Source organism: Bifidobacterium sp. SO4, from assembly GCF_018555355.1.
Lineage (GTDB): Bacteria > Actinomycetota > Actinomycetes > Actinomycetales > Bifidobacteriaceae > Bifidobacterium > Bifidobacterium miconisargentati.
The window spans coordinates 1-56,543 of record NZ_JAFEJP010000019.1; the positions used below are offsets into that span (position 1 = coordinate 1).

General features: G+C 64.7%; 42 protein-coding genes. 8 read left to right on the plus strand and 34 right to left on the minus strand.

What is annotated here, in order from left to right; genetic code table 11:
* The 3 genes from JS536_RS10555 to JS536_RS10565 form a co-directional block, all read right to left on the minus strand.
* The coding region (locus tag JS536_RS10555; protein WP_346427479.1) for a sugar-binding domain-containing protein at positions 1-443 on the minus strand (443 nt) is incomplete at its 3' end.
* 31 nt (positions 444-474) lie between these two features.
* Positions 475-2,088, minus strand: a complete 1,614-nt coding sequence (locus JS536_RS10560; protein ID WP_214356886.1) for an MFS transporter — start codon at positions 2,086-2,088, stop codon at positions 475-477.
* 262 nt (positions 2,089-2,350) lie between these two features.
* Entirely contained in the window at positions 2,351-3,961 is a 1,611-nt protein-coding gene (locus JS536_RS10565) for an MFS transporter (protein WP_214356887.1), read from the minus strand.
* Positions 3,962-4,157: 196 nt separating this feature from the next.
* On the opposite strand from JS536_RS10565, the gene JS536_RS10570 reads away from it, so the two are divergent.
* Positions 4,158-5,552, plus strand: a complete 1,395-nt coding sequence (locus JS536_RS10570) for an AraC family transcriptional regulator (protein WP_214356888.1) — start codon at positions 4,158-4,160, stop codon at positions 5,550-5,552.
* A 96-nt stretch (positions 5,553-5,648) separates the two neighbouring features.
* Positions 5,649-6,341, plus strand: coding sequence for a GTP pyrophosphokinase family protein (locus JS536_RS10575; RefSeq protein WP_240544368.1), 693 nt, complete (start codon positions 5,649-5,651; stop codon positions 6,339-6,341).
* A 168-nt stretch (positions 6,342-6,509) separates the two neighbouring features.
* On the opposite strand, the gene JS536_RS10580 is transcribed toward JS536_RS10575, so the two are convergent.
* The 5 genes from JS536_RS10580 to JS536_RS10600 all read right to left on the minus strand — a co-directional run bounded on the left by JS536_RS10580 (position 6,510) and on the right by JS536_RS10600 (position 13,080).
* Positions 6,510-7,469 carry a DMT family transporter gene (locus tag JS536_RS10580; RefSeq protein WP_214356915.1) on the minus strand — a complete coding sequence of 320 codons (960 nt, stop codon included), beginning with the start codon at positions 7,467-7,469 and terminating at the stop codon, positions 6,510-6,512.
* Positions 7,470-7,750: 281 nt separating this feature from the next.
* A complete protein-coding gene (locus tag JS536_RS10585) occupies positions 7,751-8,647 on the minus strand; it encodes a Bax inhibitor-1/YccA family protein (protein WP_214356890.1) in 897 nt (298 codons plus the stop codon).
* Positions 8,648-8,941: 294 nt separating this feature from the next.
* Positions 8,942-11,311: a glycosyltransferase family 39 protein gene (locus JS536_RS10590; RefSeq protein ID WP_240544366.1), complete on the minus strand. Its 2,370-nt coding sequence runs from the start codon at positions 11,309-11,311 to the stop codon at positions 8,942-8,944.
* Between the two features lie 52 nt (positions 11,312-11,363).
* Positions 11,364-12,269 carry a dolichyl-phosphate beta-glucosyltransferase gene (locus tag JS536_RS10595; RefSeq protein WP_214356891.1) on the minus strand — a complete coding sequence of 302 codons (906 nt, stop codon included), beginning with the start codon at positions 12,267-12,269 and terminating at the stop codon, positions 11,364-11,366.
* Positions 12,270-12,462: 193 nt separating this feature from the next.
* Positions 12,463-13,080, minus strand: a complete 618-nt coding sequence (locus JS536_RS10600) for an Ltp family lipoprotein (protein WP_214356892.1) — start codon at positions 13,078-13,080, stop codon at positions 12,463-12,465.
* Positions 13,081-13,464: 384 nt separating this feature from the next.
* On the opposite strand from JS536_RS10600, the gene JS536_RS10605 reads away from it, so the two are divergent.
* Positions 13,465-14,685, plus strand: coding sequence for a histidine kinase (locus tag JS536_RS10605; protein ID WP_214356917.1), 1,221 nt, complete (start codon positions 13,465-13,467; stop codon positions 14,683-14,685).
* 163 nt (positions 14,686-14,848) lie between these two features.
* Positions 14,849-15,508, plus strand: coding sequence for a response regulator transcription factor (locus tag JS536_RS10610; protein WP_346427481.1), 660 nt, complete (start codon positions 14,849-14,851; stop codon positions 15,506-15,508).
* Positions 15,509-15,643: 135 nt separating this feature from the next.
* Here the strand turns inward: JS536_RS10610 and JS536_RS10615 are convergent, their stop codons facing one another.
* The 10 genes from JS536_RS10615 to JS536_RS10660 form a co-directional block, all read right to left on the minus strand.
* On the minus strand, positions 15,644-17,749 hold the full coding sequence (locus JS536_RS10615) for a DUF262 domain-containing protein (protein ID WP_214356894.1): 2,106 nt from the start codon (positions 17,747-17,749) through the stop codon (positions 15,644-15,646).
* 214 nt (positions 17,750-17,963) lie between these two features.
* Positions 17,964-18,638 (minus strand): GNAT family N-acetyltransferase, encoded by a 675-nt coding sequence (locus JS536_RS10620; protein WP_214356895.1) that lies wholly within the window; start codon positions 18,636-18,638, stop codon positions 17,964-17,966.
* Positions 18,639-19,152: 514 nt separating this feature from the next.
* Positions 19,153-20,184 (minus strand): hypothetical protein, encoded by a 1,032-nt coding sequence (locus JS536_RS10625; protein ID WP_240544367.1) that lies wholly within the window; start codon positions 20,182-20,184, stop codon positions 19,153-19,155.
* A 226-nt stretch (positions 20,185-20,410) separates the two neighbouring features.
* Complete coding sequence (locus JS536_RS10630) at positions 20,411-21,436, minus strand: dihydrodipicolinate reductase (protein ID WP_214356896.1); 1,026 nt, start codon at positions 21,434-21,436, stop codon at positions 20,411-20,413.
* A 477-nt stretch (positions 21,437-21,913) separates the two neighbouring features.
* Positions 21,914-24,613, minus strand: coding sequence for an aconitate hydratase AcnA (gene acnA / locus JS536_RS10635; RefSeq protein ID WP_214356897.1), 2,700 nt, complete (start codon positions 24,611-24,613; stop codon positions 21,914-21,916).
* 250 nt (positions 24,614-24,863) lie between these two features.
* Positions 24,864-27,551 (minus strand): HAD-IC family P-type ATPase, encoded by a 2,688-nt coding sequence (locus JS536_RS10640; protein ID WP_214356898.1) that lies wholly within the window; start codon positions 27,549-27,551, stop codon positions 24,864-24,866.
* Between the two features lie 248 nt (positions 27,552-27,799).
* Positions 27,800-28,483: a hypothetical protein gene (locus tag JS536_RS10645; protein WP_214356899.1), complete on the minus strand. Its 684-nt coding sequence runs from the start codon at positions 28,481-28,483 to the stop codon at positions 27,800-27,802.
* A gap of 160 nt (positions 28,484-28,643) precedes the next feature.
* Positions 28,644-29,903 (minus strand): RsmD family RNA methyltransferase, encoded by a 1,260-nt coding sequence (locus JS536_RS10650; RefSeq protein WP_214356900.1) that lies wholly within the window; start codon positions 29,901-29,903, stop codon positions 28,644-28,646.
* On the minus strand, positions 29,893-30,603 hold the full coding sequence (locus JS536_RS10655) for a DUF3159 domain-containing protein (protein ID WP_214356901.1): 711 nt from the start codon (positions 30,601-30,603) through the stop codon (positions 29,893-29,895). The genes JS536_RS10650 and JS536_RS10655 overlap by 11 nt, the downstream gene beginning before the upstream one ends.
* 6 nt (positions 30,604-30,609) lie before the next feature.
* Complete coding sequence (locus JS536_RS10660) at positions 30,610-31,461, minus strand: DUF3710 domain-containing protein (RefSeq protein WP_214356902.1); 852 nt, start codon at positions 31,459-31,461, stop codon at positions 30,610-30,612.
* A 121-nt stretch (positions 31,462-31,582) separates the two neighbouring features.
* Between JS536_RS10660 and JS536_RS10665 the strand changes: the two genes are divergently transcribed.
* Entirely contained in the window at positions 31,583-32,440 is an 858-nt protein-coding gene (locus JS536_RS10665) for an exodeoxyribonuclease III (protein WP_214356903.1), read from the plus strand.
* Between the two features lie 379 nt (positions 32,441-32,819).
* On the opposite strand, the gene JS536_RS10670 is transcribed toward JS536_RS10665, so the two are convergent.
* From JS536_RS10670 to JS536_RS10690, 5 genes are all read right to left on the minus strand, one after another.
* Positions 32,820-34,835 carry an ABC transporter ATP-binding protein gene (locus JS536_RS10670; protein WP_214304128.1) on the minus strand — a complete coding sequence of 672 codons (2,016 nt, stop codon included), beginning with the start codon at positions 34,833-34,835 and terminating at the stop codon, positions 32,820-32,822.
* Positions 34,836-34,857: 22 nt separating this feature from the next.
* Complete coding sequence (locus JS536_RS10675) at positions 34,858-35,862, minus strand: ABC transporter permease (RefSeq protein ID WP_214304127.1); 1,005 nt, start codon at positions 35,860-35,862, stop codon at positions 34,858-34,860.
* 20 nt (positions 35,863-35,882) lie between these two features.
* The gene (locus JS536_RS10680; RefSeq protein WP_214356904.1) at positions 35,883-36,809 is read right to left on the minus strand and encodes an ABC transporter permease; all 927 of its coding nucleotides are present in this window, start codon (positions 36,807-36,809) and stop codon (positions 35,883-35,885) included.
* A 378-nt stretch (positions 36,810-37,187) separates the two neighbouring features.
* A complete protein-coding gene (locus tag JS536_RS10685; RefSeq protein WP_214356905.1) occupies positions 37,188-38,834 on the minus strand; it encodes an ABC transporter substrate-binding protein in 1,647 nt (548 codons plus the stop codon).
* A gap of 244 nt (positions 38,835-39,078) precedes the next feature.
* Positions 39,079-40,041 carry a tyrosine recombinase XerC gene (locus tag JS536_RS10690; RefSeq protein WP_214356906.1) on the minus strand — a complete coding sequence of 321 codons (963 nt, stop codon included), beginning with the start codon at positions 40,039-40,041 and terminating at the stop codon, positions 39,079-39,081.
* 81 nt (positions 40,042-40,122) lie between these two features.
* Between JS536_RS10690 and JS536_RS10695 the strand changes: the two genes are divergently transcribed.
* The 3 genes from JS536_RS10695 (at position 40,123) to JS536_RS10705 (ending at position 44,214) form a co-directional block, all read left to right on the plus strand.
* The gene (locus tag JS536_RS10695; RefSeq protein WP_217625155.1) at positions 40,123-40,953 is read left to right on the plus strand and encodes an ABC transporter ATP-binding protein; all 831 of its coding nucleotides are present in this window, start codon (positions 40,123-40,125) and stop codon (positions 40,951-40,953) included.
* Positions 40,950-43,853 carry an ABC transporter permease gene (locus JS536_RS10700; protein WP_214356907.1) on the plus strand — a complete coding sequence of 968 codons (2,904 nt, stop codon included), beginning with the start codon at positions 40,950-40,952 and terminating at the stop codon, positions 43,851-43,853. Before JS536_RS10695 ends, JS536_RS10700 begins: the two co-directional genes overlap by 4 nt.
* A gap of 103 nt (positions 43,854-43,956) precedes the next feature.
* On the plus strand, positions 43,957-44,214 hold the full coding sequence (locus tag JS536_RS10705) for a DUF6725 family protein (protein ID WP_109057732.1): 258 nt from the start codon (positions 43,957-43,959) through the stop codon (positions 44,212-44,214).
* Between the two features lie 325 nt (positions 44,215-44,539).
* Here JS536_RS10705 and JS536_RS10710 read toward each other — a convergent pair whose 3' ends face one another.
* The 11 genes from JS536_RS10710 to xerD all read right to left on the minus strand — a co-directional run bounded on the left by JS536_RS10710 (position 44,540) and on the right by xerD (position 56,290).
* Positions 44,540-45,586: a prephenate dehydrogenase/arogenate dehydrogenase family protein gene (locus JS536_RS10710; protein WP_214356908.1), complete on the minus strand. Its 1,047-nt coding sequence runs from the start codon at positions 45,584-45,586 to the stop codon at positions 44,540-44,542.
* The gene (locus JS536_RS10715) at positions 45,580-46,560 is read right to left on the minus strand and encodes a prephenate dehydratase domain-containing protein (protein WP_214356909.1); all 981 of its coding nucleotides are present in this window, start codon (positions 46,558-46,560) and stop codon (positions 45,580-45,582) included. The genes JS536_RS10710 and JS536_RS10715 overlap by 7 nt, the downstream gene beginning before the upstream one ends.
* 83 nt (positions 46,561-46,643) lie before the next feature.
* A complete protein-coding gene (locus JS536_RS10720; RefSeq protein WP_214356910.1) occupies positions 46,644-47,090 on the minus strand; it encodes an alcohol dehydrogenase in 447 nt (148 codons plus the stop codon).
* Between the two features lie 157 nt (positions 47,091-47,247).
* Complete coding sequence (typA, locus tag JS536_RS10725) at positions 47,248-49,173, minus strand: translational GTPase TypA (RefSeq protein ID WP_214304118.1); 1,926 nt, start codon at positions 49,171-49,173, stop codon at positions 47,248-47,250.
* A 193-nt stretch (positions 49,174-49,366) separates the two neighbouring features.
* Positions 49,367-49,930: an isochorismatase family protein gene (locus JS536_RS10730; RefSeq protein WP_214356911.1), complete on the minus strand. Its 564-nt coding sequence runs from the start codon at positions 49,928-49,930 to the stop codon at positions 49,367-49,369.
* Between the two features lies 1 nt (position 49,931).
* Positions 49,932-51,377, minus strand: coding sequence for a cytosine permease (locus JS536_RS10735; protein ID WP_214356912.1), 1,446 nt, complete (start codon positions 51,375-51,377; stop codon positions 49,932-49,934).
* 186 nt (positions 51,378-51,563) lie between these two features.
* The gene (locus tag JS536_RS10740; protein ID WP_214356913.1) at positions 51,564-52,496 is read right to left on the minus strand and encodes an NUDIX domain-containing protein; all 933 of its coding nucleotides are present in this window, start codon (positions 52,494-52,496) and stop codon (positions 51,564-51,566) included.
* Positions 52,497-52,588: 92 nt separating this feature from the next.
* Positions 52,589-53,209: an SMC-Scp complex subunit ScpB gene (gene scpB, locus JS536_RS10745; protein ID WP_240544370.1), complete on the minus strand. Its 621-nt coding sequence runs from the start codon at positions 53,207-53,209 to the stop codon at positions 52,589-52,591.
* An 83-nt stretch (positions 53,210-53,292) separates the two neighbouring features.
* The gene (locus tag JS536_RS10750; protein WP_346427480.1) at positions 53,293-54,201 is read right to left on the minus strand and encodes a ScpA family protein; all 909 of its coding nucleotides are present in this window, start codon (positions 54,199-54,201) and stop codon (positions 53,293-53,295) included.
* Positions 54,198-55,037 carry an AAA family ATPase gene (locus tag JS536_RS10755; RefSeq protein WP_109057721.1) on the minus strand — a complete coding sequence of 280 codons (840 nt, stop codon included), beginning with the start codon at positions 55,035-55,037 and terminating at the stop codon, positions 54,198-54,200. The genes JS536_RS10750 and JS536_RS10755 overlap by 4 nt, the downstream gene beginning before the upstream one ends.
* 302 nt (positions 55,038-55,339) lie before the next feature.
* Positions 55,340-56,290 (minus strand): site-specific tyrosine recombinase XerD, encoded by a 951-nt coding sequence (gene xerD, locus JS536_RS10760; RefSeq protein WP_214356914.1) that lies wholly within the window; start codon positions 56,288-56,290, stop codon positions 55,340-55,342.
* Positions 56,291-56,543 lie beyond the last annotated feature (253 nt).

Consider the following 56,543-nt stretch of genomic DNA (forward strand, 5'->3'; position numbering starts at 1 on the left):
GGGCGGATGATGCCGCCACCCGAGTACCAGCGGGTGTTCGGGGTGGCGGAGTTGTCCGCGGTCACGGTGATCTCGTTGTCGCCTTCCGGACCATCCCCGTAGACGAGTAGATCGGTGATGTCCACGGTGAATGGGCTGTATCCGTAGGCATGGCACGCGGCCTGATGCCCGTTGACGCACACTGTGGCGTTGCGGTAGACGGCTTCGAACTCGAGTTCCACCGTCTTGCCTTGCCATGCGGCCGGCGCGTGGAGCGTCCTCGCGTATTCGTAGATGCCGCCGTCGAAGAAGGCATTGCCGGTGCCGGATGGCGAGTCGGCGCGGCGCGGCGCGTCCAGCATCGCATCGTGGGGCAAGGTCACATCCCGCCATACGCCGGGTTGGCCGTCACCGGTCGTCTTGGCGCGAAATCGCCAATCAGTGTTGAAGTCCTGGCTCAGCATGTCTGTTCCTTCCTGGTCCTGCGTGTCCTATTCATGCGGCCGTCTCCGTGGGTGCGGCGGCTTCCTTGGGGCCCGTTACCCGTTCGTCGTCCGCCACCTGTTCGGTTTCGGGAATGGACGAGAGATTGGCGGCCACCTGTGCGAGTTCCCGAGCGGTGAGTTCGTCGTCGGATTCGTCGGCGACTGGGGTATCCGCGGCCTTGGCCCCGGCGTGCGGCTCGGCAAGCCTGGCTTCGGCGGCGGCGCGACGCTCCTCGTTGGCCTTGCGAATCTCGGGCAGCCGCTTATCCAGTCCGTACAGCTTCGAGGCGAGGGCGGCGATGAGGTACAGCGCGGCAGGGATGAAGCTGAAGAGCAGACGGATCATCAGGATTGCGGAATCGGGCTGTGCGGCGCTGTTGCCCGCGGAGCTCACGTACCCGCCGAGGTTGAGCAGCTGGCCCAAGATGAAGGCACCGAACGCGCCGCCGATGGTGCCGCCGAGGCCGGAGATTACGCCAAGTGTGGCCTCCATGCGGGGTTTGCCGATGTATTCGTTGTATTCCGCGCATTCGAGGGCCATCAGCGTACCGAACATGTTGATCGGCACCTGTCCGAGACCGAAGAACACGGCAGCGCACATCAGCATCACAAAGTTGGCACCGGCGAACCAGTTGGTCGCATACCCCAGAATGCACATCACGAAGCCCCAGAAGCAGGCCTGATTGATGGACAGCTTCCTCAGAATCATCGGCATGACGAGCAGGGCGGGCATCATGATGCCGCCGATGGCCGTCGCCGCGCTCATGAGGGAGACGTTACCGACCACGTACGTGTAGTAGTAGACCTGTATGCCCATGTTCGCGACCATCGCGTTGATCAGGGTCATGATGGTGACCGGCCAGATGTACTTGTTGGCCTTGAGCACGTCGAGCACGGCTTTGACGTCGACCTTGTCGGTAGTCACGTCCACGTCATAGCGCTCCGGGATGAAGAAGAAGCGCATGATGCCGATGACCATGGCGGGCACGCCGATGATGAGCATCATCACGATCCACCCCTGATGCGAGGTGCCAAGCTTGGCCATCATGATCGGGAAAAGCACGTTGACCAGCAGCGCGCCCATGGCGGAGAGCAGGCCGCCATAGGAGCCGAATTTGATGTACAGCTTCTCGTTGTTGAAGGCGCGCACCATGTACGGGTTGGTGCCGGCGCCGAGGAACGCGCCGAACACGCCCTGGTTCATCACGTACATGACGAACACCCAGATGTACTTGACGGTGTCACCCCAGCCATTCGGCGTGGCGAACATCAGAATGGTGGCCACCCACACGCCGATAATACCCCACTCATACGGGCGACCGCGGCCCCAACGGGTGTTGGTGCGGTCCACGATGTAGCCGATGGGGATGCTGAGCACGGCGTCAAAGATCTTGGTGACCAGCATCAGCGTGCCGACCACGCCCACGTTGAGGCCCAGGATGTCCGAGCAGTAGATGGTCAGGAAGCCGAGCACGATGTAGTTCATCGACGTGCTGATGATGCGGCTGGTCCAGGCCAGCAGCGTGCCGAACGTGAGTTTGTCCGGAGCCCTGTTCGCCGACGGGGAGGGGTTCGGGGCCGGGGACGCCTGTTCCAGGGTTTCCCGCACCGTAGTGGTAGTCATTGTGTCTCACCTTGTCTGCCCGGCACCGCCATGGTGCCGATGCGTTGTCGTTGTCATTGCGGCGGGTTCTGCTGCGAACCGCCGTCGATGACTTCAGCATAAGAACACGATGATGTCCTGTTTTCATTTTTTATATCAAAAATTGATGTTGTCCATACCGTCAAGCGCAAATGACACAACTTTCGATATCTTTCCGCAATACAGACAAGGGCGGTCTTCCGCATACGTCGCGGAAGACCGCCCGAAGGCGACAAAACCCGGCTCAGGACTTGGCGGACGCCTCGTCGGCGGCGAACTTCGCCTGCATGCTGGCACGAATCTCGGGCGTGATCGGCCACCATCGGTAGATGATGAACGCGATTGCCCCGAGGACGGCAGGCACCACGCCCATGAGAATTGTGAATCGGTCGAGCAGGGCGGGCAGCTGGGAGACGTCGCCCAGGTAATTGCCCGTCTCGGAATCCACGTTGTATCCGATCATGATGAGCAGCACACCCACTATGCCGCCGGCAAGTGCGTTCTGCGCCTTCTCGAGCAGGCTGCGCAACGCGGTGACGAGCGCGCCCATCTCCTTGCCCACCATGTAGCGGTTGTAGTCGATGGATTCCGCCCACAGGCCTATCGAGGGCACGAAACCGAAGCCGGACGCGCAGTTGATGAGCATCAGAATGATGAACAGTACCCAGAAGTTGGTGCGCAGCACCCCGGCCAGTTCGCAGACGAACAGCATCAGGCTGAAGAGAGACATCAGCGCCAGGCTCAGTCGCTGCACGGCGAGGTTGGAGCCCATCTTCCGGACCAGCAACGGCGAGAACCCGGTCATCAGGAAGATCGGCCCCAGCGAAACCAGTTGCAGGAGCAGGGACTGGAACGCCAGCTGCGAGTTGTTCACCACGCCGGTGGCCATGTCGGCGTTGTACGCCCATTTGACGTAGTACATCACCACCGCCGAGGTGGTGGTCCACATGAATCCGGAGAACAGCGAGGAGACGATCTGCACGGCCATCGCACGGTTGAGTTTGACCATGGCGATGATGTCATGGAAACGGATGCGTTCGGTGTGCCTGTTGTTGGCTTCGGCGACCTCCTCGTCGGAGACGTTGCCCTCCCTGATCATGAGGATGCCGATCAGGGAGATCGCGCCGAACACCACCACCATCACGGTCACCAGGATGCCGATGGCGGTCTTGATGCCGCCCATCTGCTGGCCGAGGGCGAGCGCGAACGTCATGATCATGCCGGCCGGCAGGGCGCCCGCGGTGCTCACCAGACGGTTGACGGTGAAGAACCGGGCGCGCAGCTCATCGTCCTTGGTCACGGACTGCACGAGCGGCACGAAGGCGGCGAACGTGGAGCCCACGTCGTAGGCGAAGTAGAAGAAGAACACCCAGATGCCGACCAGAACCGGGTTGGACACGAGCCCGTCCGGGATGTTGTACAGCAGGATCGAGGAGACGGTCACGATGATGATGCTGGCGATGATGAACTTGCGGTATTTGCCATGTCTGGTGACCTTGGCGCTGTCCATGATCCAACCCTCGACCGGATCGTTGACGGCGTCGAAGATGCGTCCCACGAACAGCACCACGGTGGCGAGCGTGGCGCCCCACGGTCCGATGCCGGCGTAATCGGTCAGGTAGGTCATGAAGATCGAGGACATCAGAGCGATGCTCGCGTATCCCACCAGGCCGTTGACGCCCATGCCGAACAATGTTTTGCCGTCGTACGGGTACTCCTTGCGCTTGGCTCGTCCTGAGGTGACCTCGGTTCCGACGGCAGGAATACCGCCCCCTTGTGCTGCGACCGGCGCTTCGGACTCGCCGATGGACTGTTTCGATGCCGCCGATGGCATCGTTTCCGCGACTTGCGTCATAACAATTCCTCCTTGAATCGTCGTTGCCTTCACGTTACGGCCCGCACAATGTCGGATTCGTATGATTCATGACAGTTTTTCATGCAACCGCCGGTTTTGTGGTGCATCGCAAACGGAGGATACGTATCATGAAAAACTGATATCGGCCGTCGACGCATTGACGTCGACGGCTATCCCACAACGACGAGGAGCTTCAATGGGCACTGCGGCACAGGGGTTCGAGGAGGTGTTCTGCGCGGCCACCGGTATCAGCCTGTGGCGGTATGACGCGGACATGCGTCTGGAATACACCAATTGCGGTTCCCTGTGCTGGGATGAGGCATTCCGCGCGACGGGATGCGCGGAACAGGCGCGGACGCATTGCGCCCAATCGAACCGTCCCATGCTGATCGAGACGCCGCTGAATCTCTTCTGGATCGCGTTCCCCGGCAATCGGATAAGCCTCGGGCACGGCACCCATGCCGAATCGGGTTTCACGGACAGCGCCGCCCCCAATCTCGTCGCCGATGCCAGCCTCGTTGACGGCATCGCCAACGACGATGCCGTCAACAGCAAAGCAGCCGCCGGGACGGACGACGATCCTGACGGCGGCACCAGGGACAATCACGTGGACCCATCCAACCGCTGCATCTATGCGATGGGACCGGCGTTCATCTCGGAAACCTCCACGGTCGATTTCAACAAGGCCGCACGCCTGCTCGATGTGCCGGATTCGACGTTGGAGCTCATCACCGAAGCGCGTTCCTCCCTGCCAACGGTCAACGTGGTGCGGTTCGAGGAATACGCGATGCTGATGGTGTTCGCCATCCGCGGCGAACGCATCAGCTTTGAGGACATAGAGCTCAAACCATTCGACGAAGGCCGAACGGCGAAGGCCCGCCAGGAGGCGGTGGGCACCCATCAGGGTTCGTATGAATACGAGCGGATCATGCTCAAGGACATCGAGGACGGCAACATCAACTACCGTGCCCATCGCAACCGCATGGCCCCCATGGTGCCCACGGTGGGCAAGCTGAGCGCCGGCGACCCGCTGCGCCAGACGAAGAACATGATCATCGTGCAGATCGCCACCTGCTCACGTGCGGCGATCAAGGGCGGGCTGCCTTCGGAGATCTCGTTCAGCATGTCCGACTCGTACATCCAGAGCGTGGAAGCGGCGCACACCACGGTGGAGGTGCAGTCCATCGGTCTGGCAATGTACGACGACTACGTACGGGCCGTATGGAAGATGAAACAGGACAACCGGTATTCGGAAACCGTCAACCGTTGCATATCAATGATTCGCATGCACGCCACCGAACGGTACACGCTCCGCAAGCTCGCCGCCGAGGTGGGGTATTCGCCGTACTACCTGTCCACGCGATTCAAGAAGGAGACCGGCACGGGAATCGGCGAATTCATGCGTCGCGCCAAGGTGGAGTACGCGCAGTTCCTGCTTACCGACACGCAGCGTGGCATCAATGATATCGGCGAATCGCTCGGCTTCTCCTCCCCCAGCCATTTCATCGCCGTCTTCAAAGCCGAGACCGGCCTGACGCCGAAGCAATACCGTGAATCGCGTGCCGCCGTGGCCAGAGTCCGTACATCTTGAGGAGATTGTCCGGAGACGTTCAGGTTCGCCTGCGCCGGCCGGGTATTATTGGTGGCCGTGATACTTGACCGACATAATCGACTCAACACCGCCGACATGAACGCACGTCTGAAGATGCTGGATCTGCCGGGCGGACGGTTCAATGCAGACGACATCACCGAGTTCATCGACATCATGCAGGTCTATGAGGGCGCGATGTACGAGATCAGCACCAAGCTGGAGATCCTCGATGACGAGTTCCAGGTGCGGTTCAGCCACGATCCCATCCATCACATGGAGCGCCGCCTGAAGTCGGTGAATTCCATCATCGGCAAGCTGGAACGCAAGGGCCTGCCCGTCACGGTGAACGCCATCAAGGACAACCTGTTCGACGTGGCCGGCATCCGCGTGATCTGCAATTACCGGGACGACGTGTACTCCGTGTCCAACTACCTGTCCTCGCAGTCCGACATTCAGGTGCTGCGTGTCAAGGACTACATCAAGAACCCCAAGCAGAACGGCTATCGTTCGCTGCACGTGATCTACGCGGTGCCGGTGTTCCTTTCCTCGGGCGCGCATTACACGCCGGTGGAGGTGCAGTTCCGCACCATCGCCATGGATTACTGGGCGTCCCTGGAACATGCGCTACGGTACAAGGCGGACCTGCCGGACAACAAGCTCAGCGAGCATTCGCAGACGCTGCTCGACTGCGCGCGTTCGTTGCAGAATATCGAGGTGCAGATGCAGAACATCCATCGCGACATCAACGGCGCTCCCCAGGTGGGCGAGGCGCCGAAGACCTCGGACTGATACGCAAGTTCCATATATGCAAGGCCGGCCTCATGGTCGGCCTTTTCATTATTAAGCCAAGATTGATGTGCCCTATGCTCGGCTCCCCTTGTCAGGGGAGCTGTCGGCATAGCCGACTGAGGGGTAGTCCTATCGGATTCAGGTCAATCCTGGTTGAGTAGAGCCTTTTCAATCCCGCTTCAGGAATTCCGGAAGCTTGGACGGCGCCTGGGCGAGCAGGGTGCCGATGAAGATGAGGGCGCAGCCTGCGTAGCCGCGCGGGGTCATGATCTCGCCGAGGAAGATCGCGCCACCGACCGCGGAGAAGAACGATTCGAGGCTCATCAGAAGGCTGGCGCGGGTGGGCGGCACCCACTGCTGGCCTACCACCTGCAGTGTGTAGGCGATGCCCACCGAGCCGATGCCGGCGTAGAGGATCGGCATCCACGAGTGCGCGGCGCCCGTCCAGTCGACCGAGCCCTCGATGAGCGAACCCGCCCAGCTCAGCACGGCGGTGGTGCAGAACTGGCCGAACGAGAGCTTGATGGCGTCCACCTTGGCGCCCAGTTCGTCGATGATGAGGATGTGCGCGGCGAACAGCACGGCCGTGAACACCAGCAGGATGTCCGCAAGTCCTAGCGAACCGAATCCGTCCGTAATGCACAGCAGGTAGAAACCTGCGATGGACATCACCACGGCCACCCCCACCAGTACGCCGATGCGGCGGCGCAGGAACACGAACGCCAGCAGGGGCACCATCACGATGTACAGGGCGGTCAGGAACCCGGCGCGTCCGGCCGATTTGCCATAGAGGATGCCGTACTGCTGCAAGGTGCTTGCGGTGAACAGGACCACGCCGCAGACTACGGAGACGACGATGGGATTGGCGAGCCATGCCTTCCATCGTGGGGCGGCACCGGCGGCATCGCCCGGAGTCAGGTCATTCGCGACGGAACCGGCAACATCGGACGGTTCCGCCGGCTCCGCACTACTCCTCCCCCGCTGCCACAGCAGGATCGGCACCAGCGAAACCGCGCCCAACGTGAATCGGGTGGCGTTGAAGAACAGCGGCGACATCGAATCCATGCCCTGGACCTGCGCCACGAACGCGAATCCCCAGATCAGTGCGGTCAGCAGCAGGCAGAACATCCCCACGAACTCTTGTCTTCTCATGGTGTCCCAACCTAACCCGCCCGTGTGACGGGCATGAAAAAGCCCGGCCACATTGTGGTCGGGCCATCGTTGTCAAATCCCGTTGAGAAACCGTGATGCCGCGAAGGCAACCTCTGGAACTCCCCTCAGCCAGCTTCGCTGACAGCTCCCATCAAAGAAGGGAGCCTTCGCGGCACAGCCGCTCACTTCGCCTACAAACAGTCCACCGGACTGTTTGCTTTACGGCTCAGCCATCAAAGAAGGGAGCCAGACAATCGTCAGTCCCTGCTGCCGAGCAACTGGAGGATGTACAGGAACATGTTCACGAAGTCGAGGTACAGGTTGAGGGCGCACAGGATGGACACCTTCTTGACCATCTCCGGGCCGTGCGACTCGTACTCGGTGAGCAGAGCGCGCGTGGACTGCGCGTCGTAGATGGTCATGCCGGCGAAGATGACCAGACCGATGGCGCACACGATGCGGGTCATGCCGCTCACCGGCAGGAACATGAGCACGAGCTGGGAGACGATGAGCACCAACAGCGCGACCATGAGGATCGGGCCGGCCTTGAGCATGTTGAACTTGGTGGTCAGACCGAACATGGTGAGCGCGAAGAAGAACGCGGCGGTGATGCCGAGCGCGACGCCGATGGAGCCGAGGTCGTAGACCATGAAAATGGAGCTCAGCGTGAAGCCCATCAGCGCGGCGTAGACGTAGAACATCACGCGGGCGGTGGAGGACTTCATCTTCGTCACGCGCATGCCGAGCACCACGGCGAGCGCCACCTGCGCGATGCACAGGCCGACGAGGCCGACCATGCCGGTGGCCATGAGGAAGGCGTAGTAGGCGCCGGTGATCTGGCCGAGCACGGCCACCACGGCGGTGACGATCAGGCCGATGGTCATCTCGCCGTAGACCTTGGTCACGGAGACTCGGCGGGCCTGCTCGTAGTTGTAGGCCATGGTGGTGTCCATGGCGGCGGTGCCGCCGCCGGCGGGCGCGTACTGGTAGCCGGCGTTCTGCGGGGCGTACTGGTAGTTCTGCTGGCCGTACTGGCCGTAATCGGCCTGCGCGTACTGCTGGCCGTATCCCGCCTGCTGCGCGGCGTTGTAGTCGGGGGTGTTGTACTGCGGGTTGTATTGCCCGTTATTGCGGGGCTGCTGACCGAATGTCATGATCGCTCCTTTGATTCGTTCCCGACCATACTAAGGGAACAAAGCTTACGATTTCATGAAAGCATCTTCCAAGAGCGTAAAACGCCGTTTGACAGAGACGATCGTCGGACTTTTGCCGGATAACGGAAGGTGCTTCGATACTTGCCCGGTTCTTATCGGGAACGGGCCGAGGCAGGCCGGACGTAGCGAACGACGGCAACGGCAGTCGCCGGCCTGATGGTGGGCGACTGCCGTTGTCATGCGGTGAGGGATCCCCCACCCATCGGACGTACCGGTGAGGGGAAGCGGGTTGGGCTACTTGGTCAGGTCGTAGATGGTGACGCCGTCCACGGTCTGGGCCTCGAAGTTCTCGGCCACCCAGGAGGCGATCTCGCTGGCGGCGTCCGAGCCGCCCATCTGGTTGCCGCCCATGCCGCCACCGGAGATGTAGTAGTGGATGAGCCCCTGCTTGACGTAGCTCTTGAACTGCTCCAGGGTGGGCGCGGGATCGGAGCCGTTGAATCCGCCGATGGCCATGACCGCCTCCTCGCTGGCGAGCTGGTAGCTGGCCGCGTTCTGCGATCCGGTGGTGGCCGCGGCCCAACGGTACTTGCCGGCGTTCTTCTGGAGCATGGAGACGATCTCACTGCTGGCGGTGCCGCCGCCGAGCAGACCACCGCCCATGCCGCCGCCGTTGCCGCCGGGGCCCTGCTGCGATTGGCTGCCGGACTGGCTGTCATCGGAGGAGGAGCCCGAACCATCGCCATCCGACTGACCATCACCATCCGAGCTGTCGCTCTGGCTATCCGACTGTCCGTCGGACTGGGACTGACCGTCGCCGTCCGAACCGTTCTGCTGGGACTGGCCCGGCATGCTCGGCGGCGTCTGACCGTCGGACTGTCTGCCGTCGGATTGGCCATCGGACTGGGACGGACCATCGGAAGACTGGCCATCGGACTGTCCCGGCATGCCCATGCCTCCGGGACCACCCTGGCCCTTCGGGCCGCCACCCATGCCGCCGCCGCCGGGGCCGCCGCCCATGCCGGTGGAGCTGGTGACGTTCGGGCCGGCCGTGACGATGGAACCGGTGTGCCCGGTGGACACGGTGTATGCGGTCCAGGCAAGCGGCCCGGCGTACAGCGCCACGGCGGCCATCACGATGCCGACCACGCCCATGACGCCGACCACGCGGTTCACGCCGGCGGTGCGCAGGAAGCGGAAGTCTCGCATCGGCACCGCAGCCACGGCCGTGCAGGCGAGCAGCAGTCCGGCTATGAATCCGACGAACAGCACCGCCACCTTGAGCCACGGCAGCCAAGTGGACCGGCCGAGCAGCTCCACGGCCCAGAACGTGTTCACGAAGACCAGCGCCGCGGCAACGGCACGGGCCCAGAACGTATCCCTCTTGGACCACAGCCCCATGATGGCGATGGCCACGAGCGCGGCCACTGCGGGGGCGAGCGCCACGGTGTAGTACTGGTGGAAGATGCCGGCCATGAAGCTGAACGTGAGCCAGGTGACCACGAGCCAGGAGCCCCAGGCGAGCACACTGGTGCGGCGCAGGTCGGTGCGGCGGCTGTGACGGGCCACGATGAGTCCGATGACGATGCCGGCGAAGGCCAGCGGCGCGAGCCAGGCGATCTGGCCGCCGTACTCGCCGTCGAACAGTCGGCTGATGCCAGTCTGCCCCCACATGCCGCCGCCGTTGCCGCCGCCCGAGCCGCCGGGCACCACGGCGCCGTCCTCGTTGCCGGTGATGCGGCCGAGGCCGTTGTAGCTGAACGTCAGTTCGAGGAAGGAGTCGGTCTGGGAGCCGCCGATGTAGGGGCGGGAGCCGGAGGGCACGATGACCGTCAGGGCGACCCACCAGCCGGCGGAGACGACCAGCGCGAGCACGGCGACGAGTCCGTCCACGATACGGCGGAGGAACTTGGTGGGCGAGGCCACGAGGAAGGCGAGCGCGAATCCGGGGACCACCAGGAACACCTGCATCTGCTTGGTCAGGAAGCCGAAACCGATGCATACGCCGGCGAGCGCCATCCATAGGGTGCGTTTGCGGTTGCCGGCGCGGGTGTCCGGGTATTCGAGCGAGCGCATCACGGCGGCGGTGGCACTGGTCATGAGGAGCACGAGCAGGGCGTCCGGGTTGTTGAAGCGGAACATGAGGGCGGCCACGGGCGTGGTGGCCAGGGTGAGTCCGGCGATGATGCCGGCCCAGTTGCCCCACTGGCGTCGGATGGTGGCGTAGAGCACCCAGACGCTGGCCATGCCGCACAGCGCCTCAGGCAGCAGGATCGCGAAGGAACTCAGACCGAAGACGCGCACGGAAAGGGCCATAAGCCAGATGGATGCCGGCGGCTTGTCCACGGTGATGGCGTTGCCGGAGTCCAGCGATCCCCACAGGAACGCCCACCAGTCCTTGGAACCTGCCTGGGCCGCGGCCGAGTAGAACTCGTTGGCGTATCCGGAGGCGGTGAGGTTGACGAACATGATGATGGCGGTCAGGCCCATCATGCCGCCGAATCCGATCCAGTCGACCGCGGTGCGGCGCTCGGCGACGTTGGCTCGGACGGTGCGCACGGCGTGCGTGTCCACGAACCGGCCGCCCGGCATGGAGGAGAAGGCGGGGAATCTGAACCGGCCGCGGGCCCGTGGGGTCGAGGTCGGTATGCTTGCGGTGCTCATAAGGGGTGACGATGTCCTTTCGATTGTTCAGGCTGTTCGTGCCGGCGGGGTCTCAGGCCGCGGCGGCCAGGCGCATGCGGTTCAGGGTGCCGTTCATGCGCCACATGCCCTTCAAATCCTTCTTGACCGTGTCCGGGATGTTGACGGTGGTGCCCGGATCCTCGATCCAGTGGACGGGGAATTCGTACATGCGCATGTTGGTGGCCTGGGCCAACAGCAGCATTTCGGTGTCGAAGAACCATTCGTTGTCCTGGATGTAGGGCAGCAGGTGGCGGGCGGCGTCCGAGGTCATGGCCTTGAATCCGCATTGCGCGTCATGGAAGGCCGCGCCGAGCAGTACGCGCAGCATGCCGTTGTAGGTGCGGGAGATGAATTCGCGTTTGGCGGAGCGGACGACCTGCGATTCGTCGAACAGACGGCAGCCAAAGGACACGTCGGCGCCGCCGTAGAGCAGGGAGCCGATGAGCACGCCGGTCTGTGCGATGTCCGTGGAGAGGTCCACGTCCATGTAGGCCACGGTGCGGGCCTGCGATTCGCCCCAGGCGAGCTTCAAGGCGCGGCCGCGGCCCTTGGCGGCGATGCGGATGGCGCGTACGCGGTCCGGGTATTGGGCGGAGAGCCGGGAGGCGATGGACCAGGTGTCGTCCGTGCTGGCATTGTCCGCGATGACGATCTGCCAGGTGTAGGCCCATCCTTCGATCTGGCTGGCGGACAGGTGGTTCATGAGGGCGAGCACGGAATCGGCGAGCTGTTCCTGTTCGTTGTAGACGGGGATCACGATGTCCGCGTCCACGGTGCGGGGCTGGCCGACGCGCTCCGCGATGGCGGAGGCCGGACCTCCGCTGATCGTGGAGGCGGGCGCCGGGGTGGGGTGTGCGGTGGAAAGGAGCTTGTCGTGGCCGTTCGTGGCCAGGGGCTGCGATGTCGCGGCAGCGGGCGTTGCGGTTGCGGTGTTCATGACTCTTATGAAACCGCCGGTTTCCTAGCGCCGTCTTAGCCGTACGTGAAGCTTTTCGGGCAGTCACGGAAAAACGGGCTCCACGTTTCCTGAATGCTTTCTGGAAACGTGGAGCCCGTTATTTCGCTGCGGGACAAGCCGATACCGGCAATCTCGAGGCTTCTCATATGGGAGAAACCGATAGCACAATAGGTCAGTCGTTGAGATGCTGGATGGCGTAGTCGGCTTCCTCGGCGGTGAACTTCTCGCCGTACTCGCTGGTGAGCTGGTCGCGGATCGCCTCGGGGGACATGGCCATGGTCTCCTGGTAGCTCTTCGCCTTCGCCAGCGCGTTCGCGTTCCAGTCGGCCTTGACGTTGTCGACGGCGTACTGGGCGGCCTCGGCGGAGAATTTGCCGCCGTACTCGCTGGTGAGCTGGTCGTAGATGCCCTGCTTCGACATGTGCATGGTGTCGGAGTAGGACTTCGCCTGGCGTAGGGCGGATTGGTAGTCGGCGGGAACCTGCGGGGTCTGCTGGGCGTCGTTCTGCCCGGTTTCGGCGTCGGTGCCGGTGTTGGATTGACCGTTGTCGGTGGCGGACTTGTCGCCTTCGGCGTCGGACTTGGGACTCTGGCTGGTGGTGTTCTGCGCGGACTGGCTGTCGGTCTGGCCGGAGGTGCCACCCATCTGGCTGCCGATGGCGGCGAGCAGGACGACGACGATCACCCAGAACCACCATCGTTTCCATATCGGCTTCTTGGCTTTGGCCGGGGTGGGTTGGGGCTGTTGCCGGGGCTGCTGAACGGGTTGTTGGGTGGTTGGCGCTGTCATGGCTTCTTCCTTCTTCGATGGTCCCCGAGATCAGCCGCATGTCACGGAATCGGCACGGGCTTGGGACGATGTCAGGTGTCCCTTGTGACGCTACCGAATCGCGGACCGTACCGTCAGTGGACGAACGGCCATTCCCCGTTGCCCTTTCGGGCAGGGACGGACATCATAGCGTGCCCGCATGTCCAGTAGCACCCGGATGCGGGCCGCCATACAGTGGAAGGCATGACGAATCCGCAACGCTCCCCCATGCCCGCGCCCGGCGGTGCCGGACGGCACGGCCGCACGTTCCGCGACGGCGACGGCACTGACGGCGACACGGTCCGTGGCAGGGCCGCGGACATGGACGATGTGCCGGTGAAGACCCAATCCTGGTGCACGGCGGTCATGGTGCCGTTGGCAAGCTTCATGTGCCTGGCGCAGACCTCGTTTTTCGCGCAGAACTTCGAGCAGAACTCCGCGGGCTTCATGCTTATGGTGCTGTGTTCGCTGGTGGCGCTGCCGTCCGGCTTCCTGCTGTTGGCCCGGGCCGAATATCCGGAACCGACGTTCTGGATCGCCTGCGCGCTGGTGACGGTCTTCCCGTTCGATTCGCTGATCGTGCTGATGGGCCTGACCGCGTTGCTGGCCAGGCGTTCGGACCGGAAGGTCGCCGTGCGCTCGGCAATCGCGGGCACGCTGGTGACGGTGTGGTCGCAGGTGCGCGATGCCCTGCAGCAGCCGGAGGCGTCGATCTGGCATGTCATCTTCGCCAAGCCGAATACGGGTGGGGCCACGGGCGAGCCCATGGTCATGCTGGCGCAGGAACCGACCATCATCATCACGGCCGTCGTCACGGCCCTGGTGGCCGCGGCCATCGCCATCCTGACCGGCCTGCATATCCGCTCGCGAGCCCGGTTGCGCACGGCGAACGCGGTGGCGAGCGCGGCCACCGACCATGCGGCCACGCTGCAGTCCGACCTCAACAACCAGCAGCTGGCGGACGCCATCGCCGCCGAGGCCCATGACACGCTCGCCCATTCGCTGTCGCTGATGGCGTTGAACGCCAGTGCGCTCAAGGCCGAGGCGGACAAGCTGGGCGACTCCCCCGAAGCCCGCGCGCTGGCCGGCAAGGCGGAGGACATCCGCAGGCAGTCGGCGGGCGCGTTGGACGAGGCGCACGCGATCATCGACATGCTGCGCAACCCGCAGCAGGCGTGGGAGCAGCTGGCTCCGAGCGACGACACCTCGCTGACACGCGAATCGTTGGATGCGCTCATCGCCGACGCACGCAACTCCGGCACGCAGCTCAACACATGGATCGACATCCAGCAGCTGAGCGGTCTGGACGAAACCATCGGCAAGGTGGCGTACCGGGCCGTGCAGGAGGGACTGACCAACGCGCGCCGCCATGCGCCGGGAGCCCCGGTGTCCCTGGAGATCACGGCGGGACCGGCCGCGGGCGTGCATCTGCATATCAGCAATCCGATGACGCAGACAGGCTCCACGCATGGCGCCGGACTGCCGGGGCTTGCCGCACGCGCGCAGTCGGTGGGAGGCCAGTGCCGGTACGGCGTGGACGAGCGGCACCTGTTCCATGTGGACGTGAGACTGCCCTGGCGTGGCTAAGATGGCTAGCGTGAGCGAGCAGCGCGAGGCATCAAAGACGGAGGATACGGCACAGGCCGTGGGAGGCGGAGCCGCGCCCGGTTCCGACGATCGTTCCGCAGGTTCCGGACATGGCACCGGCCATGCGGCGGGGCCTGGCGGGCAGGCCGGGACTACAGGGCCGATCCGCGTCAGCGTCATCGATGACGACCCGATGATCTGCCAGGCGATGAGCCTGATTCTCACCGACTATTCGAACGGCAGGCTGGTCGTGGCCTCCACGTCCACGGACGGCGAGACGTGCGTGCGCAGGGCGGCCGAGGAACGGCCGGACGTGGTGCTGATGGACATCGCCATGCCGGGCGTGGACGGCATCGAGGCCACGCACCGGTTGCGGGCGCTCCCCCATGCGCCGCATGTGCTGATCCTGACCTCGCTGAGTCCTTCGGGCACGGTGGAACGGGCCATCGAGGCGGGAGCCGAGGGATTCGTTTCGAAAACGGATGCGCCGGACGAGATCATCCGTCGCATCATCGGGGTCACGGAGGGCGCGCCGCAGTTCAACACGGCGAGCCAGCGTCAGCTCATCGACGAATTGAGCCGGACGCGATCGCGCATGCGTCGTGATGAGGCGCGCGCCCTGCTGGATTCGTTGCCGGAACGTGAGCGCGAGGCGGTGATGCTGGCCGCCGAAGGCTATACGAACGCGGAGATCGCCTCGCGGATGTTCATTTCCGAGCGGACCGCGAAGGCGCACCTGTCCTCGGCGGCGGATCGGCTCAGTATGGGCCGCGTGCAGATGGCACGGCTCGTGGAGCGGGCCGATCTGCCGGCGCGGCTGTAACGGCGCCGAGACCGCCCTCCGTCGTCTTCGTCGCCTGCTCCTCTGAGACGGTGAGCCAAAAGCAACCGGTTCCGGTTGGACGAAGCCGTTGTCGTTATCAGTCCGAGCCAGATGACTAGACGATATGGCTCCGTGTCACTGGGTCTTCAAGCGGAACTGCTTCCAGATGTCGCTGAGCTTCTGGCCGTTGGAGACGCGCTTCCACACGTCCAGTCCCCCGCCGCGGCGTCCGCCGGCTGCGGCGCGGGCCGCGGCGGTGGGCGTGGGGTATTCGGAGCCGTCGTCCAGACGGAGCCGCCCGTTCTCGGTGACGGTGGCGTACCAGCGTTCGCCCTTCCGCGGGCGGTCCCAGACCAGACGCTCGCCCGGAGTCAGGAGCCCGGCCTGGATCACCTGGCGGATGGTCACGCGGCGAGAACCCCGCGCGGCCTTGGACGTACCCTGCTGCAGCTCGGCGAGCGGCTGCGCGGTCAGGTCCTTGTTGTTCGCGTCGTACCGGATGCCCCAGTATTCGACGATGAGCCGGATGGTCTCCTCCTGTCGCCGCTCCAGCATGGTGGGCGTGCAGGCGTCGAAATGCTCGAGCTCCTTGGTGAGGGGGAAGCGCTGGGAGTCGGCGCGCAGCAGCATGCGGTCGCGGCGGGGCAGGTATTCGCCGAGCCTGTCCAACTGGTCGCCGGGTCCCTGGACGAGCGCCATGTTGCCGAGACGGTACATCCAGAAATCGTGGTTGTCCTGCGTCCAATCGGCGAACGATGCGGCGCGTTCGATGTCCAGCGGCATGATCGGCAGCGCACTGAACCGTCGCGGGCGCGGCAGCGGGGCCCCGGCCAGCTGTTCGTTGGCGCGAATGAGCAGCAGACGGACCAGATCGCCGTCGCCCTGCATCTCGCCGTGGAGACGGACCAGCGCACCCTCGCGATCGGCGTCGCCCACGCGCAGGCCGTTGATGCGCTCCACCAGGTAGCCCTTGTCCAGATCACGTACGGCGGCGTTCGCGAAACCGCGGCGTTCCAGCGTGCCGGTGCGGTTCAGCGTGCGGATGCCGGTCACTTGTTCCAAGGCCTTGAGGATGTCCAGCAGACGCTGGCCGTCGTGCGCGCCGAGCGCCTCGAGCGTCATGGTGCGGCGGGCCGAGCGCGCGCCGCGCTGCACGAACGGCGAGACGTCCGGGTTGCCGAGTTCGCGGTACGAATGGACCAGCGCCCACATGGCCACGGGCTTCCATTCGTGGATGCGGTAGTCGTTGAGTGCCTCCAGACCGTGGCGCACCTCAGGCGGCAGGATGGTCTCGCCCGGACGGTCGATGATGCGCCAGGCCATGGCGTAGGGTGCCAGCACGTCGTTGATGAACGAGGCGGTGGTGCCGGTGTTGAGGTACGGCTGGAGCACATCGGCCAGGAAGTCCTCGATGAGCTTGTCCGTGGCGGGCTGATGGGTGAGGATGAGATGCAGGTATGAGAAGAACTCCTCGATGGTCTGCGGGTCGTCGCCGAGCGGGTCCACGATGTCGTCCCAGCGGGCGGCGTAGGCGTCGAGTTCGGCCGCGGCGAGGCCGGAGGTGGCACGCGCCTTGAACACGTCAGACGGGGTGAGCGGCAGACCGCGCATGTTCATCACGTCGAAGATGCGGTGCGCGCCGTCCAGGTCGTCCGTGGTGACGATGACGAGCGTGACCTCGTTGACCAGGTATTGGGCGAAGCGCTGGCGCTCGGACGGACGCCAGTTGGAGATCTCGTCGTATGTCTTCTTGATGTTGTGGACGATGTTGCGCTGGGCCGCCGTGGCCAGGTCGTCGTCGTTCATGTCGAACACGGATTCGAGGTTGTCCTCCTGCACGTGCTCGCGGAAGAACGCGGCGTCACGCTCGCGCAGGGTGAGACGGGGTTCGTTGATGATGCCGCGCAGTTTGTCGCCGGGTTCGACCAGCAGCGCGTCGAGCTGGCGCATGAGGTCCGGATCCTGTTCCAGATCGCGCAGCACGGCGATGATGATGGACAGGGAGACCAGACGCTGCTGGCCGTCGATGACCATATACCGGTTCTCCGATTCGCGCACCAGGATCAGCGAGCCGAGGAAGTACGGCGTGCCGGGCGTGGCTGAGGCGTCCTTGAGATCGCCCACCAGTTGCAGGATGTTCTCCGGCTTCCAGATGTACGCCCGCTGGAAGGACGGGATGGTGAACCGGAAATCGGGGGTGAACACCTTCCCCAGCGGCAGTTCGTTCGCTTTGATCGCCATATTGATCGCCCCTTCGTCGCCGGGTGTCTTGCTCGTCCGTTCGTCCTCGCCCCGGCTTCTCCAGCCTACCAGCGTTCGGTGCGGCATGCCGGGTGCGGCGGGTGAAGGCACGGAAAGGACTCGTCTTGGGCTCCCCTCAGTCGCTTTCAGCGGCAGTTCTCTTCAGAAGAGGGGAGCCGGAGCGGTCGATCTCGGATTGGATTGGCCGGGCCAGTTATGCCCGGCCTTCGTAGAGATAGAAGGATTCGGTGTTCGGCTCGCCAGGGGCCGCGTTGTTCCGGCGGCGCGTGATTTCGGCCGCGCGGGTGAGTCCGCGATGCTCGTAGAAGCCGAAGTTGCAGGTGGTGTCGGTGAACAGGAAGTAGTCATGGATGCCCTGTTCGCGGAAGGATTGCAGCAGGGTGTCGAACAGGCGCGCGCCAAGGCCGAGCCCGCGGGTCTGCGGGGCGGTGACGAACAGGACCACTTCGGCGGGCAGCCGATGGCCGGACATACGGATGAGACGACGTTCGATGGCATGGATGCCCAGCAGATAGGCCACGTTCTCACGCCCGTCGGCGGACAGGAGCTGCTGCGGCAGCAGGCTCAGGTACCGGCGGTAGTGCGCGTTCCATGGGCCGCGGGTATCTCGAGCGTCCACGCGCCCGAGAATCATGCCCACCGGTTCGCCGTCCGCTTCCGCCACGAATGCGGTAGTGGCGCGGGACAGACAGTATTCCCAGTCCGCCTGCGCGCCGAGTCTGCCGGCCCGGTCGCTCTCATCGGCGTACCAGGCGTGCCGCACCAATTCGACAAGCGCCGGATAATCACTGCGACGCAACGTGCGAATGGTAATGGAATCGTAGGTTTGAATTGATTGTGCTGCGATATTCGTAGTACGTGAAGTCATGATGCTCAATTATGAGCATCAGCACCCGACATCGGCATATCACGCGAAGTTCCCCGTACGGCGGCAATGCCCCGGCACAGAGCACACTCACTCGAAGGCCCTCGGAAGCCCCGCTCAATTGCCAACGGTCGGACAGAAACACTATGTTCGGGCCTCCGTCCACGGAAAAAGACATTGCCGGCTGCCCCAGCGGACGTTTTTCGCCCATAATTCAATCCGCGGGGCAGCGCCCTAATGAGAGGGTATTCGCCGGATTCTCGAAAAACGTTGGAATGACGCGGTTTATCCGAATCTGCCAATTGCCCCGACGGAGTCTTTTCGCTCCGAAACAGCCCCGCGTGGCAATGCTGCTGCCCCGCCATGTCATATTGCCGAGAAAAACCTCCGCCGGGGCAGGATATCGTGCCACGACACCCCACGAATCGACGCAATCCCCTCATCGGGGCAGAACACGAGCCGCATTAAGCCGGAATTACGGCGGATGCCCCAGCGTCGTCCACGGAGCAAGGCGCTCCTATCCCCCGGCCATCACCGATTCGGCTTCCTCGGATTCGCGGCAACGCCCTATCGCCTTTTCCAGGGGCATGGGGACGACCGAAAAGACGAACCGTGCCCCGGCCAGAGTCAGATGTCGCGCAACGTTGAAAGCGTATTCCGCCTTGGACACCTCATCGGCGAGGTTGGCTCCGGTGAGTGTGATGACGACCCATCCACGGTTGCGCAGCCACTCCCGTTTCTCCTGATCGCGTCTCCACTGCATCTTGTCGGTACGATGCTGGTCGCCATCGTATTCGACACCGATGCGATATTGCGGCCAAGCCAGATCAAGCGTCATCGCCGCGCCCGAGGCGAACCGCGCATCGGGAACCGCATATCCCGTACGCGGCATCGGAATGCCATGCCGCAATAGGATGAGTCTGCTTTCGCTCTCCTTGGGAGACGCCGCACGTTCCTCAAGGATCGTCATCACCCGCATACATCGGGGTTTTCCCTTGAACGGCGGCAGCCCGGTAACGGTCTCGACGAAATCGCGCCTGATCTCCGACGCATCGCGGCCGCGGGCCAATGCCGGTTGGTTCGTGATGGCGTGCAGTATCGAATCGCCGAGCACAATCAGTGATTCCAATGTCAGGTACGGGGCGAGCTGAGCCCACGTATGCGTCAGCTCAAGCGCATATACGCGAGATCCGATACGCACATTGCTGGCGGAAGGCAACGGTTTCCATGCATGCGCCCGCAGGTCCGAATGATTGACCCGTATCCGGCGACCCTTGCTGCTGGAAGTGACATGCAAATCATCGGCATTGATGCCACACTCCGACGGGACGGGTACGGATTGGAGAATCAGCGATGTGGTCATGCCGAACAGCAATGTCCGGCCGCATCGCCGGGCCGCCTCCGAGCAACGCGACAGCATTGCGGACTTTTGCCGGGCAAGATTGTCCTTCATGGACAGGGATGGGATGGATGCGCCACCCGCGGAAGGCGTTTCGTAGTCGGATTGAAAGATCGGATTCGATTCGAATGAAGATGCAATGACGTTCATGGAGGCAACCGTAGCCACGGCGTACGGGAACCCGTGCGCGGTACGGCTTATGTGGCTCCATCTTGCGCCACGGTTGGCGTTATGACGCACAATGATGCCGATATGGACGAGGAATCATGTTCCCCTGCCATCCATATCGTCATCATAAAAATGAGACTATCTCAGTGTGGGTTTTCGGTGGGCTCGAACAGGCGTCCGAACCCACCGGGTTATCGGCCCAGCACAATCACGCCACGTAGAGGGAGGCGGGGTAGGTGAGGTAGGAGATCTCGTCGAGCTGGTCGGCGGTCACGTAGCCGGCGGGGGCGTTGAGCACGTCCGGGATGCGGTTGACGATGGTGGCGCAGGTGTGCTCCACGGTGGCGGGCTTGACCACGTGGAATTCCACGTCGGGCTCGCCGGCGATGGTCCAGTCGCACATGTCGCCGTCGTCCGGGCCGTAGACCTTGCCGATGCAGGCGGTTTCCAGCGTGATGCCCTGGTTGGTCTCCGTGGTCACCACGGCGGACATGCCCACGCACTTGCCGGCCGGGATCGTCTCGCCCATCGTGGCGGAGTAGACGTCCTCGTCCAGGATGTAGGGCACGGACTTCTGGCTCTGGGAACGGATGGTCAGGCCGAGCTTCTGCGCCAGGGACTCGTTGGAGTTCCACACGTAGGACGGCACCACGGTCTCCGGGTGGGCCAGTTCGGCCTCGAACTCCTCCGGGGTCAGGCCGCAGCCGTGCGCCTTGGCGAGCGCCAGGCCGTAGTCCTCGACGTTGTAGCTCACCGCGCCGGTGATCTTCTTGATGGTGTGGCAGCCGGCGGCCACCTGCGCCACCATGTTCACCCAGAAGATGTCCTGCATGCCGGAGCCGAGCATGGTGGCGCCGGTCTCCTTGGCGATGCGGTCCAGACGGTTGGTGACGGCGGGGCTGGTGGTCCACGGGTAGATGCATTCCTCGCAGGTGGTGATCACGCTGATGCCGCGGGACAGACACTGCTCGCACATCTTGGCGATCTCGTCCTCGAAGCTGAAGAGCGTGACGACCGCGATGTCCGCGTCGCACTCGTCCAGCACGGCCTCGGCGTCGGAGCGGATCGGCACGTTGATCGGGCCGATGCCGGCCCATTCGCCGGCGTCCATGCCCACGACCGCAGGGTTCACGTCGATGGCACCGACGATCTGGATGCCCTTCTCCTGCATGTAACGGATCGTGTACTTGGACATCTTGCCGCAGCCGTACTGAATGGCCTTGATTGGTTGCATACCGCATACTCCTTTGCGTCGTTGCTGGAACAGTTGCGTCGGCCCCGTCATTGCGGGCCAACCAACGATTTCCTACTGTAGTGCGACTATGTTGCGAAATCGCTGGAAATGTTACGCCGGAGTGTCGGAAAACGGAATTACATACCGATTCTGTTACGGAATACGTTGTTTCATGCCAATAATGGAATGCATCCTTATGTATAACTACCCCTCAGTCGGCTACGCCGCCAGCTCGTCCTGCAACCAACGACGAACTCCGTTCGCGTCCTATTGGCTCGGCTGTCGCCTCGCACATTGCCTACAAACAGCTCTGCTGTTTGCTTCACGGCAATGTCCTGACAAGGGGAGCCCGAGGATGGGGCCCTGCCGGTTTTGGTTTTACCAGAGCCATGGCAAATGCTCCGCAAATACGGCGAGGGCCGGCACCCGAATCAAATCGGATACCGGCCTTCGTGCGGTCTCAACCTCGAAAGGAACCTACTTCATGAGGTTGCGCAGGACGTACTGGAGGATGCCGCCATTGCGGTAGTAGTCGGCCTCGCCGGGGGTGTCGATGCGGACCACCGCGTCGAACTCGGTCTTGGAGCCGTCCGCGTGCGTGGCGGTGACGTGGACCGTCTTCGGGGTCACGCCGTTGTTGAGCTCCTCCACGCCGGCGATGTCGTAGGTCTCGGTGCCGTCGAGGCCCAGGGACGTGTAGGACTCGCCTTCGGGGAACTGCAGCGGCAGCACGCCCATGCCGATGAGGTTGGAGCGGTGGATGCGCTCGAAGCTCTCGGTGATGACGGCCTTGACGCCGAGCATGACCGTGCCCTTGGCGGCCCAGTCGCGCGAGGAGCCGGTGCCGTATTCCTTGCCGGCAAGCACCACGAGCGGCGTGCCCGCGGCCTTGTAGTTCAGGGAGGCGTCGAAGATCGTGGACGGTTTGCCGGTGGTGAAGTCGTAGGTGAAGCCGCCGGGCGTGACCTCGTTGCCGGTGGAGGCGAGCAGCTGGTTGCGCAGGCGGATGTTGCCGAACGTGCCGCGCACCATGACCTCATGGTTGCCTCGGCGGGAGCCGTAGGAGTTGAAGTTCTTCGGTTCCACGCCGCGTTCGGTCAGGTACTTGCCGGCCGGGCTGGACGCCTTGAACGCGCCCGCCGGGGAGATGTGGTCGGTGGTCACGGAGTCGCCCAGCAGGGCGAGCACGCGGGCGCCGTGGATGTCCGCGACGGGGTCCGGCGTGGCCTTCATGCCGTCGAAGAACGTCTGCTTGCGCACGTACGTGGACTTCGGGTTCCAGGCGAACAGCTCACCTTCGGGCACGTCGAGGCCCTTCCAGCGGCGGTCACCCTCGAACACGGAGGCGTAGTCCTTGAGGAACATCTCGCGGCTGACGGTGCCGTCCACCACGGCGGCGACCTCCTCGTTGGTGGGCCAGATGTCCTTGAGGTAGACGTCATTGCCGTCCTGGTCCTTCCCCAACGGCTGGGTTTCGAAGTCGAAGTCCATGGTGCCGGCGAGCGCGTAGGCGATGACGAGCGGCGGAGAGGCCAGGTAGTTCATCTTGACGTCCGGGCTGATGCGGCCCTCGAAGTTGCGGTTGCCGCTCAGCACGGCGGTGACGGTCAGGTCGTTGGCGTTGATGGCCTCGCTGATCTCCGGCAGCAGCGGGCCGGAGTTGCCGATGCAGGTGGCGCAGCCGAAGCCGACGAGCTGGTAGCCGAGCGCGTCAAGGTCGTCCTGGAGGCCGGCGGCCTTGAGGTAGTCGGCCACCACCTGGGAGCCCGGTGCCAGCGAGGTCTTGACCCACGGCTTGGGCTTAAGGCCCTTGGCGTGCGCGTTGCGGGCGATGAGGCCGGCGGCGATCATGACGGACGGGTTGGAGGTGTTGGTGCAGGAGGTGATCGAGGCGATGGCCACGTCGCCGTTGGTCAGGTCGAAGTCGCCGCGGAAGTCGGTGGACACGGCCACTGGTTCCTTGACGGTCTTCTCGGTCTCGTAGGCGGGCAGCGTGTCCTCGAACGTCTTCTTGGATTCGGACAGGACGATGCGGTCCTGCGGGCGCTTCGGGCCGGCGATGGACGGCACCACGGTCCCGAGGTCAAGCTCCATGTATTCGGAGTATTCGGGCTCCACGTAGTCCGGGTCCTTGGCGTCGCCCCACAGCTTGTTGGCCTTGGCGTAGGCCTCGACCAGGGCGACCTGCTCATCGGAGCGGCCGGTCAGGCGCAGGTAGTCGAGCGTGACGTCGTCGATCGGGAAGATGCCGCAGGTGGAGCCGAATTCGGGGCTCATGTTGCCGATGGTGGCGCGGTTGGCGAGCGGCACGGAGGCGATGCCCTCGCCGTAGAACTCCACGAACTTGCCGACCACGCCGTGCTTGCGCAGCATATCGGTGATGGTCAGGACCACGTCCGTGGCGGTGACGCCTTCGGGGATGGAGCCGGTGAGCTTGAAGCCCACCACGCGCGGCACGAGCATGGAGATGGGCTGGCCGAGCATGGCGGCCTCGGCCTCGATGCCGCCGACGCCCCAGCCGAGCACGCCGAGGCCGTTTTCGGTGGTGGTGTGCGAGTCGGTGCCGACGCACGAGTCGAGGTAGGCGAGTTGGCGGCCACGCTCCCCCGCCTTGGTCATGATGACCTTGGCGAGGTACTCGATGTTGACCTGGTGGATGATGCCGGTTCCCGGCGGCACCACGCGGAAGTTGCGGAACGCCTGCTGGCCCCAGCGCAGGAACTGGTAACGTTCGCCGTTGCGCTGGTATTCGATGTCCATGTTGCGCTCGACGGCGTCCGCAATGCCGTACTTGTCGATCTGCACGGAATGGTCGATGACCATGTCCGACTGGACCTGCGGGTTGATGACCTCCGGGTCGCCGCCGAGGTCCTTGACCGCGTCGCGCATGGTGGCGAGGTCCACGATGCACGGCACGCCGGTGAAGTCCTGCATGACCACGCGACTCGGGGTGAACTGGATCTCATGGCTCGGCTGTGCGGCGGGATCCCAGCCGAGCAGCGCCTTGACGTGCTCGTCGGTGATGTTCGCGCCGTCGATGTTGCGTACCAGGTTCTCGACGAGGACCTTCAGCGAATAGGGCAGATGGTCGATGCCGTCGAGATCGGCGATGTTGTAGTAATCGAAGTCCTTGCCGGCCGCGGTGAGGGTGGCCAGTTGATCGTCGCGTAAGGACATGCTTCCTCCGAAATCATGAATCGGCTGTTGATGCCGTTGATTATCCGCTTCAAATGGTACGGGTACGTTACTTTGCCTCTGGCGTGTCGGCTTGAAACGTGAGACAATACGCGGCCCGTTTCGGCTGACTTCGGGGAAGACCACCAGTAGGAGGAAGGCGGAGGAAGCCATGCTCGAAGGACTCCCCTCAGTCGGCTACGCCGCCAGATCCCCTCAGAGAGGGGAGCCACAATAGTCAGATATCGACGCCTTATTGACGTAGGAGGCGCGACACCACGCGGCCGGCCAATGGCACGAGCCACAGGCACAGCGCGAAGATCGCGGCCGAGCCGGCGAGTGCGATGAGCGTGGCGACGAGCATGGTCCCGGTGGGCAGGATCAGCGCGAAGAACCGGGCCACGAACGGGATGAACATGCCGATCACGCCGGCCGCCGCGAATACGGCGACCAACGCGCCGCGCCAGCCGTTGAGGGGGCGGGCCACACGGGCGAGCACGAACACGCCCATCACGAACAGGATGATGGCGCTGGTGGCGCGCAGGGCGGACAGGTCGGCCGGGGAATCGACCACATTCCAACCCATGATGCCGGGCAGGAACCAGGCGGCCAGCAGCACGGAAAGCGCGGTGGCCACGCCGCCGGGCAACGCGAAACTCACCACGCGCTTGAGGAAGCCGGGGATGTAGCGCCGCGTGTTCGGCGCGAGCGCCAGGATGAACGCGGGCATGCCGATGGTGAGCGCGCCGATGTACGTGATGTGCCGGGGCAGGTACGGGTACGGAATCTGCGTCAGGACCACGCCGAGCGAGATGAGCGCGGAATACACGGTCTTGACGAGGAACAGGCTGGCCACGCGCTCCATGTTGGCCATGACCTGACGGCCCCGGGCCACCACGTCCGGCAGATGGGAGAACTTCGAGTCGACGAGCATCACCTGCGCCACGGCCTTGGTGGCGGGCGCGGCGTTGCCCATCGCGATGCCGAGGTCGGCCTCCTTCAAGGCCAGCGCGTCGTTGACGCCATCGCCGGTCATGGCCACCACGTGATGCCGCGCATGCAGGGCCTGGACGATGGCCTTCTTCTGGTCGGGCAGCACGCGGCCGAGCACGTCCACGTGTTCGAGGACCCGTGCGAGTTCGTCGATGTCGTCCGGCAGTTCGCGGGCGTCCATCGCCACGGGTTCGCGGTCGCCGGTGAGCCTCACCTTGCGCGCGATGGCGCCGACCGTGACCGGGTTGTCGCCGGAGATGACGCGGCAGCGCACGCCCTGTTCGCGGAACCACGCGAGGGTGGCCTCGGCGTCGGGGCGGATGCGTTCGGCACATAGGACCAGGGCGACCGGGGCGGCGGTGGGGTCGAGTTGCGGGATGTCGGCGGAGGATTCGTCCTTTTCGACCGCTCCCCTCAGTCGCCCGTGGCGACGGCTCCTCTCAGGGAGGGGAGCCGAGTCCTGCTCGGTTTCGTCAACGGATTCGGCCCCTTTCCTCAGTCCGCCGCGCGACGAGTGCTGGCCTGACGCACTTCGGGCGAGCAGGAGCACGCGGTTGCCGTCGTCGGCGTAGGCGTTGACCTCACGCAGGATATCCGCGTAATCGCCGTCGAGTGCGGACAGGATGACTTCCGGCGCGCCCATGATCCAGATGCCGTCCGATTTGGCGACCGAACTCCATTTGCGGGAGGACGAGAACGGCACGCGCGAGATCACCTCGCCGGGCGCATATCCCCGCTCCCCCAGTCCGGCGAGCACGGCCTGGCCGGTGCCGTTGGGCTGTTCCTCGTTGCAGCAATCGTACAGCGCCTGGGCGGCGGCGCGCAGGGATTCCGGTACCTTGCCGGACTCCGCATCCGCGTCCGGCCTGCTGTCGATTCGGCCGTCGATTCGTTCGTCGGACTGACTGTCGGATGCGTGCGCGTCGCCGGCACCAAGGCCTGCGCCGCCAAGCAGGATGATGCGGTCGAAGGCGATGCCGCCGTCGGTGATGGTACCGGTCTTATCAAGATTGAGCGCATCCACGCGGGCCAGCGTCTCCACGGATTCAAGTTCCTGGACCAGCGTGTTCTTGCGGGCGAGCCTGATCGCGGCAAGCGCGAAGTTCAGGGAGGTCAGCAGCACGAGGCCTTCGGGGATCATGCCCACCACGCCGGCCACGGCGGAGACCACGGCCTGCCGCCATTCGCCAGTGGCCAGTGCCGCATGCCAGCCGCCCACCGTGTGGATCTGAGAGAGGATGAGCAGCACGCACAGGGGCACCACGAGGAAGGTCATGAACTTCAGGATCGTGTTGATGCCCTTGTTGAGGTCGGAGACGGTCTTCTTGTAGACCTTGGCCTGCGCGGTCAGCGTGGCGGCGTACGAGTGCGCGCCGACCGCGTTGACCCTGACCAGCGCCATGCCGGAGACCGCGGTGGCCCCGGAACGGATCTGTTCGCCCACGCCGTGGCGCACGGTGCGTGATTCGCCGGTGAGCATGGATTCGTCCAGTTCCAGTCCCCAGGTGCGCACGATCAGACCGTCCGCGGGCACCTGTTCGCCCGAACGGATCCAGAGCAGGTCGTCCATGACGATGCCGCTATGCGGGACGGCCACATTCTCGCCGTCGCGGCGTACCAGGAAGTCGGACGCGACCAGGATGGAGAGCCTGTCCAGCGTGCGTTTGGCCTTGAGCTCGGTGACGATGCCGATGCCGGTGTTGATGATGATGACGAAGCCGAACACCGAGTCCTTCCATGAACCGGTGATGAGCACGAGCATCATGGCGGCGAAGATGATGCCGTTGAAGAGGGTGAACACGTTGGCGCGCACGATGTCCGCCAACGAACGGGACGTGGAGGTCTTCACCGCGTTCGACCGCCCGTCCGCGACCCGTTGGGCCGCCTCCGCGGCGGTCAGACCCTGTTCGGGCACGTGGGGCATGGTGACGGTTGCTGTTGCGCTCATGGCCTTAAGCCTACCGCGGGTCGCTCACGTCGGGGTTGGAAGCCAAAAATAGTGCTGTCTTCGTCATACCAAGACTGGCACGAATCCTGCCGGACTACCCCTCAGTCGGCTTCGCCGACAGCTCGTCCTGCAACCAACGACGAACTCCGTTCGCAGCCTACCGGCTCGGCTGCCGCCTCACACATCGCCTACAAACGGCTCTGCCGTTTGCTTCACGGCAATGTCCTGACAAGGGGAGCCGAGAAATGTTACTTGCTGGTGTTGGTGGTGACGGCGAGGGTGCGGTCGTGGGGTTCGTCGCGGATGATGGTCATGGCCGCGTCACTGATGGGGGCGGCCTCGGCGTCGCGGTCGTTGACGGCGAAGGTGGCCGCGTAGAGCAGGTCGTTCTCCGGCACGGCGATGGGGTTGAGCAGCACCACGGGAATGCCGGCGTTGCGCGCGTTGGCGAGGGCGTCGTCCCAGCCCTGGCCGTTGGCGTCGGTCACGGTGATGCCGCTGACCACCACGAGTTTGACCGCGCGTGCCACGAAGTCGTTTACGCCCTGCTGGGCGGTGACGGCGGCGGAATCCACCGTCGCGGACGGCTCCGTCTTGGATCCGGTCGAGGCTCCCCCGGTCGAGCCGGCGGATTCGTCGGCGTCCTTCCCTGTCTTATCGGCCTTGGGACTGGTCTGGCCGGCGAGCGAGGCATAGAAGACGTTCATGCCGGATTCGGAGAGGGCGTCGATGGCGAGCTTGTCCGCGGCCGGATCCTCGGAACCCACGAACCCCACGGTGACGTCCGTGATGTGGACCGAGTCGTGGGCGACCGCGGGCATCTCATCCTGCGTGTCTCCGACGGCGCGGCCGGCGGGTGCGCACGCCGTCAGCGACAGCACGGCGGCTACCGCGGCCGCGGCGGCGATCAGAGTTGGGATGCGCGGTTTCATGGGTTCGCTTTCGGTTACGTTCGGTCTCCGCTCAGACTCGATCGGCACGAATGGTGGCGGGCTCCCCTCGGTCGGCTCTGCCGACGGCTCCCCTCTCTGAGAGGAGCCGAGCAAGAAACCGATTCAGGACAGACCCAATACACAACGTAATCGCGCGCGATCAGCGGACGAATAGGGCGACGGTTTCGACGTGATGGGTCATCGGATAGATGTCGAAGGCGCGGATGTCCTTGAGCTGGTAGCCCTCACCGATCAGGGTGGCGGTGTCGCGGGCCAGGGACGTGGGATCGCAGGCGATGTACACCACGGACTTGGCGCCGGCCGCGGCGATCTGGCGGCATACCTTGGCACGGGCGCCGGCGCGCGGCGGGTCGAGGACCACCACATCCGGCTTGGCCAGGTGGGCCGGCACATGGGACAGCGTCTGGGAGACGTCTCCGGCGCGGGCGTCCACGTCGTTGAGGTTCATGGCGCGCAGGTTGCGCTGGGCGTTCTTGACGGCCACGCGCGCGCCCTCCACGCTGAGCATGCGGGTGCGTTCGCCGGTCAGTGTGGCCAACGGCAGCGTGAACAGGCCCGAACCCGAGTAGAGGTCCCAGATGACGGGGGCCACGGCTCCCTGCAGTTGGTCGTTGACCAGGCCGATCACATGCGTACCCAGGGCGATGGGGGCCTGGCGATGCACCTGCCAGAAGCCGTTGGCGTCCACCTGGTAGGTGAACGTGGTGCCGTTGATGGTCACCTGTTCGGTGAGCAGCTGCTCGCCGGCGGTCAGCTCGCCGTCCACGAGCACGGCGTAGTTGTCCTGCATGGTTCCGGCATCACCGCGCGGTTCGGGTACGGACAGGCGAATCTGCGAGCCGGGCTCGTAACCGCCGTCCCAGACGTGTTCGCGTTCGGCCGCGTCAAGCAGCGTGCGGGTGGCGAGCGGCATGGTGTCGATGGCCACGCGGTTGTGGGTGCCGCGCCGGCGCATGGAGGGACGGCCCTCCTCGTCGGCGATCATCTCGATGCGGGTGCGCCAGTTGAGTCCGCCGAGCTCCTCGTCGCCGGGCATGCGGTCGATGGGCACGGCCACGTCGATATGACCGAGGCGGCTCATCTGTTCGGAGACGGTGACGGCCTTCCACCTGAGCTGGCCGGCGAGCGAGACGTGCACCAGATCGGCGCCGCCCACTCCCCCGCCCATGGCGAGCGGTCCGGCGAGCGGCCATGCCGGGGCCACACGATCCTCGGACGGCTCGATGACCTCGACCACCTCGCCGGTCCAGAACCGATCGTCGCGGTCGTGCGGCTCATCGAGTTCGATCCGGTCGAGTTCGCCGGGCAGGGCGAATCGGACGAACACCACGCGACCGTCGATATGGGCCACGCAACGGCCCTGGTCGGCGTATCGTTCGATGCGGACCTCAGCTTGCATCGTTGTCCTTTCGGTAGACGGCCTTGTGACGGTGGAGCGGGGTGGCGATGATGAGATAGCTCACCCAGATCGCCAGCGCCCAGAACGGGATGCCCATGAGCAGGCGGGCCACGCCGAGCGCGGCCACATGGTCGGTCAGGTACAGCGGCACCTGCACCAGCAGGCGCAGGCCGAACAGGCCCACCCACAATGCGGTGACGATCATGTACGCGCGCTTGAGCTCGGCGTCGTCCATCCAATCGTGGAACCACGCCTTGAACCGTTTGGTGGGCATCTGACGGATGAACTCCACCACGAAACCCAGTCCGGGCACGCGGATCAGCAGCGTGACGGACAGCAGCACGGCGTAGATGGCGTTGGTCAGGAAGCCCAGCATGTAATAGTTGCGGGCCTCATGGCTTTTCCATGCCCAGATCAGGCAGATGCCCACGGCCACCAAGCCGGAGAGCGCGCCCATCAGCGACTGGCGCTGGATGAGGCGCGCGACCACCTGCACGATGGCGAGCACGGCGGAGACGCCGATGGTGAGGTTCAGGTTGTTCGTGGCCACGAACAGGACCACGAACAGGACGCCCGGAAGCATGGACTCCACCACGCCGCGGGGGCCGCCGATGGCGTCGATAATCGAGAAGTCGTCCCCCTCGCCGGCATCCGCCAGCGCCCCCAGGCCGGTGCGTTTCTTGTCTGCCTTGTCTGCCATGGACGCTTAGCGGACCTCGGAGAACATCGGGCCACGGGACAGGGTGGTCTTGACCTCGGTGGTCTGGTCCTGGCTCAGCGGGCCCTTCGGCTTGTTGTCCGGGATGTCCTTGAAGTGCTCCTTGCCGTTCTCCTCCGCTTCGGCGGCGGCCTTGGCGGCCTTGCGCTCGGCCGGGGCGACGGGCGGGTGCATCGGGATGAGATCGCGCGGGGCCAGCGGCTCCTCGCCGCGCTCCACCACGATGTCCGCGAAGAACTTGTTAAGGGCCTCGGTCTCCGGGCTGTCCGGATCGGTGGCGGCCTTGCCGGAGAAGATGCCGCGCAGCATCCAGCGCGGGCCGTCCACGCCCACGATGCGGGTCTCGACGGTCTTGCCGCCCTTGACGTTCACCGGCAGCTTGAGCTCGGTGCCGAACACGCCCTCGGCCTCGGAGGCGGCCTTGTTGGCTTCCAGAAGGTCGGCGCGCACGTCGTCCCACAGGCCCATGGTCTTGGGGGCGGCGAAGGCCTCGATCTCCAGGCTGGAGGCGCCGTAGGTGATGGTGGAGCCCAGGATCTGCTGGGTGGCGCGGTTGGCCTTGATGCGCAGTTCGATGCCGCGCAGGAACGGAAGATAGTAGGCGCCGAGATCCAGGTAGTCGTCGTAGTCGGGCACGTCCTCGTCGTCGACGTCCCACGGACCGCGCTCCTCGCCGCGGCCGGCGTATTCGTTCGACGGCTCGGCCAGCACGCTCTCCGCGCTCTCGGCCTTGGCGGCGGCGTTGGCGGCCTCGGCGGCCACCTTATCCTCGTCGATCGGCTCCGCTGCCTCTTCGGCTTCCTTCTTGGCCTTCTTCTTGCCGAATCCGAACAGTCCCATGATTCCTCATTTCGTATGACGGTTGCAACCTTGCTAACACTAGCACCCATGCTTAGAGAAAGCTGATTGCACGCCTCGTTCGCGCCGGGGTTTCGTAGGGAGGCCACCATACTATGGCCGCATGATCACCATTACCACTTCCAACGTCAACGGATTGCGGGCGGCCGACCGCAAGGGCATCACCACATGGGCCGGCAGGAACACGCCGAACATCTGGTGCATGCAGGAGGTACGCGCGCCCCAGCCGGACGTCGATAGGATCTTCGGCAAGTTCGCCTTCGAATACGCGCAGGCCGGCGCCATCGATTCGGCCGAGGATTTCACGCTGACCAATGAGGTCTGCCGTGTGAAGGGGCGCGCCGGCGTGGCCCTGCTCAGCGACCTGCCGGTGGTCGAGCAACGGTATGGTCTGCCGGGACTCACCGAGGACGTGGATTCCGGCCGTTGGATCGAAACCGACGTCCGCACGCCGCAGGGCTATGTGATCACGGTGGCGTGCGTCTACGTGCATGCCGGCAACACCGACGATCCGCTGAAGATGGAGCAGAAGTACCGCTTCCTCGACACGATGCTGGTGCGTATGGGCCAGCTGCGCGACGAGGCGGCCCATGGCGGCAGGCAGGCCGTGCTGTGCGGCGATTTCAACATCGCGCACACGCCGCTGGATATCCGGAACGCCAAGGCCAACGAGAAGCACGCGGGCTTCCTGCCCGAGGAGCGCGCCTATGTGGACCGCTGGCTGGACGAGTATGAGTTCGTGGATGTGATGCGCGATCTGGCCGGGGACATCCAGGGCCCGTACACCTGGTGGAGCCAGCGCGGACGCGCGTTCGACAACAACGTGGGCTGGAGGATCGACTACCAGTTCGCGACGCCGGAACTGGCGGAGACCGCGCGCGGCTTCGTGATCGACAAGGCGCCGACGTACGAGATGCGCTGGTCCGACCACGCCCCGCTGACGATCACGTATGACGTGTGACTCCTGAAGGCGGCCGGTTATGGCTGGGGCATGTGTTGCCGGACACACTCAAGGCCGTTCGGCCAAGCCTACGGTCCGGCAACACATACCCCAGCCATAACCTTCCATATGGGTAATAACAACCGGCATTCACACCGACACACATGCAGGAAAGGTGAAGCCGGCAGACATGGTGAGCGGCCATGGACGCAAAGGCTCCCCTCTCCGAGGGGAGCTGTCGAACGGAGTGAGACTGAGGGGAGCACTACGGAATAGCCCCGTCACTCCCCTCAGTCAGCTTCGCTGACAGCTCCCCTCGGAGAGGGGAGCCATAAAACAGGAGTGAGGCCTCTTCCCGTTGCTGGGAAGAGGCCTCACTCGTTATGTGTTAATCGCGTGATCAGTCCAGGCCGAGCTGGAGCTTGCCGCCGGGGATGGCGTCGAGCAGGTCGCGCGTGTACTGCTTCTGCGGGTGGTCGAACACCTCGTCGGTGGTGGCGTGCTCCACGAGCTTGCCGTGCTGCATCACCACGACCTCGTCGGCGATCTGGCGGACCACGGCCAGATCGTGGGTGATGAACAGGTAGCTCAGACCCTTTTCGGCCTGCAGGTCGTTGAGCAGGTGCAGCACCTGATCCTGGACCAGCACGTCGAGGGCGGAGACGGCCTCATCGCACACAATGACGTCCGGGTCGAGGGCCATGGCTCGCGCGATGGCGATGCGCTGGCGCTGGCCGCCGGACAGCTCATTCGGGTAGCGGCCCATGACCGACTGCGGCATCTCGACCATGTCAAGGAGCTCCTTGACGCGGTTGGCGCGCCACTTGGAATCGCCGATCCTGTGGATGCGCAGCGGCTCCTCGATGGAACGGAAGATGGAGTACATCGGGTCCAGCGAGCCGTACGGGTTCTGGAACACCGGCTGCACATGGCGGCGGAAGTCCAGCAGGTCCTTGGACTTGAACGTGGAGGTGTCGCGGCCCTCGTAGAAGACCTTGCCGGAGGTGGGCTCGAGCAAGTGGAGCACCATGTTCGCCACGGTGGACTTGCCGGAGCCGGACTCGCCCACGATGGCCAGCGTGGTGCCGCGCTTGACGGAGAAGGACACGTCGTCGACGGCCTTAAACATCTCCTTCTTGCGCGGGAGCTTGAACTCCTTGGTCAGGTGGTCCACGGTGATGATGTGCTCGCTCTTCTCGAGCTCGTTCTCATCAGCCACCTTGTGATCCAGCAGGGCGTCGGCGTTCTCGCCGCGCTCCTTGGCGGAGATGATGCGCTGGGAGGCCAGGGACGGGGCCGCGGCCACCAGTCGCTTGGTGTACGGGTGCTGCGGGTGCTGGAGCACCTCGAGGCTCGGGCCGGATTCGACGACCTGACCCTTGTACATCACCACGATGTGCTGGGCGCGCTCGGCGGCGAGACCCAGGTCGTGGGTGATGAACAGCACGGCGGTGCCCAGCGAGTCGGTGAGCATGTGCAGGTGGTCGAGGATCTTCTTCTGCACGGTCACGTCGAGGGCGGAGGTCGGCTCGTCGGCGATCAGCAGATCGGGGCGGCAGGCCAGGCCGATGGCGATGAGCGCGCGCTGGCGCATGCCACCGGAGAACTCGTGCGGGAACTGGCGGGCGCGGGTCGCGGCGTCCGGCAGACCGGCCTCGGAGAGCAGGCCGGCGATGCGGTCCTCCATGGTGGAGCCGGTCACGTACTTCTTGGCCAGGTACCAGGCCTGATCGTCGGCCACGCCGGCCTTGATGAGGTCGTCGGCCACACGCCAGCGGGTCTCGGAGCCCGGCACCCACTCGCTTTCGAAGCGGGCCACGGCCTTGTCGAACGCCTCGCCGGACACGCCTGCGGCGGTGAGGGCCTTCTTGGCCTCGTCCATCAGGGCGGGCAGGTCCTTGGAGCCGAGGAAGGTCTCGTCGTCGTTGCCCTTGAGCTCGACGGCGGCGTCCTCGCCGGCCAGGGCCTTGGCGAGGGCGGAACGCTTCTCGTGGGCCACGTCCATGTTGTTGGCCTTGAGGGCCTCCTTGACCTGGGTGCCGATGCGCCACACCGGGTTGAGGTTGCTCATCGGGTCCTGGGGCACGAGGCCCATCTTGGTGCCGCGCAGCTTGTCGAACTCGGACTGCTTGGCACCGGCGATCTCCTCGCCGTCGAGCTTGATGGAGCCGCCCACCACATGGCCGGTTCCGGGCAGCAGGCCCAGCACGGCCATGGCGGAGGTGGACTTGCCGGAGCCGGATTCACCCACGATGGCCACCCACTGGCCGGGGTAGACGGTGAAGGAGGAGCTGCGCACGGCGTGCACCGGCTTGCCGGTGTCCGTGGTGAAGTCGACGGCGAGGTCCTTGACCTCGAGCAGCGGGCCGTGCTCCTTCTGCATGGCCAGCATCTGTGCCTTGGAGTTGTCAGTCATAATGTTTCCTCTACTCCCTTGCTCAGGCCGTACGGCTCTTCGGGTCAAGGGCGTCCTTGACGGCGTCGCCCATCATGATGAACGCAAGCACGGTGATGGCCAGTGCGGCGGACGGGTAGAACAGCACGAGCGGGTCGGTCTGCAGGTTGGTCTGGGCGCTGGAGATATCGCCGCCCCAGCTCACGGTGGTGGTGGGCAGGCCCACGCCAAGGAAGCTCAGCGTGGCCTCGGCCACGATGTAGGAGGCGAGCGACGTGGTGCCGATCACGATGATCGGGGCCAGCGAGTTCGGCAGGATGTGGCGGAACAGGTTGCGCATCGGGGTGGAGCCGAGGGCCGTGGAGGCCGTGTTGAACTCGAGGTTCTTGGCCTCGAGCACGGCGCTTCGCGCGATGCGGCAGACGCCCACCCAGCCGAAGAGGGCCAGCACGAGCACGATCTTCCAGATGGACTTGGAGGACTTGAACATCTGGAGGACCACGATGGCGCCGAGCAGCATCGGCAGGGCGAAGAAGATGTCGGTGACGCGGCTCAGGACCGCATCGATCCATCCGCCGCAGAAGCCGGCGATGGCGCCGATCAGGGTGCCGATGAGCACGACCATCAGCGTGGAGAGCACGCCGACGGACAGGGAGGTGCGGGTGCCGTAGACCACGCGGGTATACACGTCGCAGCCCTGCAGGTCGAAGCCGAAGGGGTGTCCGGGCTCGGACGGGCTCAGCGAGTTCGCCAGATCGCAGGCGTTCGGGTCCTGCTTGGTGAACAGGCCGGGAGCGATGGCCACGATGATGATGAAGACGATGACCAGGCCGGAGATGATGAACAGCGGGTTGCGGCGCAGGGTTCGCCATGCGTCGGCCCACATGCTGGTGGCCGGGGCGGATTCGTCCACGGAGTCGACGTCCTGAAGCGGGGTCTCCTCGATGGGGGCCACGTAGCGGTCCTGGCCGGGCAGGGTTTCCATGAAGTACTCGGTGCCGGGCTCGCCGGACTCGTTGAGTTCGTTTTCGGTGGTGTTGTTTGCCATTTCGTTCACTCCTCCCCTTCTCATGCGTAACGGATACGCGGATCGAGGGCCGCGTACAGCAGGTCGACGACGAGGTTGCACACCACGAAGATCAGCATGAGCAGCGTGACGATGGACACCACGAGGTTGGCCTCGCCCTTCAGGATGGACTGGTAGGTCAGGAAGCCGATGCCGTGGATGTTGAAGATCTGTTCGGTGATCATGGCGCCGCCCATCAGGCCGCCGATATCCTGGCCCAGGTAGGTGACGACCGGGATCAGGGAGTTGCGCAGCACGTGGCGCAGCATGACCTGTCCGTTGGACATGCCCTTGGCGCGGGCGGTGCGCACGTAGTCCTCGGCGATGTTGGAGGAGATCTCGGCGCGCGTCAGTCGGATGATGTACGCCATCGAGACCGAGCCGAGCACCATGGCCGGCATGAGCAGGTCGAGGAACGTCGGGTCGGCCCCGGCAGTCACCGGAAGGATGGACCACTGGATGCCGAGCAGGTACTGCAGCACGAAGCCGGTGACGAAGGTCGGCACGGAGATGAGGAGCAGGGAGACGATCAGGATGACCGTGTCGTACCACTTGCCCTTCTTGAGGCCCGAGATGATGCCGAAGGTCACACCGAAGATGGCCTCGAACACGAACGCCATCAGGCCGAGCTTGATGGTGACCGGGAAGGCGCGGGTGATCTCGTCGAGGACGGGCTGGCCGGCGAAGGTGTTGCCGAAGTCAAGGGTCAGCGCGTTCTTCAGGTAGATGAGGTACTGAATGATGAACGGCTGATCGAGGTGGTACTCTGCGCGGATCTGGGCCGCGACGGCTTCGTTGACGGGCTTGTCTCCGAACATGGCCTTGACGGGGTCGCCAGGCAGCAGGAAGACAAGCGCATACACCAGAAGCGTCGTGCCGAGAACCACGGGGATCATCTGCAGAATGCGTCGCAGAAGATACTTACCCATAACGGTTGCTCCTTATTTCATGAACCGGCCGTCAGGACACAGTGCACCCTTGCCGGTCGACAAATACTCCGATAGTCTACCCCATGCCCTGACGGAGGTGTGTAAACTCCCGTTAACTCGGCCGATTATTAGGCGTAAGAGACGTTGTTTGGCCGGTTTCGGCAGAGCATACGAAGCATACGAAAAGGCTCTGTTAAACCAAGATTGACATGAATTCCGCCGGACTACCCCTCAGTCGGCTTCGCCGACAGCTCCCCTGACAAGGGGAGCCAAGAATACTTGGTTTATAACAGAGCCTATGAAAAAGGGGCGGGGATCATATGATCCTCGCCCCTTGGAATTACCGAACTACCGTCCGATGCTCAGATGAGTCTCGACTCACTTCTTGGACATCTCGGTGTAGGTCGGGAGGTTCTGCCAGTCGAAGCCGAAGCCGGACTTGACGGACAGGGAAGCCACGCCGTTGGCGTTGGAGTAGTACAGCGGGATGGCCGGCAGATCCTTGAGGAGGATCTCCTGGGCCTGCTGGTACAGCTTGTTGGCCTCGTCGGTGGTCTTGGCGGCGGCGGCCTGCAGGCACAGCTGGTCGAAGGCGGAGTTCTTGTAGTCGCCATCGTTGGAGCCCTTGCCGTCGGCGGCGGCGGTGGAGTACAGCTGCCACAGGTAGTTCTCGGCGGACGGGTAATCAGGCTGCCAGCCGGTACGGAAGGCGCCGGTCATCTGGCGGTTGGTCACCGCGTCGCGGAACTCCTGGAAGGTCGGGATCGGGTTGGTGGCGGCGTCGATGCCCAGGTTCTTCTTGAGCTGGTTCACGACGGCGTCGTAGAGCGGCTTGGCGCCACCATCGGCGTTGTAGGAGAAGGTGAGGGTGCCGGTGTACTTGGAGATGGCGTCGGCCTTGGCCCACAGTTCCTTGGCCTTCTTGGCGTTGAACTTCAGGTTGTCGGAGCCGGTCAGGGAGTCGGAGTAGCCAGGGGTCTTCGGGGAGGTGAAGTCCTTGGCGGCGGTGGCGTTGCCGTTGAGCACCTTATCGATGATCTGGTCGCGGTCGATGGCCATGGAGATGGCCTCGCGGCGCAGCTGGCCTTCCTCGTCGTTCTTGAAGTGGTCAAGGGTGGACGGGATGGTGAAGGTCTGGATCACGGAGCCGGCCTCGGAGTACGGCTGGATCTTCTTGTCGGTCTTGAAGGTCTTGGTGAAGGCGGCCGGGACGGACTCCATCACGTCGAGGGAGCCGTTGTTGGACTGGATGTCACGGTAGGCGGCGGTGTCATCGGTGTAGACCTTGAAGGTCACGCCGTCGTTCTTGACATCCTCGTTGCCCTTGTAATCGGTGTTCTTGACGAGCTCGATCTGCTTGTTGTGGTCCCAGGACTTGAACTTGTACGGACCGTTGCCGACCGGGGCCTCGCCGAAGGCCTTCGGATCCTTGTAGAAGGACTCCGGCAGCGGGGCGAAGGCCAGGTAGCCGACCTTGATCGGGAACACGGAATCGGACTGGTTCAGATCCACGGTGAAGGTGGTGTCGTCCACGACCTTGAGGCCGGAGAGCTGCTCGTCCCCCTTCAGGCCATCCTTCTGCAGGTCGTCGTAACCCTTGATGGTGGAGAAGAAGGAGGAGCACTTCTGGGCGTTCTTGGCGTTGGCCGTGTAGGACCAGGACTTGGTGAAGGACTCGGCGGTCACCGGGGTGCCGTCCGTGAACTTCCAGCCGGACTTCAGCTTGATGGTGTACTGGGTGGCGTCATCGTTCGGGGTGATGGACTCGGCCACTTCGTTGGAGGCGTTGCCGTCCTTGTCGAAGGAAACCAGACGGGAGAACAGCAGGTCGCCCGGCTTGCCGCCGCCGGTCTCGTTGGTGTTGCCCGGGATCAGCGGGTTCTGCGGCTCGGAGTTGTAGGCGTAGATGATGTTGGAGCCAGCGGTATTGCCGGAGGCGGTGTTGCTGTTGGAGCCGCCGCAGGCGCTCAGCAGCATTGCCATGGAGCAGGCCATGGCGGCGAAAGCAAGAGCTTTCTTCTTCATTGATTTCTCCTATTTTCCTTGACGTGCGGAACGTTATGCCCCGCCTCATGCGAACGGGGTCGGCTCCCCACGGCCGCATCCACTGCGGCACGCAGGAGGACCAACCCCGTTGCTGATTACTTGTATTGTCGCTCAATTTGCAGACAAGGAGGAAACTTTTTGTTACGCCCATGTAAAATCCATGCCGGTTTTTCGGCTTCATACAGCGTTTACGCAGCCACGTCGGGTAGTGTCCGCATGTTGGTCAGGCCCGGGGGAACGCCTGCATGTAGCGGGTTTTGAGCTGTTCGACGGAGACGTGCGTATAGCGTTGTGTAGTTTTCAAGGAGGAATGGCCCAGCATCTCCTGGACCTCCCTCAGATCGGCGCCGCCGTCAAGCATATGCGTGGCCGCGGAATGGCGCAGGGCGTGCGGGCTGATGTCCGGCACGCCGGCCGCGCGGGCCTCGCGATGGACCACCTCGCGGGCGATGCGCTGGTTGAGCCGCCTTCCCCTGGCCCCGAGGAACAGGGCGCTGCCCGAACCGACATTCGCAAGACAGGGCCTGCCCTGCGCAAGCCAGGCGTCAAGCGCGCGCATGGCCGGCACCCCAAAAGGGACGACACGTTGTTTATTTCCCTTGCCGATGACCCTGATGGTGCGATTGAGCGCATCAATATCGGCGACGTCCAATGCGACCAGCTCGGCCACGCGAATGCCGGTGGCGTACAGCAGCTCGAGTATCGCGGCGTCACGCAGGGCTTCGGCCCGTCTGTCCGCCGTTGCTCTGGATTCCCCGTCGCGCCCGGAATCATGCGCAGCGGAATCGGAGGGCGCGGAGCGAGCATCGGCATCGGCCCGTCGCATCAGCTGTTCGGCCTGCGCTTCGGTGAGCACGGCGGGCAGTGAATCGGGGATGGAGGGCGTCATCAGCGTGGCGGCGGGATCGGTGCGCGTCACCCCGTGGTCATGCGCCCACGAGAAGAACGCGCGGACGGCGACGGTCTTGCGGGCCATGCTGCTTCTGGCGTGGTTCCTGGATTCGACGGCCATCCAGGAGCGCAGATCGTCGAGCGTGATCTCATTCAGATTCCCCACCCCGCGCCGTCCGAACAACGCCAGGCAGGATTCAAGGTCGGAGCGATACGCTTTCAGCGTATTTTCGGACAGTCCGCGATTGGCTTTGAGATAGGCGACGAACGCGTCGATCGTCTCCTCGAACCGCATATCGCACCGCCTTTCCATCCGGCCGGCCCGCACCTGCCCTCCGATAGACTATAGGCACGCATTCGATGGGATTGGGGCAGTATGGCACGGCACAACGCACAGCATAACGTACGGCACGGCGGACGGAATACGGAGACGGTCGGGAATGAGACCGAACGCGAGGAACGCGATCATGTGGTGGCCCGCGCCGTGGATCTGGTCAAGACCTACGGGGATGCGGACAATCTCGTCACCGCGCTGGACCATGTGAATGTGGAGTTCGAGCGCGGCAGGATGACGGCGATCATGGGACCGTCCGGCTCGGGCAAGTCCACGCTGATGCACTGCATGGCCGGTCTTGACCAGCCCACTTCGGGTCAGGTGTTCGTGGAGGGGCTGGAGGTCTCGGCCATGAACCAGCGGCAGCTGACCCGGTTGCGCCGCCAGCAGATCGGCTTCATCTTCCAATCGTTCAATCTGGTGCCCACGCTTTCGGCCGAGGAGAACATCCTGTTGCCGCTGCAGATAGCCAGAAAGCCCATCGACCGCGACTGGTTCGATCAGGTGGTCAGGGTGGTGGGCCTGGAGCAGCGGCTCACGCACCGGCCAAGCCAGCTTTCGGGCGGACAGCAGCAGCGCGTGGCCTGCGCGCGTGCGATGATGGCGCGTCCTTCGGTGATCTTCGCGGACGAACCCACCGGCAATCTCGACTCCCGTTCCAGCCGTGAGGTGCTGGGCTTCCTCAAGCAGTCCGTGGCGGATTACGGCCAGTCGATCGTGATGGTGACGCACGATCCGCGCGCCGCCTCCTATGCCGACCGCGTGCTGGTGCTGGCGGACGGGCATATCACGCAGGATCTGGACCACCCCACCTACGAGCGCATCCTCGAGGTGTTCGCGGACGGCACCGGCGATGACGAGGCGGACGCATGATCCGCATAGGCCTGCGCGACGCCCGCGCGCATCTCGGGCGGTTCGTCATGTCCATCATCGCCATCGCGTTGGGCGTGAGTTTCGTGGTCGGCTCGTTCTGCTTCCGCGAGATGATGAACAACCAGGTGGACCAGATGATGGCCTCGAACTCGGATGCCGACGTGTACGTGCGAGGCAGCAAGGAACAGAAGGGCGCATCGGCGACGGATGCCATGGGCTCGTCCGGCTCATCCTCCGGCTCTGGCTCCTCCGAGACGAAGACCTACAACCGCATCGACATCTCCCTGACGGACACCATCGCCAAGGTCGAGGGCGTGGAGCGCGCCGAGGCCGTCTATCAGGTCTCAGGTCTGGTGCTGGTGGACAAAAGCGGCAACGCCGTCTCCACGATGGGCGGCGTGACCAGCAGCCTGGGGCTCAGGGACGGCACCTGGCGTTCGGCATCGCTGGTCAAGGGCCGGTGGGCGAAGACCAAGCACGAAATCGCGTTGCATACGTTCGCCGCGGAAACCGCGGGGCTCGAGGTCGGCGACACCACCAAGCTTGTGTATCCGGACGGCGCGGTGGACGTGAAGGTCGTGGGACTGTTCTCCACCACGTCGTCGCAGGCCGGCGCGATCATCATCGGGCTTGCGCCGGAAGTGGCCAAGGATTATTTCCAGCAGCAGTCCGGACAGGTCGGCACCGCCCGCTATCTCACCGTCTACGGTTCGGCGAACGGCGGGCAGCCGCTCAGCGAGACGCAGCAGCAGAGGCTCGCGGACCGCATCAACGAGGCGCTGCCGGCCGGCTCGAAGGCCGTGGCCATCACCGGCCAGCATGTGCGCGACAGCAACGCCGAAGCCACCAAGAAGGCGCTCGGCTTCGTGCAGCCGCTGATCCTGATCTTCGCGGTGATCGCGTTGTTCGTGGGCTCGTTCATCATCGCGAACACGTTCTCGATGATCGTGCGCGAGTCGATGCGCGGCTATGCGCTGCTGCGGTCGATCGGAGCCTCCCCCGCCCAGGTGTTCGTGACGGTGGTGGTGCAGGCGATCGTGCTGGGTCTTATGGGCTCGCTGATCGGCATCGGACTGGGTTGGATCATGGTCAAGGGCATCGTGGCGCTGATGGCGCATATGGGCACGCCGATGACCGGATCCTCGAACCCGAGTGTGTCGGATATGCTCGTGGGTCTTGTGGTGGGCGTGCTGGTCACGCTCATCGGCGCTTCCCTGCCGGCACGGCGGGCGGCGATGGCCCCGCCGATCCAGGCGATGAACGAGACGGTGAACCCGGAGAAGCCCGTGTGGCCGCGAGGTGTGGCCGGCACGGCGATGATCGTGTGCGGCGCGGCGTCCTGGGTGCTGTGCTGGCGTATCGCCGCGGCGAACAACGACGGCATGGCCGTCTCGCCTTGGGGATGGCTCAACGACGCTGCCTCCGCGATGGGCACCGGCTGGCCGCTCGGTGTGGGCGCCGGACTGGTGGTCATCGGCGTGATCGTGCTCGCCCCGGCGCTGGTGGGGCCCACGAGCGTGGTGCTGGGTTGGATTCCGGCGCACGTCTTCACGGTGACGGGCCGGCTTGCCACCCGCAATCTGGCGCGCGGCAAGCGCAGGACCGCGAATACGGCGGCCGCGTTGTTCGTGGGCGTCGCGATCGTGAGCTGTCTGGGCGTGGTGGCCTCCTCGGCGAAGGCCTCGGTGGCGGGCATCGTGGATTCCGGGCTGAAGTCCGATTTCTCGGCCATGTCCGCGTCCGATGGCCGTATTCCGGACGATGCCATCGAGGCGATCCGCAAGACCGACGGCGTGGGTTCGGTCTCGCAGTCGCGCATGCTCATGGGAGTCACGTACGGTTCGGGCGACGATCGGACGCAGGCCATGACGTTCGCCGAGCAGCCGTCGCTGTTCACCAAGGTGTTCGCGCCGGTCACCCATGCGGGAGACGCGGACAAGGCGCTGCGCAATGGCGAGCTGGTGGTGGGCATCGCCGTGGCGAAGGACAACGGCTGGAAGGTCGGCGACACGGTGCGGGTCAACGGCCGGCAGGTGGTGGTCGACAAGGAGGCCACCGCCAAGGCGCAGGCCGAATACCAGGCGCAGGTGGAGGCGAAGGTCTCCGGATTGCAGGCCGAGGCCCAGCAGCTGCTCGCCTCCGGGGATGCGGCCGGCGCGCAGGCCAAGGCGTCCGAGGCGCAGCAGGCCGCCGAGGATGCGAAGAACGTGGATCCGAGCACATTGGTGAAGACGAAGACCACCCTCACGCATGTGAAGGTGCGGATCGGCGCGATCATCGAGAATTCGGTGTACCGGTCGATGGTGCTCATGAACGACGAGACGGCCGGCAAGGTCGCCAACGAGTACACGATGTTCACCATCATGCTGTTCGTCAACGCGGCGCGCGGCGAGGATCTGGGGGCGTTGAAGGCGCGGCTCATCAAGGCGGTCAAACCGTATTACGTGGTGAACGTGCAGGACCGCGAGGAGTTCAAGTCCACGATGAGCACGATGGTCGACCAGATTCTGCTGGTGCTCTATGCGCTGCTGGCCCTGTCCATCGTGATCGCGGTGTTCGGCATCGTGAACACGCTGGCGCTGTCCGTGTCCGAACGCACCAAGGAGATCGGCCTGCTGCGGGCGATCGGCACCTCACGTGCCCAGGTGCGCGGCATGCTCGGCATCGAGGCGGTCATCATCGCCGTGTTCGGCACGGTGATGGGCATGGTGACGGGCGTCGCGGCCGGTGTGGTGATCCGCGCGGTGTACGAGGCAAACGGATTGAGTTCGCTGAGTGTGCCGTGGGGGCAGTTGGGCGTGTTCCTGGCGCTTTCGATCGTGGTGGGTCTGGTGGCCTCGGTCTCCCCCGCCTCACGCGCGTTGCGGCAGCCTGTGCTCGACGCGGTGGCGGCGGAATGATTGCCCGTTCCGTGCGTCGCAACGTGTTCGGAGTAAGGTGGAACTACCGATATCGGGGTGTCAGGGCCGACACCCCGCGTGATTCATAAGGGGGATGATTCCGATGACGTTGCCGAGGCAGATTCCGGTGGGCGCACGCATCGTGGTGCGTATCACCGATGGCGTGGACCCTACGGACGGGCGCATGAAGTTCCGTGATTTCGTGGGGCATGTGGTGTCCTGGGACGGCTACACGTTGGAGATGGTGCGTGATGCGGCCGCCAACGGCTCCCGCCCGGCCCAGAACGTGACCATCCACCAGGAGCAGATCGCCACGCTGAAGCCGGTACCCGAACGGCCGCACGTGAAGCCGCGTCCGTGAGGCATCGGCCGCAGGCCAATAGATTTGTTTCGCAGGCTTTGCCTGCTTTTCTGCTACCCCTCAGACTCGCTTCGCGAGCCAGCTCATCAGCAATTACGGACGAACTTCGTTCGCGGATTGTTGGCTCGACTGTCGTCTCGCACATCGCCTACAAACAGTCCTACTGTTTGTTTCACGGCGATGTCCTGACAAGGGGAGCCACGATTTTATATATAGGCTAGGCTCCCCTTGTCAGGGGAGCTGTCAACCGCAGGTTGACTGAAGGGTAGTAGAAGAGCGTCCTGTCAAAGACGCGGGAGACACAGCATCGGCCGCAGGCCGATTCCTATATCGCGGGGCGAATCTGGATCACGGCCTGATGGGGGTGGATGAAGCTGGTGATCGCCTCTCCCCTGCGGGCGGAGAATAGGAGCGTCTGCTGCCAGCCGGTCTCGGGAATCTCCAATTCGCGTGCGGGAAAATCGGCCGTCGAGGCCAGTGCCGCCTTGTATTTGCGGAACGGGTCGCCTGCGGCGAAGAACCTTCTGACGTCCGCCGCGGCCCTGTTCTGCTGCAGAATCCCCTGTGCGCCGGCGCCCCGCTCCTGTTCGGCATGCAGCTGGTCGGCCATATCGGTCAGGCGTGCGGCCATGCGACGCAGCAGCACTTCCACGTTGAGTGCGTCCTCTTCGACCATCGCACGGGTGCGGTCGGGATCGGTCAGGGCCACGCGGGTCATGTCGCGCCAGCAGCCCGCCGCCAATGCGGCCGCCACATTCCGGTCCGGATTGGCCGTGAGCTCGTTGATGAGCGCGGTGGAGACCACATGCGGCATGTGGGAGATCATGGCGGCGGCCTTGTCGTGGGTCTCGTCGTCCAGCACGATGATGCGGTTGCCCACGTCTTCGGTGATCAGCGAGGCCACGGCGAAGAACCGACGGTAGTCCGTCGGCTCGTCCACGGTCACGGCCCACAGGGCATCGTCATACAGGCTCGGGTCGGCGGCCTGCCAGCCGGACAGTTCGTTGCCTGCCATCGGATGCGCGCCCACGTACCGGTTCGCGAGCCCCGCGGCCTTGACCTGATCGCGGACCATGCCCTTGACAGAGCCGACGTCGGTGAGCGTGGTGTCGGGATGCTCGTCGAACAGGGGCTTCAATTCGGCCAGAATAGCGGGCATGGCCTTGAGCGGGTTGCACAGGACCAGTACGTCCGGTTCGGCGGTCATGAGTTCGGCGAGCGTGCTTTTGCAGTAGATGCCGTCGGCTTCCGCCTGCGCGTACGGGTGCGGGCGATGGTTCCACGCCACGACCCGGATGCCGCGTCGGGCCAATCGCCTGGCCAACGAGCCGCCGATGAGGCCAAGTCCTACGATGCCGACCGTATCTACCACAACAGTTCCTTTCTCACGCTCTCGGTGTGCTGCCATCCTTCCGGCATACGCTCCTCATCGATATGGATGCCGCCCTGGGGCAACATCCAAGCATCGACCGGGGGGTTGGGGCGTTCGCGGCGTGGATAGACGGCCAGCGTCTTCATCCAGATGCCTTTCATGGCCAGTATTTCCAGCACTTTCTGGAACCGTGGCTCCCAGGGCGCGGCGTCCAGCGTGTCGATGAAGCTGTAGGTGCCGTCGTGCCCCTTGATGGGGCGGGAGATGAAACTGGTCATGTTCAGTCCCGCGACGCGCAGGATGTCGAGGATGTTCGCCACGACTCCCGGACCCGTGGCAAGCGGGATGAACGTGATGATCGTCTCGAAATCGCTGGCATCGCCATGCTGGGCGCGGGCGTTGAGCTCCTGGACGACGTCGCGCGGCGCGATGACCAGGAAGTCGGTTCTGGCGCCGTCGAAATCCTGCACATGTTCGCCGAGCACGTCGAGGTCGTAGAGCGTGCCGCAGATGCTGGGGCCGAGCGCCACCTGACCGGGCTTCAGATCACGGCAGGCGGCGGCGTTGGATGAGGCCGGCTCGGGTTTGAGCCGGTATTCGGCGATGAATCTGGTGCATTGGGCGAGCCCGTGCGGGTGGGCGCTGACGGGCTGTCCGGTGCAGTCGTAGATGCCGTGGCCACGCACGGTGAAGGCGTTGAACGCCACGTCCACGCTCACGCGGGCGAAGCCGGCCACGTCGGTGGAGTCGATGAGCGCGTCCAGGTTCGGGACCACGTAGCCTTCGACGTTGTTCTCCCAGGCGATGACGCCCCAGCCTTGACGGGATTGCACGGCGTTCATGATCGCCGGCACATCGGGAAGCGGGATGAGGTCAAAATCTCCCATGGGGGCGAACTGTTCGGCGGCAGTCATTGCCGCCTGATGGGTGAAGGTGCCCTCGGGGCCCAGATAGAAGAGTTTCATGCGTGCCATATCGTTCTATGGTAGCGGGGCTTGGAGTGGTTGCGCGTGAGATGCCCACGACACGCGGGGTCGAAGCTGTGCTGATCCGCGGTTTACGCCTGTGGCGTGGTGTCGCGGGGCGGGATCGTGAACCAGCGGGCGGGCAGGACGAGCATGACCACCTGCACGAGCACGATGCCGTACAGCCAGATGTATCCGGCGTGCTGGGAGAAGAACGGCATATCGCCTTGGAATCCGGCCACGATCAGCGCGTTGCCGGAAGTGGTGGCGAGGGCCAGTCCCCATGCCGTGGCGGACGAGGTGATCAGGTGCAGGGCGAGGCCCACCGCACCGAGCCGCGCGCGGGCGCACCATGTGGACAAGATGATGAGCAGGAACGCCAGCGCCAGTCCGTACGGGATATCGGCCGAAGCGCCCATACGGTGCGCGAAGGTGCCGATGAATGCGGCGAACGCGCCGGCCAGCATCGTAATCAACGATCTGACCAGCGCGTTCTGCCGATGCGACCAAGGCAATGATTCCACGCGATTGATATCCATATGCCCCATACTATGTCACAAACACACTGGCTCCCCTCAGCGAGGGGAGCTGTCGAACGTAGTGAGACTGAGGGGAGTTCCTTCGAGATGACTCCCCTCAGTCAGCTTCGCTGACAGCTCCCCTCAGCGAGGGGAGCCAGAATATGCCCAACCAGGCTTACTTAGACTGGTTGTTCTGACGACGCTGCTTGGCGCGCCACTTGTACCAGTCCTCGCGGCCGAGGATGATCTTGCGCACGCGGATGGACTCGGGGGTCACCTCCACGCACTCGTCCTCGTTGGCGAAGTCCAGGGACTCCTCGAGGCTCATCTTGATCGGCGGGGTCAGGGTCTCCAGCACGTCGGCGGTGGAGGAACGCATGTTGGTCATGTGCTTGGCCAGCGTGATGTTCACGTCCAGCTCGTCGGGCTTGTTGTTCACGCCCACGACCTGGCCCTCGTACACCGGGGACTGCGGCTCGACGAAGAAGTTGCCACGGGCCTGCAGACGCTGCATGGCGTACGGGGTGGCCACGCCCTTGCGGTCGGAGACCATGGAGCCGTTCTGGCGGATGGTGATCTCACCGGCCCACGGCGCGTAGCCGGCGGAGATGGAGGAGGAGATGCCGGTGCCGCGCGTGGCGGACAGCAGGGCGGTGCGGAAGCCGATCAGGCCGCGGGACGGCACAGTGAACTGCAGACGCACCCAGCCGGAGCCGTGGTTGGTCATGCCGTCCATGCGGCCCTTGCGGTCGGCCATGAGCTGGGTGACGGTACCCATGTACTCTTCCGGCACGTCGATGGTGGTGTTCTCCATCGGCTCGTTGATCACGCCGTCGATCTTCTTGGTGACCACCTGCGGGCGGCCGACGGTCAGCTCGTAGCCTTCGCGGCGCATCTGCTCGGCCAGCACGGCCAGGGCCAGCTCGCCACGGCCCTGGACCTCCCAGGCGTCCGGGCGGTCGGTGGGCAGCACCCTGATGGACACGTTACCGATGAGCTCGCGGTCCAGACGGTCCTTGATCATGCGGGCGGTGAGCTTGTGGTCCTTGCCCTCGGTGCCGGCCAGCGGGGAATCGTTGACGCCGAAGGTCATGGAGATGGCCGGTTCGTCCACGTGGATGAGCGGCAGCGGCTTCGGGTCGTTCGGGTCGACGATGGTCTCGCCGATCATGATGTCGTTCACGCCGGCGACGGCCACGATGTCGCCGGGGCCCGCGGAGGCAACCGGGATGCGGTCGAGGCCCTGGGTGCGCAGCAGCTCGGAGACGCGGAAGTTCTCCAGGGAGCCGTCCACACGGGACAGGCCGTAGGTCTTGCCCTTCTCGAGGGTGCCGTTGTAGATGCGGACCAGACCGAGTCGACCAAGGAAGTCGGAGGAGTCGATGTTGGCCACGTGGGCCTGCAGCGGGGCGCCCTCCTCGTATTCGGGGGCGGGGATGTTGGAGATGATGGCCTCGAACAGCGGCTCGAGGTTGTCGTTGTCCGGCATGCCGCCGTCCGCCGGCTGGTTCACGGAGGCGTAACCGGCCTTGGCGGCGCAGTAGATGACCGGCATTTCGAGCAGCTGGTCGAGGTTCAGGTCGATGCCCTCGTGCTGCACGTCGTCGGCCAGGCCGAGCAGCAGGTCGGAGGTCTCGCCCACGACCTCGGAGATGCGGGCGTCCGGACGGTCCACCTTGTTCACGCACAGGATGACCGGCAGCTTGGCCTCGAGGGCCTTGCGCAGCACGAAGCGGGTCTGCGGCAGCGGGCCTTCGGAGGCGTCCACGAGCAGGACGACGCCGTCGACCATGGAGATGCCGCGCTCCACCTCGCCGCCGAAGTCGGCGTGGCCGGGGGTGTCGATGATGTTGAGGGTGATGCCCTCCGGGTGGCCGTACTTGGCGGCCAGCGGGCCGGTGTATTCCACGGCCGTGTTCTTGGCGAGGATGGTGATGCCCTTCTCGCGCTCCAGATCGTTGGAGTCCATCACACGATCCGGCACTTCCTCACGCTCGGAGAACACATGGGACTGCTGAAGCATGGCATTGACCAGCGTGGTCTTGCCGTGATCGACGTGAGCCACGATCGCCACATTACGGATATCTCCACGAACCGCCATCGAAACCTCTCTTAATACTGATTCTTTTGCGTAATCGTTCGGTACTTGCGTACTTATGTACTTATCTGTTGGGTTTTGCTTCCCTGTACTTACACACAAACCGTCACGAGTGTACCGGCACGGCTTGACCAGTACGTGATACGCGAATGGCCCGCACTCGTTCGGGTGCGGGCCATCGTGCGCGGGAATCCGGTCAGCCGAGGACGGCGGCGGAATCGGTGATGGTGATGAGCGGGGCGAACAGGGCCATCGTGTCGAGGGCGCGCTGGTGGTTCTCCGGGCTGGAGCCGGCGCAGGCGTCGGCGATCACGCGCACGGCGACGCCGGCGTCCGCGGCGGCCAGGGCGGTGGTGATCACGCAGCAGTCGGTGGCCACGCCGCACAGGGCGATCTTCTTGGCCCCGCCGATCGCCGCGGCGAGCTCGTCGCCCCACTTGCCGAAGGTGTCGCGGCTCACGACCGGGTGTCCGGCGGCGAGCGCGGCGGTGTCGGCGGTCAGCCTGTACATCGGGTCGTCCGGGGGCACGAGGAACTGCGGCCAGTCCTTGAAGTAGTCCACCCAGGCGTCCTGGGCGGGAGTCGGTGCCACGTAGCGGGTGTAGGCCACGCGGTCGCCATAGGCCTTGGCGAGTGCGGCGAACGGCGCGTCGGTGGCGTGGAAGGAGCCGTCCGGACAGGCCCAGTCGGACCAGTCGGATTCGGCGAACACCTTCTGGCGGTCGATGACGACCAGCCATTCATCTGATGGGATTGCCATGTCAGTTCTCCTTTTCCTGAGCCGCGATGTCGCCGCGCTGGAAGATGAGCGCGCCGAGCAGGCCGACGAGCAGTGCCACGATCACGCCGAGGTTGGCGGACGCCCATGCGCCGTCCTTGCCGCCGAAGAAGCCGAGGAAGTAGCCCTGCCATTCGAGCCAGCTGGCGGAGGTGTTGACCACGAGGCCCCAGCCGAGCAGGGTGCCGATCACGAGGATCACGAGCGACTTGACGTTCCAGGCGCCGTAGCGGCCGGAAGGCTTGTAGAGGTCGTCGGTGGCGTAGTCCTTGCGGCGCAGGAGCACGTCGGCGATGAACAGGCCGGTCCACACGGCCATCGGCACGCCGAGGGTGATGAGGAAGCCCTGGAACGGGCCGATGAAGGTGTCGGAGAAGAAGGTGACGTACACCACGCCGAGCACGGTCAGGGCGGCGGTCAGGCCGGCGGCGGCCACGCGCGGCAGCTTGATGCCGAAGCTCAGCAGCGCCAGGCCGTTTGAGTAGTTGTCCATGATGGCGCCGGACATGAGGCCGAGCACGGCCACGATGGTGAACGGCACGAGGTACCAGGTGGGCAGGATGGAGGCCATGGCGCCGATCGGGTCGTTGCCCACGGCGTCGGCGAGGTCCTTGTTGGACACGGCGAGCAGGCCGCCGTAGATGACGAGCAGCACGGGGGCCAGGGAGGCGCCGAACGTGGACCAGAACACGATGCCGGCGTTGGAGGACTTGCGCGGCAGGTAGCGCGAGTAGTCGGCGGCCACGTTCACCCAGCCCAGGCCGAAGCCGGTCATGACGAACAGGCAGGCACCGAGCACGGCCGGCGCCGAGCCGCCCTGGGAAGCGCCCACGGCGGCGAAGTCGATGTGCGACCAGCCGAGGATCAGGAAGCCGATGGTCACCACGCCGCTGATGACGGTGATGGCCTGCTGGGCCTTCATGATGAGGTCGTAGCCGAAGATGCCGGCGACCACCACGAGGCCCACCACGATGACGGTGGAGATGATCTTCGGAGCCGCTCCGGACCCCCAGCCCAAGCGCTGGAAGGTGGAGGCGAGGGCGAGCACGGCGGTGGTGGTCAGGGAGATCTCCCAGCCGAGCGTGGCGATCCAGCTCAGCACGGACGGCACCTTGGCGCCTTCGACGCCGAAGGTGGCGCGGGTGATGACCATGGTCGGCGCGTTGGCGCGCTTGCCGGCGATGGAGACGACGCCCACGAGCAGGAACGAGACGACGATGCCGATGATGGAGGCGAGGGTCGCCTGCCAGAACGAGATGCCGAAGCCGAGCGACCAGGCGCCGTAGGACATGGCGAGCACGGAGATGTTGGCGGCGAACCAGGGCCAGAACAGGTCCTTCGGACTGCCGTGGCGGTCGGACTCGGCGATGGTGTCGATGCCCTGCTCCTCCACGGAGAGCGCGGAGCTCTTCTCCTTGGTGTCACTCATAGTGAACCTTCTTCTTGTTGGTGTTGGTTGTTTGTTTCGTTGAACGGATTGCGTTTGTTCGGGCTCCCCTCGGAGGGGAGCTGTCGAGCGTAGTGAGGCTGAGGGAAGGACTACGGTTAACCCGGCACTCCCCTCAGTCCGCTTCGCGGACAGCTCCCCTCGGAGAGGGGAGCCGATGTAATGGACTCACCCGTGGGCGGAGGGAATCAGCGGGGCGAGTGCATCGTCGATACGGGTCGACGCACGGCCGGACTCGTCGGAATCGATCGATGCCCCGGTCGCCCTGTCATGATCGGCCGTGACTCCCACGGCGGACAGCGCCCCGCTCCCCTGTCCCGGCACGGCGGCGTTTCCCGGATCCGGGGGCACGTACCGGTAGACGGCTGCGGGGCGCTGACGCCCCTCGCGCACCTTCTCGCCGGTGTCCTCAAGGTCGCCGGAGGCGAGCATCTTACGGCGGAAGTTCGCCAGATCGAGGCTTTGGCCAGCGATGGCCTCGTACACACCATGCAGCTGGCGCAGCGTGAAGGTGGGGCCGAGCAGTCGGGTGGCCACGTCCGAGTATTCGATCTTGGAGCGCAGCCGGGCCAGTGCATAGTCGATGATCTCGCGGTGGTCGAAGGCCAGCGGCGGCAGATCGTCCTCCGGAAACCAGCGCACGTTGTCGCCGTCCTCGAAATCCGCGGCCTCGCGCTGCTCCACCAACGCCCAGTAGACGATGGAGACCATCGGCAGCCCGCCGCGCGAACGGGCGGGGTCGCCGAAGGTGTAGAGCTGTTCGAGATAGCGGGGATGCAGGGACGTGGTCGATTCGAGCGCCGAATAGGCCGATTGCTCCAGCGAACGGTCGGCCCTCAAATCGCCGCCCGGCAGCGCCCAGAAGCCCAGGAACGGCTGACGAACGCGCCTGACGAGCGGCAGCCAGAGTCTTGAGTGGGCAGCCGAGGCACCGCGGGCCGCAGGCCTCGCGGATGTCCCGGATGCCCCATCCCCGGAGGCATGGCCCGAATCGGCGGCGTCGCGGATGCCGTCCGACTGCGGCCCGAGCGTCAGGATCACCACGGATACGCCGACCTGCGGCGGTGCGCTGCGGCGCTCGGATACATTGCCGAATCCCATGCCATGCCTCTTTCTCTGTGCGGAGCGTCCCCTCGGGTTCACAGCATAGCACTAGTTATAGTCACTATGACTATAACTGTTCGGGACGTGGATCACACGGCGTCCTCGCCGGTCACATCGTCCACTGGCGGCAGGAACGGGGCCAGCGAGGGCAGGTCGTCGAGGGAGTCGAGTCCCATCATGTCCAGGAACAGAGCGGACGTGACAAGCAGGGCCGCACGGGAATCGGGATCGACGCCCTCCTCACGCACCAGTCCGCGCACGGCGAGCGAGCGGATCACACCGTCGGAGTTGACGCCGCGGATGGCGGCCACCTGCGCGCGCGTGACCGGCTGGCGGTACGCCACAATGGCGAGCGCCTCCAGTGCCGCCTGGCTCAGACGGGCGGTCTGCCCGTCGGTCACGAACGCGGACACGACCGGCTCGTAGACGGCCCGGCTTGCGAACTGCCAGCCGCTTGCGGTCTCACGCAGCTCGAAGCCGCGCGGACGGACGCCCGCGTCCGGATCGCCTTCGTATTCCTCACGCAGTGATTCCAATGCCAGTTCCACGGTCCGTGCACCGCAGCCGAGTACGCGGGCCAGGTCGGCGGGCGTCTGCGGCTGGTCGGCGGCCATCAGCACCGCCTCGAGGCAGGCGGGCAGACCGCCGGGATAATCGCCCGCCGGCCCGGACACGGCGAATGCCATCGGCCGACCGGACTGAGGCGGCATGGATGCGGCTCCCCCGCCGTCCGGCGTCATGCCATCGCCCGCGGATCGCGCATCGGCGTTGGTCTGCGTTTCCTGAGTTCCCGTCATGCGAAGTCACCTTCCGAAATCGTCACATCGTCATCGTCGCCGTTCCCGTCCGCGGCCGGGGCGTCGTCGTCCGGGCCGGGGACCCAGCGCAGGCGCAGGTCCTCGAACGGCCCCTCCTGGCGGTATTGCAGCGAGCCCTGTTTGAAGAACATGAGGATGGCCATGAACCGGGCCACCACTTCGATGCGGGTTGCGCAGTCGGCGGTGAGCTCCCGGAAGGACAGCGATCCGGCATCCCCATCGGACTTGTCGGGTCCCGCACTCCCCCGCTCCAGCGCGGCCCTGAGCCGTTCGCGCACCAGCAGGGATTGGGCCCGCAGATCGACCAACGGCACGTGCAGCTGATGGACGGACACTTCCGAGGCGGGAGCGTTGGCGATCACGCGGGCGGCGAGACGGGCCAGGTCGTCCGGCGTCAGCGTCCAGACGAGTTCGGGCAGGAGCGAGGCCACCGACTCGTCCACCATGGCGGGATGCGGGAATCGGCCGGCGTTGAGCGTCATGCGTGCGCGGAAGTCGGCGGAGGCCTGTTTGTAGGCCCGGTATTGCAGGAGGCGTGCGAACAGCAGGTCGCGTTCACGCAGGGCCGCGAGGCTTTGCTCGTCGCGCTGGCCCTCCTCGTCGGCGGGCAGCAAGGCGGCGCTTTTGGCCTCCACCAGAATCGAGGCCACGTCGAGGAAGGCGCTGGCCTCGTCCATGTTGCGTACGAAGTCGAGCCCACGCACATAGGCGAGGAACTCCTCGGTGATCGCGGAGAGCGAGACCTCCGTCAGTTCGAGGCGGTTGTTGGCGATCATGCCGAGCAGCACGTCGAACGGCCCCGAGTAGACCTCGAGGTTCACCCGGAAGCCGGTGACGGGCTGGCTTCCCGGCCCGTCCGGGCGGGAATCGGGCACGCCGGTCACGCCACGATGCCGCGGGCGATGAGCTCGCGGGCCACGGCCCGGTACTCCTTGGCGGTCTTGTGCTCGGGGGCGTACACCGTCACGGGCGCGGCGGCCACGCTGGAATCCGGCAGCTTGATGGAGCGGGAGATCACGGTGTGGAAGACCTTGTCCTGGAACGCCTCGTAGATGCGTTGGCAGACCTCCTCGCAGTGGAGGGTCTTGGTGTACATGGTCACCAGCACGCCGCTGACCTCCAGCGCCGGGTTGATGCGGGACTGCACCTTCTCGATGGACTGCATGAGCAGCGCCACGCCGCGCAGGGCGAAGAACTCGGCGGCCACGGGGATGATCACGCCGTCCGCGGCGGTCAGCGCGTTCACCGTGAGCAGGCCGAGGGAGGGCTGGCAGTCGACGATGATGAGGTCGTATTCGTTCTTGACCTTGCGCAGCACGCCGTTGAGGATCTGTTCGCGGCCCACTTCGGTCACGAGCTGCACTTCGGCTGCGGACAGGTCGATGTTCGCGGGGATGATGTCGATGTTCTCGAACGCGGTGTGCTGGACCACGTCGTGCGGGTCCACGGAGATGTCGAACAGCGCGGTGTAGATGGTGTTCTCCACGGTGTTCGCGTTGATGCCCAGTCCCACGGTGGCGGCGCCCTGCGGGTCGAAGTCCACGATGAGCACGCGGCGGCCGTATTGGGCCAGCGCGCCGGCGATGTTGATGGAACTGGTGGTCTTGCCTACGCCGCCCTTCTGGTTGCACATGGCGATGACCCTGGCCGGGCCATGCTGCTGTAGCGGTTCGGGGGCGGGGAAGGTTTCGTATTCACGTCCAAGCAGATCGGTAGGCATACCGTCCACCTTATCAATATCCTCCTCGTCTTGCCGGGCAACGACATACGTTCCCGCCATAGGCAAAGTCCCCTGACGGAAATCCTCGCCCCGATCGTCGCGCCAATCGCCCATGTCAGCCTCCGTATGTTCTCCTTCCTCACAGCCTACTCGCGGGGCTCGGCCAGTGCGATGGTGCGGCAATGGAACGAATCGCGCCGTACGGAGCCGATCCGCGGCGCCCGATGCCGCCCGGCGCGGTTCTCCGCGCAAACCGGGTTTTCCGACCGGGGCCATGGGTTACGGGAGATTTATCGGACGGTTCACTTCGCGCGCGGATGCGCCATAAGGTAGGCCTCGATGAGGTGCTCGGGGCTCACATGCGTGTAGATCTGCGTGGTGGTCACGCTGGCGTGGCCGAGCAGTTCCTGCACGGTACGCACGTCCGCGCCGCCCTGGATGAGATGGGTGGCGAAGGAGTGGCGCAGGGTGTGCGGGTGGAGCGGACGGGTGATGCCGGCCTTCTCCCCCGCCTGGCGGACCACCTCCCAGATGGACTGCCGGGAGATGCGACGGCCGCGTTTGTTGAGGAACAGCGCCCGTCTTTCGGGCGTTTTGGCGGTGGTTCGACGTTCCAGCTCGCCACGGCCCATGTTGAGGTACCGGGTCAGGGCCTCGCAGGCGTATCCGCCGACGGGCACGAGCCGTTGTTTGGAGCCTTTGCCCATGAGTCGGGCGACGTGTTCGTCCAGGTCGATGTCGTCGAGGTTCGCGCCGGCGGCTTCGGAGACGCGGCAGCCGGTGGCGTACATGAATTCGAGGAGTGCTTTGTCTCGCAACTGGATCGGATCCACGGCGCCCGCATCCGTGCCGGCGGCGGTTTCGGGCGGGGTGACGGCGTCCAGTAGACATGCCACCTCGTCGATGTTCAGCACGTCGGGCAATGTGGAGGCTCCTTTGGGAGCTTTGACGGAGGCGGAGACGTCGTCGGAGACGATGTGCTGCGCGAGGGCGAAACGGTGGAATTCGTGCAGGGACGCGAGCCTGCGGGCCTTGGATCGCGGGGACTCCCCCCCCGCGTCCAATGCGGCGACGTAATCCTCCACGTCCTGGGTGCGGATGGCGTCGGGTTCCCCGATGCCACGGGACTCCAGCCAATCCACATATTTGGCGATGTCCGATTCGTACGCCTTCACCGTGGCCGCGGCGAGCCCCCGCTCCACTCCGATGTGGACGAGGAACTGTTCGGTGAGTCTGGCGAATGAGTCGGTCATGGTGTCCTATGGTAATCGGAAAGTCTCGGTGCGGGTTTTCTGGCTCCCCTCGCTGAGGGGAGCTGTCAGCGCAGCTGACTGAGGGGAGCATGCTCGCGGTTATGACTCCCCTCAGTCTCAATTCGTTCGAGGCGGATTCTAGTGGTGGTTGCAACACCTGTGTTGCTGTTTGATTTGGTGGTGTGATCGTATCATGCGGCGTTAATCAGGTCGAGGATGGCCTCGGAGGGTTTCCGGAACCCGAGCGTCTTGC

Excerpts from the sequence above, each read along its gene's own strand:
- JS536_RS10605 (WP_214356917.1), top strand. The coding sequence starts at position 13,465 with ATGGTGCCGTTGGCAAGCTTCATGTGCCTGGCGCAGACCTCGTTTTTC.
- JS536_RS10595 (WP_214356891.1), bottom strand. The coding sequence starts at position 12,269 with ATGAACACCGCAACCGCAACGCCCGCTGCCGCGACATCGCAGCCCCTG.
- JS536_RS10590 (WP_240544366.1), bottom strand. The coding sequence starts at position 11,311 with ATGAGCACCGCAAGCATACCGACCTCGACCCCACGGGCCCGCGGCCGG.
- JS536_RS10585 (WP_214356890.1), bottom strand. The coding sequence starts at position 8,647 with ATGACATTCGGTCAGCAGCCCCGCAATAACGGGCAATACAACCCGCAG.
- JS536_RS10705 (WP_109057732.1), top strand. The coding sequence starts at position 43,957 with ATGACGTTGCCGAGGCAGATTCCGGTGGGCGCACGCATCGTGGTGCGT.
- JS536_RS10715 (WP_214356909.1), bottom strand. The coding sequence starts at position 46,560 with ATGGCACGCATGAAACTCTTCTATCTGGGCCCCGAGGGCACCTTCACC.
- JS536_RS10630 (WP_214356896.1), bottom strand. The coding sequence starts at position 21,436 with ATGCAACCAATCAAGGCCATTCAGTACGGCTGCGGCAAGATGTCCAAG.
- JS536_RS10740 (WP_214356913.1), bottom strand. The coding sequence starts at position 52,496 with ATGGGATTCGGCAATGTATCCGAGCGCCGCAGCGCACCGCCGCAGGTC.
- JS536_RS10730 (WP_214356911.1), bottom strand. The coding sequence starts at position 49,930 with ATGGCAATCCCATCAGATGAATGGCTGGTCGTCATCGACCGCCAGAAG.
- acnA (WP_214356897.1), bottom strand. The coding sequence starts at position 24,613 with ATGTCCTTACGCGACGATCAACTGGCCACCCTCACCGCGGCCGGCAAG.
- JS536_RS10670 (WP_214304128.1), bottom strand. The coding sequence starts at position 34,835 with ATGACTGACAACTCCAAGGCACAGATGCTGGCCATGCAGAAGGAGCAC.
- JS536_RS10640 (WP_214356898.1), bottom strand. The coding sequence starts at position 27,551 with ATGAGCGCAACAGCAACCGTCACCATGCCCCACGTGCCCGAACAGGGT.
- JS536_RS10575 (WP_240544368.1), top strand. The coding sequence starts at position 5,649 with ATGAACGCACGTCTGAAGATGCTGGATCTGCCGGGCGGACGGTTCAAT.
- JS536_RS10600 (WP_214356892.1), bottom strand. The coding sequence starts at position 13,080 with ATGACAGCGCCAACCACCCAACAACCCGTTCAGCAGCCCCGGCAACAG.
- JS536_RS10690 (WP_214356906.1), bottom strand. The coding sequence starts at position 40,041 with ATGCGGTTCGAGGAGACGATCGACGCGTTCGTCGCCTATCTCAAAGCC.
- JS536_RS10560 (WP_214356886.1), bottom strand. The coding sequence starts at position 2,088 with ATGACTACCACTACGGTGCGGGAAACCCTGGAACAGGCGTCCCCGGCC.
- xerD (WP_214356914.1), bottom strand. The coding sequence starts at position 56,290 with ATGACCGACTCATTCGCCAGACTCACCGAACAGTTCCTCGTCCACATC.
- JS536_RS10645 (WP_214356899.1), bottom strand. The coding sequence starts at position 28,483 with ATGAAACCGCGCATCCCAACTCTGATCGCCGCCGCGGCCGCGGTAGCC.
- JS536_RS10655 (WP_214356901.1), bottom strand. The coding sequence starts at position 30,603 with ATGGCAGACAAGGCAGACAAGAAACGCACCGGCCTGGGGGCGCTGGCG.
- JS536_RS10565 (WP_214356887.1), bottom strand. The coding sequence starts at position 3,961 with ATGACGCAAGTCGCGGAAACGATGCCATCGGCGGCATCGAAACAGTCC.
- JS536_RS10665 (WP_214356903.1), top strand. The coding sequence starts at position 31,583 with ATGATCACCATTACCACTTCCAACGTCAACGGATTGCGGGCGGCCGAC.
- JS536_RS10580 (WP_214356915.1), bottom strand. The coding sequence starts at position 7,469 with ATGTTCTGCCTGCTGCTGACCGCACTGATCTGGGGATTCGCGTTCGTG.
- JS536_RS10735 (WP_214356912.1), bottom strand. The coding sequence starts at position 51,377 with ATGAGTGACACCAAGGAGAAGAGCTCCGCGCTCTCCGTGGAGGAGCAG.
- JS536_RS10660 (WP_214356902.1), bottom strand. The coding sequence starts at position 31,461 with ATGGGACTGTTCGGATTCGGCAAGAAGAAGGCCAAGAAGGAAGCCGAA.
- JS536_RS10625 (WP_240544367.1), bottom strand. The coding sequence starts at position 20,184 with ATGAACGTCATTGCATCTTCATTCGAATCGAATCCGATCTTTCAATCC.
- JS536_RS10695 (WP_217625155.1), top strand. The coding sequence starts at position 40,123 with ATGGCACGGCACAACGCACAGCATAACGTACGGCACGGCGGACGGAAT.
- JS536_RS10700 (WP_214356907.1), top strand. The coding sequence starts at position 40,950 with ATGATCCGCATAGGCCTGCGCGACGCCCGCGCGCATCTCGGGCGGTTC.
- JS536_RS10620 (WP_214356895.1), bottom strand. The coding sequence starts at position 18,638 with ATGACTTCACGTACTACGAATATCGCAGCACAATCAATTCAAACCTAC.
- JS536_RS10615 (WP_214356894.1), bottom strand. The coding sequence starts at position 17,749 with ATGGCGATCAAAGCGAACGAACTGCCGCTGGGGAAGGTGTTCACCCCC.
- JS536_RS10650 (WP_214356900.1), bottom strand. The coding sequence starts at position 29,903 with ATGCAAGCTGAGGTCCGCATCGAACGATACGCCGACCAGGGCCGTTGC.
- scpB (WP_240544370.1), bottom strand. The coding sequence starts at position 53,209 with ATGCCGCCTCAGTCCGGTCGGCCGATGGCATTCGCCGTGTCCGGGCCG.
- JS536_RS10675 (WP_214304127.1), bottom strand. The coding sequence starts at position 35,862 with ATGGCAAACAACACCACCGAAAACGAACTCAACGAGTCCGGCGAGCCC.
- JS536_RS10685 (WP_214356905.1), bottom strand. The coding sequence starts at position 38,834 with ATGAAGAAGAAAGCTCTTGCTTTCGCCGCCATGGCCTGCTCCATGGCA.
- JS536_RS10680 (WP_214356904.1), bottom strand. The coding sequence starts at position 36,809 with ATGGGTAAGTATCTTCTGCGACGCATTCTGCAGATGATCCCCGTGGTT.
- JS536_RS10755 (WP_109057721.1), bottom strand. The coding sequence starts at position 55,037 with ATGCCTACCGATCTGCTTGGACGTGAATACGAAACCTTCCCCGCCCCC.
- JS536_RS10720 (WP_214356910.1), bottom strand. The coding sequence starts at position 47,090 with ATGGATATCAATCGCGTGGAATCATTGCCTTGGTCGCATCGGCAGAAC.
- JS536_RS10570 (WP_214356888.1), top strand. The coding sequence starts at position 4,158 with ATGGGCACTGCGGCACAGGGGTTCGAGGAGGTGTTCTGCGCGGCCACC.
- typA (WP_214304118.1), bottom strand. The coding sequence starts at position 49,173 with ATGGCGGTTCGTGGAGATATCCGTAATGTGGCGATCGTGGCTCACGTC.